Here is a 56,690-nt window from a genome sequence, read left to right as displayed (position 1 = left end):
GCGCGCGATGGGCGAGCAGGCGGTGGCGCTGGCAAAGGCCGTGCAGTACCAGAGCGCCGGCACCGTGGAGTTCGTGGTCGGCAAGGACCAGAGCTTCTACTTCCTGGAAATGAACACCCGGCTGCAGGTGGAGCACCCGGTGACGGAGTGCATCACCGGGCTGGACCTGGTCGAGCTGATGATCCGCATCGCCGCGGGGGAAAAGCTGCCGCTGACGCAGGCGGACGTCAAGCGCGAGGGCTGGGCGATCGAGTGCCGCATCAACGCGGAGGATCCGTTTCGCAACTTCCTGCCCTCCACCGGACGCCTGGTGTACTTCCGCCCGCCCAAGGAGACGATGTGGCAGGCCGACACCGCGCACCGCTACGGCGTGCGCGTGGACACCGGCGTGTTCGAGGGCGGCGAGATCCCGATGTACTACGACTCGATGATCGCCAAGCTCATCGTGCACGGCAAGGACCGCGCTGACGCCATTGCCAAGATGCGCGAGGCGCTCAACGGCTTCGTCATCCGTGGCATCAACAGCAACATCCCGTTCCAGGCCGCGCTGCTGGCACACCCGGACTTCGTCGCCGGGCGCTTCAACACCGGCTTCATTGCCCAGCATTACGCCAGTGGCTTTCGCGCCGAGGATGTGCCGCACGACGACGAGGCCTTTCTGGTGGCGCTGGCGGCCTTCGTGCGGCGCAAGTCGCGCGAGCGTGCCGCCGCCATCAGCGGCCAGCTCCCGGGGTACGGCGTCAAGGTGGGCAAGGACTACACGGTCATCCGCCTCGCGGCCGACGGGCAGCACGGCTACATCCCCGTGCACGTGGACGAGTTCGTCGGCGAGACCGGCTACGCTTCGGTGACGGTCGGCGACAAGCGCTACAAGATCACCTCGCCCTCGCGCCTGAGCGATATCGTCATCACCGGCGAGGTCAATGGCCAGCCCTTCACCGCGCAGGTCGAGCGCGGCAGCCCCAAGAACCCGCTGGCGCTGGTGGTGCAGCACAATGGCACCCGGCTCGAATGCCTGGTGGTGTCGCCGCGCATGGCAGAGCTGTACCGCCTGATGCCCTTCAAGGCGCCGCCGGACATGAGCCGCTATGTGCTCTCGCCGATGCCGGGGCTGCTGGTGGACGTGGCGGTGCAGCCCGGCCAGAAGGTGCAGGCCGGCGAGCGGGTGGCGGTCATCGAGGCGATGAAGATGGAAAACGTCCTCTTTGCGCCGGCCGATGGCGTCGTGGCCAAGGTGCTCGCGCAGAAGGGCGAGTCGCTGGTGGTCGATCAGCCAATCGTGGAGTTCGAGCGATGAGCGCACGGCCGTTTCGCATCCTGGGCGTGCAGCAGATCGCCATCGGCGCTCCGGACAAGGCGCGCCTGCGGCGGCTCTGGGTCGACCTCTTCGGCCTCGAGGTCACGGGCACCTTCGTCAGTGAGCGCGAAAACGTCGACGAAGACATCTGCGCCACCGGCGCGGGACCGTTCAAGGTCGAGGTGGACCTGATGCAGCCGCTCGACCCGGAGAAGAAGCCCGCCGTGCACACGACACCGCTCAACCACGTGGGGCTGTGGGTAGACGACCTGCCCAAGGCTGTCGAGTGGTTGTCGGCCCAGGGCGTGCGCTTCGCCCCCGGCGGTATCCGCCGGGGCGCGGCGGGCTTCGACATCTGCTTCATCCACCCGAAGGGCAACGACGAGTTCCCCGTGGGCGGGGAGGGCGTGCTGATCGAACTCGTGCAGGCCCCGCCGGAGGTGGTGCAGGCGTTTCGTGCGCTGGCCGAAGCGGGGACGGAAGGGGTAACGGCTCGCTGAAGGGGCTGAGAGCAGAGCGCTGCAGGGGAATACCCGAGGCGCAGCGGCGGCTGTGTGTGGGATGCCCCCGCGCCGCCGCGTGGCGGCAGCGGGGTATCGGGCTCGGCGCAGGGATCACCGTCAAGACGGGCCCGCCACTCGGCGCCGCGTGGCTGCGATGAGACATCACGCTCGGTTCAGGGCGCTGCGCTCGTGCCCGATGCCGCGGGAGCCGTGACGGCTGGTGCGTTCTGTCGCGTCGCGCCTACCGTGCGTGCGGCGCGCGCCTTCGCGATGGCCGCTTCGACGAGGGCGCGCTTGCGTGCCAGCGTGTCGGCGTCGGTGTGTTTGGAGTGGTGGGCCAGGTCGGCCAGCTTGGCCTCGGCTTTTTGCAGCCGCCGCTCGGCAGCCTCGTCCGTTTCGCGCTGCAGGCGCGCGCGCCGGGCGGCGTAGCGCACGCGGGCGACGGCTGCCTGCTCGGGCGACCACGCCGCCCAGCCGGTGCGCTCGCCGCTGACCGGCTGCATCGCGATGCAGTCGACCGGGCACACCGGCACGCACAGCTCGCAGCCCGTGCAATAGCGCGCCATCACCGTGTGCATGCGCTTGTGCGCGCCGACGATGGCGTCTGTTGGACAGGCTTTGAGACACAGCGTGCAGCCGATGCACCACTGCTCGTCGATCACCGCCACCGCCATCGGTCCTTCGGTGCCGTGTGCGGGGTTGAGTGGCTTCGGGGCACGGCCGACGATCGCGGCCAGCCGCCGCACCCCCTCGGCGCCCCCCGGCGGGCATTGGTCGATGTCGGCTTCACCGCGCGCGATCGCCTCGGCATAACCCCGGCAGTCGGGGTAGCCGCAGCGCGTGCACTGGGTCTGCGGTAACGCGGCGTCGATCCGGTCCGCCAGCGCCGACGGCGTGCAAACCCCGGTCGTCATGACCCCGCGCGGCGCGCGCGACGAGCGGTCCGCGCCGGTGGCGTGTCGTCACGCCGGATCGCCGCGGCCAACGACTCCGCCTCGGCCTGGACGGCGGCCGGGTCGGCGCCGCCGCGCGCCGGTTCGTGGGCGCGGATGAAGTCACGCACCACCGGGTAGACGATCTCGCGCCAGCGGCGCCCGCTGAAGATCCCGTAATGACCCGCGCCCGGCACCTCGAAGTGCCGGCGGTCGTCGGCCGCGATGCCGGTGCACAGGTCGTGCGCAGCCTGCGTCTGACCGCTGCCCGAGATGTCGTCCAGCTCGCCCTCGACCGTCAGCAGGCCCGTGTGGCGGATGTCCTGCGGCCGCACCCGCTCCAGCGTGCCGTCGGGCGCGCGCACGTCCCACGTGCCATGAACGAGCTTGAATTCCTGGAACACGGTGCGGATCGTTTCCAGGTAGTAGTGCGCGTCCATGTCGAGTACGGCGTTGTACTCGTCGTAGAAACGCCGGTGCGCCTCGGCGCTCTCGTTGTCGCCCTCGATGAGGTGCAGGAAGTAGTCGTAATGGCTGTTGACGTGGCGGTCCGGGTTCATCGCGATGAAGCCCGCGTGCTGCAGAAAGCCCGGGTACACGCGTCTCCCCTCGCCCGGAAACCCGGCGGGCACGCGGTAGATCACGTTGTTCTCGAACCACTCGTAGCTGCGGTGGACCGCGAGGTTGTTGACGGCCGTGGGCGAACGGCGCGCGTCGATCGGGCCGCCCATCATCGTCATCGACAACGGCGTGCGCTCGCCACGGCTGGCCATGAGCGAAACAGCGGCCAGCACCGGCACCGTCGGCTGGCACACGCTCATCACGTGGCAGTTGCCGTACTCGCGCTGCAGGTAGCGGATGAAGTCCTCCACATAGTGCACGTAGTCGTCGAGGTGGAAGTCGCCCTCGGACAGCGGCACCATGCGCGCGTTTTTCCAGTCCGTGATGTAGACCTTGTGGTCGCGCAGCATCGTGCGCACCGTGTCGCGCAGCAGCGTCGCGTAATGGCCGGACAGCGGCGCGACGATCAGCACCACCGGCTGCTCTTTCAGGCGCGCCAGCGTTTGCGGATCGTCCGAGTAGCGCTTGAAGCGGCGCAGCTCACAAAATGGCCGCTCCATCTCGACGCGCTCGTGGATGGCCACCTGCACGCCGTCGATGTCGATCGTGCGGATGCCGAACTCGGGCTTTTCGTAGTCCTTGCCCAGTCGGTGCAGGAGGTCGTACGCCGCGGCGATGCGCTGCGAGAAAGGGGTTTGCGCCAGCGGCGACGAGGGGTTCGCGAACAGCTTGGCCGCCACCGACGCGAAGTCGGAAAACGGCTCCATCAGCGCGCGCTGCGCCTCATACAGGTGATACAGCATGGCGTCGCCTGCCTTTGTTTATGTTGCGGTGCAGCAAATATAGCAGGAAGTCGCCGGCGGCGCCATGCGGCGCATCCCCGAGGCGGCGTCACCTCGGGGACAGCCCCGTCACCGGAGGACGGCGGCGATCGCTTGGCAGACGTGGTCGATGTTGCGGCTGTTGAGCGCGGCAACGCACATGCGGCCGGTGTCGGTGCCGTACACGCCGAACTCGGTGCGCAGGCGCACCATCTGGTCCTTGCTGAGGCCCGAGTAGCTGAACATGCCCAGCTGCTGCGTGATGAAGGACATGTCCTGCTGCACGCCGGCGGCCTTCAGGCCGTCGACCAGCCGCTGGCGCATCGCCTTGATGCGGGTGCGCATCTCGCCCAGTTCCTGTTCCCACTGGGTGCGCAGCTCGGGGGTGTTGAGGACGGTGGCCACGACCGCCGCGCCGTGCGTGGGCGGGTTGGAGTAGTTGGTGCGCACGACGATTTTGAGCTGCGACAGCACGCGATCGGCCTCGTCCTTGCTGGCGCAGACCACCGACAGCGCGCCGACGCGCTCGCCGTAGAGGCTGAAGCTCTTGGAAAACGACGTGGCGACGAATACGTCCAGCCCCGCGGCGACGAACTTGCCGACCGCGGCGCCGTCTTCGGCGATCCCGAAGCCGAAGCCCTGGTACGCCATGTCGAGGAACGGGATCAGACCCCGCTCGCGCACGACGGCCACGACGGCGTCCCACTGCGCGGGCGTCAGGTCATAGCCGGTGGGGTTGTGGCAGCAGGCGTGCAGCACGACGATCGTGCCGGCCGGCGCAGCGCGCAGGCTGGCGAGCATCCCGTCGACATCGACCCCGCGGCGCGCCGCGTCGTAGTAGGTGTAGGTCTCGACCGGAAACCCCGCGTTGGTGAACAGCGCCCGGTGGTTCTCCCAGCTCGGATCGCTGATCAGCACCTTGGCCTGGGGCAGCAGTTTTTTCAGAAAGTCCGCGCCGATCTTCAGGCCGCCGGTACCGCCCAGCGCCTGCACCGTGGCCACCCGACCGTCGCGGACCACGGCGCTGTCGGCACCGAACACCAGCGCCTTGACCGCGCTGTCGTACGCGGCCAGACCGTCGATCGGCAGGTAGCCGCGCGGCGCGGGCTTTTCCATCAGGCGCTGTTCGGCCGCCTGCACACAACGCAGCAGTGGCAGTTTGCCCTCGTCGTCGTAGTAGACGCCGACGCCCAGGTTGACCTTGTTCGGGCGCGGATCGGCCGCAAATTGTTCGTTCAGACCCAGGATCGGGTCACGCGGGGCCATTTCGACGTGGGCAAAGAGCGACATGGTGCAGCACTAAGGGGTTGGGTGAAAAAACCCACCGATTTTAGCGGCCGGGCCGGGCGCCCCGTACACTCACCCGTTGGTCCAGGCACGCAGCATCGAGGAGGTTTCTTTTGGGCAACGAAAGCACGGGACGGTTCGTCACGTTCGAGGGCTCGCCGTTCCAGCTGTTTCAACCGTATCCGCCGGCGGGCGACCAGCCGGAGGCCATCGCGCGCCTGGTCGAGGGCGTGCGCGACGGCGAGGCGTTCCAGACGCTGCTGGGCGTCACCGGCTCCGGCAAGACCTACACGATGGCCAACGTGATCGCCCGTCTGGGGCGCCCGGCCATCGTCTTTGCGCCGAACAAGACACTGGCAGCGCAGCTTTACAGCGAGTTTCGCGAGTTCTTTCCGAAGAACGCCGTCGAATACTTTGTCAGTTATTACGATTATTACCAGCCCGAGGCCTACGTCCCGCAGCGCGACCTCTACATCGAAAAGGACAGCGCGATCAACGAGCACATCGAGCAGCTGCGCCTGTCGTGCACCAAGAGCCTGCTGGAGCGGCGCGACGTCGTCATCGTCGCCACCGTCAGCGCGATCTACGGCATCGGCAACCCGGAGCATTACCACCGCATGATCCTGACGCTGCGCGCCGGTGACCGCATCGGCCAGCGTGACATCATCGCGCAGCTCGTGCGCATGCAGTACCAGCGCAACGAGCAGGAATTCGTGCGCGGCAAGTTCCGCGTACGCGGGGACACGATCGACGTGTTCCCGGCGGAGCACTCCGAACTCGCGGTGCGCATCGAGCTGTTCGACGACGAGGTGGAGTCGCTCGCGCTGTTCGACCCGCTCACCGGCCACGTGCGGCAGAAGCTGCCGCGCTTTACCATCTACCCGAGCAGCCACTACGTGACCCCGCGCGAACAGGTGCTGCGCGCGGTGGAGGGCATCAAGCAGGAGCTGGACGCGCGGCTGAAGGAGCTGGTCGCGATGGGCAAGCTGCTGGAGGCGCAGCGGCTGGAGCAGCGCACGCGCTTCGACCTGGAGATGCTGGTCGAGGTCGGGCACTGCAAGGGCATCGAAAACTACACGCGCCACCTCTCCGGCTCCGCGCCGGGCGAGCCCCCCAGCACGCTGACCGATTACCTCCCGCGCGACGCGCTGATGTTCCTGGACGAGAGCCACGTGATGATCGGGCAGCTCGCGGGGATGTACAACGGCGACCGCGCGCGCAAGACGACGCTGGTCGAGTACGGATTTCGCCTGCCCAGCGCGCTGGACAACCGGCCGCTGAAGTTCGAGGAGTTCGAACAGCGCATGCGGCAGGTCATTTTCGTTTCCGCGACGCCGGGGGAGTACGAGTTGCGCCGCTCGTCACAGGTGGTGGAGCAGGTGGTGCGCCCCACGGGCCTGGTGGACCCCGTCGTGGAAGTGCGCCCGGCCACTCACCAGGTCGACGATGTGCTGCAGGAAATCCGCCTGCGCGTGGAGCGCGACGAGCGCGTGCTGGTGACGACGCTCACCAAACGCATGGCCGAGCAGTTGACCGACTACCTGACGGAAAACGGCGTGCGCGTGCGCTACCTGCACTCGGACGTGGACACGGTCGAGCGCGTGGAGATCATCCGCGACCTGCGGCTGGGGGCGTTCGACGTGCTGGTCGGTATCAACCTGCTGCGCGAGGGGCTGGACATCCCCGAGGTGTCGCTGGTAGCGATTCTGGACGCCGACAAGGAGGGTTTCCTGCGCGCCGAGCGCAGCCTCATCCAGACCATCGGCCGCGCGGCACGCAACCTCAACGGCATGGCGATCCTCTACGCCGACACCATCACCGACTCGATGCGCCGCGCGATCGACGAGACCGAGCGCCGCCGCGCCAAGCAGCTCGCCTACAACGCGGCGCACGGTATCACGCCGCGCGGCGTGCACAAGCGCATCAAGGACCTGATCGACGGCGTCGTCAGCGACAAAGCGGCGCAGGAGGCGCAGCGCGAGGCCGAGGTGCGCGCGGCCGCGGCGCTGGTGGAGGAGATGGACGAAAAAGACCTGGCGCGCGAGATCAAGCGGTTGGAAAAACAGATGCTGGAGCACGCGCGCAATCTGGAGTTCGAGGCTGCGGCGCGCGTGCGCGACCGGCTCGCCGCCCTGAAAGACCGCGTGCTCGGCGCGCACGGCAGCGAAGCGGCGGCGTTGGCGTCGCCGTGAGGTGCAGTGCTCCCCCGTTTTGGGGAGCGAGGGCCCGTCCGGGATTGACCACAATCAGGCCATGGCGGACATCACGCGTCTGTATCTGATCGAGGACGACCCCACCATTCTGCGCTTCGTCGAGGCTGCGTTGCGGCAGCGCCCCGACTGGCGGCTGGTGGGGCATTCCGACACCTACGCGCACGCGGAGCGCATGGCGCCGCATAGCCTGGCGGATGTGTTCCTGGTCGATCTGGGGTTGCCGGACGGGCGGGGCGAGGACATGCTGCGGCTGCTGGCCCAGGCGCGGCCCGACGCCGAGCTGCTGGTCTTCACCGTCTTCGGTGACGAGTCGCGCCTGATCCGCGCGCTGCAGATGGGTGCTACGGGCTACGTCCTCAAGGGCTGCAGCGAGGACGAACTGATCGCGGCCATCCAGCAGATCCGCGAGGGGGGTGCCCCCATTTCGCCGCTGCTCGCGCGCATGCTGCTCAAGCAGTTCCGTGCCGCGGGCGCGGAGGCCGGCGCGGTGGCCGATGGCCCGGTGCCCGAGTTGTCGGAGCGGGAGACCGACGTCCTGCGCCTCGTCGCGCAGGGCTACGTGAACAAGGAGATCGCGCAGCGCCTGGGTATCGGGGTCTCGACGGTCAGCACGCACGTCAAAAACCTCTACCGCAAGCTGGCCGTGCACACCCGGGTACAGGTGGTGCGCGCCGCGCAGGCGCGGGGGTTGTTGTGATAGCATGGCTTGACCTGGCCTCTAACGTCATCAGCAAATGCAGGGTCGAATTGATCACCGGCTACGATGATGGCGGCTCGATCGAAGGGGGCGACGATGCGCAGCGTTACAGCTGGGTCGCACGCAGTGACGCCGACGGCACGAGGGCTCGCCGCACCGGGGGTGTCCAGCGCCATGCCATCCATCGAGAATCGCTTGGGGGCCGATGCCTCGGTTCCCATCACCGCGCAAACCGTGTGGCCGGCGGATGCCGCATTCGCTGCATGGGCTGTCATGGTGGGCGGTGTGTTGGTGGTGCTGCTCGCTTGGAGTGTGGCACGTGCCCTGCGACAAAATGGGCTGTTGTGGGCGGCGGCTGCAGCGGGGTTGCATGCTCTCTATGGTTGGAGCTGGGTCGCAGGCCCATGGTCGCTCCAGACTGGGGAGGAGGGCGGCGGTTTGCGCCTTGTGCTCGGTGGGGCATGTCTGGCGGCGCTGCTCGTGACGCTGTGGGTGTTGATGCGACTGGCGCATTCGAGCGGAGGTGGTACGGCAGCCGTTGGCTGGACTGCGTTATCGGCGCTGGTCGATGCCGCGCTCGTCGCGCACGACAGCGGGTTGGTGACGCTCGGTGGCCCGCAGACGCTGGCGGTTTGGGGTAGAGGGCTTGCTGTTGTCGCGCTGGGTGTGGCGGTGCTGGCGTGGGGCCTGGCGCAAATCGATGCATTGCTGCGGTCCAACGGGGTTTTGCGTGAAGAGCTGAATCGGTACGCTGCCGAATGGCGAGGGATGACCGAGCGACTGCGTCGCGCGCAGCGGCAACACGATGTCGACCGAGAGCGACGGCGCATCATGCGAGAGATGCACGACGGGCTGGGCAGCCAACTGGTGCAGGCCCTCAACCTGGTGCGTCAATCCCCTGATGTCGTGGCGCGGGCGTCGATCGAGCCGTTGCTGGTGCAGGCGCTCGATGAGTTACGGCTGACATTGGACTCGCTCGAGCCGATGGAGGGGGATTTACCCGCTGTGCTGGGGACGATACGTCAGCGCTTGGGGCCGACGCTGGAGGCGGCGGGCATCGAGTTGCGCTGGGCCGTGCAAGACGTGGCCCCGCTGCCCATGCTGGATTCGAGAGGGGTTTTGCACCTGTTTCGCTGTCTGCAGGAAATTTTTGCCAACATTGTCAAACACGCGCACGCTCGCACGGTGACGGTGGCGACTTGGCAGCATCGGGATTTTGTCTTGCTCACCGTCGAGGACGATGGGCAAGGGATGCCGCCGGGGACCCTGTCGGGCGCGCAAGGTCGTGGGGTTCGCAACGTGCTGGCGCGGGCGACCAAAATCGGCGCCACCGTTCGTTTTTATGACGCTCATCCCGGCACGGGCGTGCGGTTTTGCTTCTCGCTGCGCTTGGGAAGGCCCGATGCCTCCTGAGGTGTATCGGGGCTGCTGCGGTCGACGTGTGCTGGAGGCGGAGGCCGTGCCTCCTTTTGTCGGATAAATCCCCGTCGCCGTCAGGGATGATGGGGGGCGAATTCCTGACAAAAATATTCGGCTTTTGGTATACTCTAGCGAAACGCTCGGGAATATCCACAACGATCTTCGGTTCCTCGAGTGTGTACCAGGAGTCTGCCATGCGCCTGACCACCAAAGGCCGTTTCGCCGTCACGGCGATGATCGATCTGGCGTTGCGCCAGGCCAGCGGTCCCGTCACGCTCGCCGCGATCAGCCAGCGCCAGCACATTTCGCTGTCGTACCTGGAGCAGCTCTTCGGTAAGCTGCGCCGGCATCATCTGGTCGAGTCCACGCGAGGCCCCGGCGGGGGGTACACGCTCGGGCGCAAGGCGTCCGAGATCACCGTGGCCGACATCATTCTCTCGGTGGACGAGCCGATCGACGCCACGCAGTGCGGCGGCAAGGAAAACTGCCACGGCGAGGGGCAGCGCTGCATGACGCACGACCTGTGGGCGGAGCTCAACGAGCGCATGGTGGAGTTCCTGCGATCGGTGACGCTGCAAAAACTGGTCGACGAACAGCTCGCCCGCGGCGTGGCGGTCGAGCCCGGCCCGTCGATCAAGCGCGCCATCTCGCCCACGCCGGTGGTCAAGCCGGTGCGGGTCAATGCGCCCAACTCAGTGTTTGCGCTGGCCTCGGCCAACGGTCACTGACCATTTTTCCGACGCCCTTTGGAGCCTGCGATGAGCAAGACGCCGCATTTTCCGATTTACATGGACTACAGCGCCACCACGCCGGTGGACCCGCGCGTGGTCGACAAGATGATCCCGTGGCTGTACGAGCATTTCGGCAACCCAGCCTCGCGCAGCCACGCCTGGGGCTGGGAAGCGGAAAAGGCCGTCGAACACGCGCGGGAGCAGGTCGCGGACCTGATCGGGGCCGACCCGCGCGAGATCGTCTGGACCAGCGGCGCGACCGAATCGAACAACCTCGCGCTCAAGGGGGCGGCGCACTTCTACCAGGGCAAGGGCCGGCACATCATCACGGTCAAGACCGAGCACAAGGCGGTGCTCGACACCTGCCGGCACCTGGAGCGTGAAGGCTTCGAGGTCACGTACCTCGACGTCGATCAGGATGGCCTGGTGAACCTGGACGCGTTTCGGGATGCGATCCGGCCCGACACGATCCTGGCCAGCGTGATGTTCGTCAACAACGAGATCGGCGTCATCCAGGACATCGAGGCCATTGGCCAGATCTGCCGGGAAAAGGGCGTGATCTTCCACGTCGACGCCGCGCAGGCGACCGGCAAGGTCGAGATCGACCTCGGCAAGCTGCCGGTCGACCTGATGAGCCTGGCTTCGCACAAGACCTACGGTCCGAAAGGCATCGGCGCGCTGTACGTGCGCCGCAAGCCGCGCGTGCGGCTGGAAGCGCAAATGCACGGCGGCGGGCACGAGCGCGGGCTGCGTTCCGGCACGCTCGCGACGCACCAGTGCGTCGGGATGGGCGAGGCGTTCGCGATCGCCAAGGCCGAGATGCCCACCGAGCTGCCGCGCATCCAGCGCCTCCACGACCGGCTGCTCGCGGGCCTGAGCCAGATCGAGCAGTCGTTCGTCAACGGCCACCCGACCAAGCGCGTGCCGCACAACCTCAACATGAGCTTCAACTACGTCGAGGGCGAGTCCCTGATCATGGGGATCAAGGGGGTGGCCGTCTCCAGCGGCTCCGCCTGTACGTCGGCGAGCCTGGAGCCCAGCTACGTGCTGCGTGCGCTCGGCCGCAGCGACGAGCTCGCCCACAGCAGCCTGCGCATCACGATCGGTCGCTGGACGACCGAGGAGCAGGTGGACTACGCGATCGAGGCCATCAAGGCCAACGTCGAGAAGCTGCGTGAACTCTCGCCGCTGTGGGAGATGTACAAGGACGGCATCGACCTCAACAGCATCCAATGGGCCGCGCACTGACGCGCCATCACGCACCGAAGGAGTACGCACCATGGCATACAGCGACAAGGTCATCGACCACTACGAGAACCCGCGCAACGTCGGCAGCTTCGACAAAAATGACGAGAACGTCGGCACCGGCATGGTCGGCGCGCCCGCCTGTGGCGACGTGATGAAGCTGCAGATCAAGGTGAACCCCGAGACCGGGGTCATCGAGGACGCGCGCTTCAAGACCTACGGCTGCGGTTCGGCGATCGCGTCGAGCTCGCTGGTCACCGAGTGGGTCAAGGGCAAGACGCTGGAAGAAGCCGCGCAGATCAAGAACAGCCAGATCGCCGAAGAGCTGGCGCTGCCGCCGGTGAAGATACACTGTTCGATCCTCGCCGAAGACGCCATCAAGGCGGCGGTCGAGGACTACAAAAAGAAGCACGCCGCGACCAGCGTCGCCGCTTGATCGGGCGGGGCCCGCATCCGCTGCGGCGGGGGCGGGCGTCCACCCCAGACCGCACACCCCTGAACAGGAGCCGAATCCGACATGGCCGTCACCCTCACCGAAGCCGCTGCCCGGCACGTGCAAAAGTACCTCGCCCGCCGGGGGAAGGGCGTCGGCGTCCGCCTGGGCGTCAAGACGACCGGCTGCTCTGGGCTGGCGTACAAGCTCGAATATGCCGATGCGGTGGCGCCCGAGGACATCGTGTTCGAGGCGCACGGGGTGAAGGTGCTCGTCGATCCCAAGAGCCTGCCGTACCTGGACGGCACTGAGCTCGACTTCGTGCGCGAGGGCCTCAACGAAGGCTTCAAGTTCCACAACCCCAATGAGCGGGACCGCTGTGGCTGTGGCGAGTCGTTCCGCGTCTGAGGGCACCGCGGGGCCGTCGCTGCAGGACGACGATTTCGCGCTGTTCGGGTTGCCGCGGCGCTTCGACCTCGACCGCGCGCTGCTCGACGAGCGCTGGAAGGCCCTGCAGCGTCAGGCGCACCCCGACCGCTTCGCGCACCAAGGGGCCGCCGCGCAACGGGTGGCCATGCAGTGGTCGGTGCGCATCAACGAGGCGTATCACCGCCTGCGCGACCCGTTGCGGCGCGCAGCCTACTGGTGCGAACTGCACGGGGTGCCGGTCGACGCCGAATCCAACACCGTAATGCCAGCGGACTTCCTGCTGCAGCAAATGCAGTGGCGCGAGGCGCTGGACGACGCGCGCGATGCGGCCGACATCGAAGCCTTGCTGCAGACGGTCGAGGCGCAGCGCCGCGAGCGGCTGGCGGCGCTGGCCGACGCGATCGACCAGCGCCAGGACGCCCGCGCGGCGGTCGAGCAGGTGCGCGCGCTGATGTTCATCGAGCGGTTCATCGACAGCCTGCACGCGCGACTCGAGCACTGATCACGAATTTTTTCTCCATGGCTTTATTGCAAATCTCCGAGCCGGGCGCGGCGCCCGACCCGCACCAGCGGCGCATCGCCGTGGGCATCGACCTCGGCACCACGCACTCGCTGGTCGCCGCGGTCCGCCACGGCGTGGCCGAATGCCTGCCCGATGAGCAGGGGCGCATCCTGTTGCCGAGCGTCGTTCGCTACCTGCCGCCAGGGTCGCAGCCGTCGCGACAGATCGGGTATGAGGCGCTGGCGGCGCAGGTGGACGACCCCGCCAACACGATCAGCTCCGTCAAGCGCCTGATGGGGCGCTCGCTCGCCGACATCCAGGCGCACGGGGTCGCGGGGCGGCTGCCGTACGCCGTCGCCGAAGGGCCGGGCGGCATCGTCGTGCGCACCGTCGCCGGTGACAAGACGCCGGTCGAGGTCAGCGCCGAGATCCTGGCCACGCTGCGCCAGCGGGCGGAGGACACCTTCGACAGCGAGCTCTACGGCGCCGTCATCACCGTGCCCGCTTACTTCGACGACGCGCAGCGGCAGGCGACCAAGGACGCCGCGCGGCTCGCCGGGCTGAACGTGCTGCGCTTGCTCAACGAGCCGACCGCGGCCGCCATCGCCTACGGGCTCGACAACGCGGCCGAGGGTCTGTACCTCGTCTACGACCTGGGCGGCGGTACGTTCGACGTGTCGCTGCTGCGGCTCACCGTGGGTGTGTTCGAAGTCGTGGCCACCGGCGGGGACTCGGCGCTGGGGGGCGACGACTACGACCGGGCGCTGGCCGACTGGGCGCTGGAGCGGGCGTGTGCGGGGGCGCATGTCGCGGATCTGCCCCCGCGGCAACGCGCCGCGCTGCTGGCCGAGGCGCGCCGCGTAAAAGAGGCGCTGAGCGACCGCCCCGACGACGAGGCGGTCGCGTTGACCGTGCCCGTGGGCGACGGGGCGCAGACCGTCGACGTTCGGCAGGCGGATTTCGAGGCGGCGACGCGCCACCTGACGGAGCGGACGCTGGCCGCGGTGCGGCGCGTCTTGCGCGACGCACGGGTCGGCGCGGACGAAATCCAGGGGGTCGTGATGGTGGGCGGCTCCACGCGCATGCCGGTGGTGCGGCGGGCGGTGGCGGCGCTGTTCGGGCGCGAGCCGCTGACCAACCTCAACCCGGACGAGGTGGTGGCGATCGGCGCGGCCATCCAGGCCAACCAGCTGGCTGGCAATTCGCCGGATGGCGAGATGCTGCTGCTCGACGTTATCCCGCTGTCGCTGGGCATCGAGACGATGGGCGGGCTGGTGGAGCGCATCGTGCCGCGCAACACACCGATTCCGACGGCGCGCGCGCAGGACTTCACGACCTACCGCGACGGCCAGACGGCGCTGGCGATCCACGTCGTGCAGGGCGAGCGCGACCTGGTGCAGGACTGCCGCAGCCTCGCGCGCTTCGAGCTGCGCGGCATTCCGCCGATGGCGGCGGGGGCAGCCCGGATCCGGGTGACGTTCACCGTGGACGCGGACGGGCTGCTGACCGTCAGCGCACGGGAGCTCAGCACCGGCGTCGAGGCGCACGTCAACGTCAAACCGTCCTACGGCCTGACCGACGAGCAGATCGCCCGCATGCTGCAGGAGGGCTTTGCCACCGCCGAGCAGGACATGCAGCAGCGCGCCCTGATCGAAGCGCGGGTGGAGGCCGAGCGGATGCTAGAAGCCACGCGCAGTGCGCTGGCCACCGACGGTGACCTGCTCGAGGCGGCGGAGCGCGCCCAGATCGATGCCCTGATGGCGGCGCTGGAAGCGGCCCGCGGGGGGACCGATGCCGCGGCGATCGACGCCGCCACCGAGGCGCTGGCCAAAGGGACGGAAGCCTTTGCCGCCCGCCGCATGAACCGCAGCATCGCCCAGGCGCTGGCCGGGCGGCATGTGGAGAATCTTTGAATGCCTGCGATCACCGTCTTGCCCCATCCTGAGATTTGCCCGCAGGGCGCCACCATCCACGCGCCCACCGGCACGAGCCTGTGCGAGGCGCTGCTGGACCACGATATCGAGATCGAGCACGCGTGCGAGATGAGCTGCGCCTGCACGACGTGCCATGTCATCGTGCGGCAGGGCTACGAGTCGCTCAACGAACCCTCCGAGGAGGAGGAAGACATGCTCGACAAGGCGTGGGGCCTGGAGCCGCAGTCCCGCCTGAGCTGTCAGGCGCGGCTCGGAACGCGCGACGTGACGATCGAAATTCCGCGCTACACCATCAACCACGCCCGCGAACGCCACTGAGCGGCCGGTCCCATGCGCCAGATCGTCCTCGACACCGAAACCACGGGCCTGTCGCCGCAGGACGGCGACCGCATCATCGAAATCGGCTGCGTGGAACTGGTCAACCGCCAGCTCACGGGCAACAACCGGCATTACTACCTCAACCCCGAACGCGACATCCACGAGGACGCGCTGCGGGTGCACGGCATCACGCTCGAGTTCCTGGCGGACAAGCCGCGCTTCGCCGACATCGCGCCGGAACTGCTCGACTACCTGCAGGGGGCGGAGCTGATTATCCACAACGCGCCGTTCGACCTGGGTTTTCTGGACGCGGAGTTCGGGCGGCTGGGGCTGGGGCCGACGCGGCGGCTGGTGCGCGGGGTCATCGACACGCTGGTGATGGCCAAGGAGATGTGGCCCGGCAAGCGCAACGGGCTGGACGCCCTGTGCGATCGGCTGGGGGTCGACAACTCCGGCCGGCAGTTGCACGGCGCGCTGCTGGACGCCGAATTGCTCGCCGACGTCTACATTTACATGACGCGCGGGCAGGAGTCGCTCGTCATCGACGTGCGCGGGGATGACGCGGGGCAGGGCGGCTCGGTCGAGCGCCGCGATCTGTCGGGCTTTACGCTGCCCGTGCTGCGCGCGAGCGACGCGGAATGCGCCGAACACGAGGCGCTGCTCGCCGCCCTCGACAAGGAATCCAAGGGACGTACGGTCTGGCGCCGGCACGAGCCCGCGGCCCCTGTCACGGGCTAAAAGGAGGGGATCCCCAGACCTGGACGGGCGCTCGCAACCGCTTCAGTGCGCACTGGGTACCGGAGAGGTGGGAAAAGTCGGCTATAATTTCGTTCATCGACAGGGTGATTAGCTCAGCGGTAGAGCACTGCCTTCACACGGCAGGGGTCGTAGGTTCGAACCCTGCATCACCCACCAAACAATGGCCCGTAGCACGATGTGCTCCGGGCTTTTTGTTTTGACGTGTGCAGGAAGCTGCGTCGCAGACCCAGAGTCTGGAAAGCCTTCCTTTTGCAGGGGCTGACCGGTCGGCTTTCGACTCGCGGGTCGACCGATGCAGCGCCCTCAGGCCATCACATTGAGGCGGGTGCCGAGGCTGCCTTCCGTGGCAAGGGGCAGTTCACCGGTCGGGTTGGGCTGCGGCAGCGCGTTGAGCAGCGCCATCGCACCCTGCTGCTCGAGCTGCAGGGCCTTACGCAGCACCATCACCTGTGCGGCGTCCGGCGTTTCGGCCACCGAAGTGGCGGCTTGCGTCACGATCGACGGGGTGGGAGCAATGTTCATAGATCGAAGCGTAACGCCAACGGCGCCGGCGTGCAACCACCCAGAGCCACCATCGAAGCCACCGCCGAAAACCGGCATCGCAGGACGTGGCAAGCCAGCCGGCGATATGGTCAGCGGCATGGATCGCCCGCAGTCCAGCCGGCATTGCGGGATGCAGGGAGTGCAGGGGCGTGCCCGGCGCGGTGCCTGCCCGCCACGCGCGCCGGCTTGTCCCCACGGTCGTCAGGGTCATGCAAGACACGTCTCTCCATAATGGCAGCATTGCCCGACAGCCCGAGGAGAGACCCCATGAGCCAAACCGACTACGCCACGTTCTACCGCCGCTCGATCGACGATCGTGACGCGTTCTGGGCCGAGCAGGCCCGTCTGGTCGACTGGCACCGGCCGTTCGACCGGGTGTGCAACTATGACAACCCGCCGTTTGCGCGCTGGTTCGAAGGCGGGCTGACCAATCTGTGCCACAACGCGGTGGACCGCCATCTCGCCGAGCGGGCCGATCAAAACGCATTGATCTACGTATCGACCGAGACCGAAACGGAGCGCGTCTACACGTATCGGGAGCTGCACGCGGAGGTGCAGCGTATGGCGGCCATCCTGCGCTCGCTCGGGGTGGGCAAGGGCGACCGCGTGCTGATTTACATGCCGATGATTCCGGAGGCGGCGTTCGCGATGCTGGCGTGCGTGCGCATCGGCGCCATCCACTCGGTGGTGTTCGGGGGGTTCGCCAGCCACAGCCTGGCCACGCGCATCGACGACGCCGCGCCGAAGGTGATCGTCAGCGCCGACGCCGGTATGCGCGCCGGCAAGGTGGTCCCCTACAAACACCTGCTGGATGAAGCGATCCGCCTCTCGGCCCATAAGCCCGAGCGGGTGTTGATGGTCAACCGCGGGCTGGCGGCGCTCGATCCGGTGGCGGGCCGTGACGTGGACTACGCGGCACTGCGCGCGCAGCACCTGGACGCGCAAGTGCCGTGCGAGTGGGTGGAGAGCACCCACCCCAGCTACATCCTGTACACCAGCGGGACGACGGGCAAGCCCAAGGGCGTGCAACGCGACACCGGCGGCTACGCGGTGGCGCTCGCCGCCTCGATGCGCCACATCTACATGGCCCAGCCCGGCGAGACCTACTTCTCGACCAGCGACATCGGCTGGGTCGTGGGGCACAGCTACATCATCTATGGGCCGCTGATCAACGGCATGGCCACGATCATGTACGAGGGCACGCCGATCCGGCCCGACGCCGGCATCTGGTGGCGGCTGGTGCAGGACTACCGGGTCACGGTGATGTTCACCGCCCCCACCGCCGCGCGCGTGCTGAAAAAACAGGATCCGGCGTACCTGACGAAGTATGACCTGAGCAGCCTGCGGGCGCTCTTCCTGGCCGGGGAGCCGTTGGACGAGCCCACCGCGACGTGGATGGCGCAGGCGATCGGCAAACCCGTCATCGACAACTACTGGCAGACGGAAACGGGCTGGCCGATCCTGGCGATCTGCAACGGCGTGGAGCCGGCACCCACCAAGTTCGGCTCGCCGGGCAAGGCGGTGTATGGCTACGACGTGCGCCTGATCGACGAGAACACGGGCGAGGAGATCACGGACCCCCACCGCAAGGGCGTCATCGCGGTGCAGGGGCCGCTGCCACCGGGGTGCCTGCAGACCGTGTGGGGCGACGATGCGCGCTACGTCAAGACCTACTGGTCCAGCATCCCGGGGCGGCAGATGTACAGCACGTTCGACTGGGGCGTGCGCGACGCCGACGGCTACTACTACATCCTGGGCCGCACCGACGACGTGATCAACGTGGCCGGCCACCGCCTCGGCACGCGCGAGATCGAGGAAAGTATCTCCAGCCACCCGGCGGTGGCGGAGGTGGCCGTGGTCGGCGTGGCCGACGCGCTCAAAGGGCAGGTGGCGGTGGCGTTCGCGGTATTGAAGGATCCCTCGCGTGCCGCCACCGAAGCCGATGCCCTCCAGCTCGAAGGCGAAATCATGAAGGTCGTCGACGAGCAACTGGGGGCGGTGGCGCGGCCGGCGCGCGTGCGCTTCGTGTCGCTGTTGCCCAAGACGCGCAGCGGCAAGCTGCTGCGCCGGGCGATCCAGGCGGTGTGCGAGGGGCGAGATCCGGGCGACCTCACGACGCTCGACGATCCGACCGCGCTGCAGCAGATCCGCGAGCTGATGCAGCCGCGCTGACGCGTGCCGCTGGCCGGTGACACCGGCCATTTGGGTGTTCGGACGGTTTGTGGGTATGATCGGCTCCTCCGTTCGTACGCTTATATATGCAACAACTGACCGATACCGACGCCGTCGTCGACAAAAACCGGGTGTTCGAGCTGGCCGCGGAGTTGTTTGGCATCCTGGCCACGCCGACCCGGCTGCGCATCCTCAACGCGCTGTGCGACAAGGAGAAATCGGTATCGGAACTGCTCGCCGAAATCGACACCACCCAGCCCAATTTGTCGCAGCATCTGAACCTGCTGTATCGGGCGGGGGTGCTCGCCAAACGCAAAGAAGGCACGCAGGTGTATTACCGCGTGCAGAGCGAGCAGGCGGTCGCGCTGTGCCGCACCGTCTGCACGCAGATCGCGATCGAGCTGGACGAGCCCGGCGGGGTGCCGACCAGCCAGCGCCTGTCGCCACGGCAGAATTGATCGGCGCACGGGTTTTTCTGCGGGTGAGATAGCCCCCTGAATCCCCGGACCCGTCCTATCGCTTATCGTTGAGGATAGGAGTAGGACTGTGAGTACGACCAGGCATACGGACACTGTTGAAGTCATCTTGAAAGACCAGCGCCGCAGGCGCTGGTCCCCTGCGGAGAAAGCCGCGCTGGTGCGGCGCACCTACGAGCCGGGCATGAGTGTGTCGCTGGTGGCGCGGCAGGAAGGCGTCGCAGCCAGCTTGCTGTTCCAGTGGAGAAAGCTCGATCGCCAAGGCGCCCTGACGGCCGTCAGGGCCGGGGAAGCAGTGGTTCCGGCCTCGGAACTGGCCGCTGCTCGAGCCGAGATCGCCAAGCTCCAGCGGGTGCTGGGCAAGAAGACCCTGGAGAACGAAATCCTCAAGGAAGCCGTGGAGTACGCCGCCGAAAAAAAGTGGATTGCGCGCTCGCCCTTGTTGCCCGGGGACGACCAATGAAGACGGTCTGCCGGGCGCTGGGCGTGGCGCGCTCGCATGTGCATGAGCGGCACCACCGCCGCGAGGACTGGCGCGATGCTCGCCAGGGGCGCACGCCAGCGGGCGATGCGCAGCTGCTGGCTGAGATCCGGGAGCAGATCGCCGATCTGCCCAGCTACGGGTATCGACGCGCCTGTGCCCTGGTCAACCGTCAGCGCAGCGCACAGGGCGGCACACGGGTCAACCCCAAACGGGTCTACCGCGTGATGGCCCAGGCCGGGCTGTTGCTGCCCAAGGCAGCCCGACGGCGCCATGGCAGCCGCAAGCACGAGGGTCGCGTTGCCGTGGGGCGCAGCGATATGCGCTGGTGCTCCGATGGGCTGCAGATCAAGTGCGACTCGGGGCAGACGGTGAGCGCCACGTTCACCAAAGATTGCTGCGACCGCGAAGTGATCGCCTGGCGGGCATGGGAGGGCAAAGGGCTGCCCGGTGAGCCGGTGCGCGAGATGTTGATCGAGGCGGTGGAAAAACGCTTTGGCTCGGTGGAGGCGCTGCCCCCTGATCACAGGCTGGAATTCCTCAGCGACAACGGCAGCGCCTACATCGCAGCCCAGACCCGAGCAGTGGCGCGTTCACTGGGCCTCAAGCCGATCAACACGCCGGTGTGCAGTCCGCAGAGCAACGGCATGGCCGAGAGCTTCGTCAACACGTTCAAGCGCGACTACGTGGCCCGCATGGACCTGAGCGATGCGGCCACCGTGCTGGCTCAGTTGCCAGCGGCATTCGAGCACTTCAACGAGGTGCATCCGCACTCGTCGTTGAAAATGCGTTCACCCAGAGAGTTCCGGCGGCATCAGGCCGCCCAGGCACGCCGCTCAACCATCAAGGACGCGGCGTTACGTTGCGAATAGGACGGGTCCGGGAATACGGGGGCAAGATCACGGGAATGGGCGGGGCCGCTCGATTCCTTTTTTGCCGCCGTGCCGGTTTTGATGGCACAATCCACGCTGCACAGGCCCTTCCAGTGTCACTGTCGCGTCCGCTAACCGGTTCAGCCGTGTCGCGGAAGGTTTTTCCAACCCGCTAGTCTCCCCGGAGGGAGACGGAGGTCAGCGATCCCATGAGTCAGACCGCCAGCGTCTATCAGGCCTTTGGCGCCAACTCGTACCTCTTCGGGGGCAATGCGCCCTACGTCGAGGAGATGTACGAGAAATACCTCACCGACCCCACCAGCGTTCCCGAATCGTGGCGCGACTATTTCGACGCGCTGCAAAACGTGCCGGCCGTCGACGGCAGCGACGCGCGTGACATTCCGCACATGCCGGTCATCGCGGCGTTTGCGGAACTCGCCAAGCAGGGCACGACCCAGGTGGTGGCGGCGTACGGGGCGGACTCCGACCTGGGACGCAAGCGCGTCGCCACGCAGCAGCTGATCGCCGCTTACCGCAACATCGGTGTGCGCTGGGCCAACCTCGACCCGCTCAAGCGCGCCGAGCGCGAGAACATCCCCGAACTCGATCCGGCCTTCTACGGCCTGACCGACGCCGACCTGGAGACGGTGTTCAACACCAGCAACACCTACTTCGGCAAGGAGACGATGTCGCTGCGCGAGCTGCTCAACGCGCTGCGCGAGACCTACTGCGGCACGATCGGCGCCGAGTACATGTACATCACCGACCAGACGCAAAAGCGCTGGTGGCAGGAAAAGCTCGAAAGCATCCGCAGCAAGCCCAATTTCACCGCGGACAAAAAGAAGCACATCCTCTACAACCTGACGGCGGCCGAAGGGTTGGAGCGCTATCTGCACACCAAGTACGTGGGGCAGAAGCGCTTCTCGCTCGAGGGTGGCGAGAGCTTCATCGCCTCGATGGACGAGCTGATCCAGCAGGCCGGCGCGCGCGGCGTGCAGGAGATCGTCATCGGCATGGCGCACCGCGGGCGGCTCAACGTGCTGGTCAACGTCATGGGCAAGATGCCCAAGGATCTGTTTGCCGAGTTCGAGCACACGGCGCCCGAGGACCTGCCGGCCGGTGACGTGAAGTACCACCAGGGCTTCAGCTCGGACGTGTCCACCCCCGGTGGGCCGGTGCACCTGAGCCTGGCGTTCAACCCGTCGCACCTGGAAATCGTCAACCCGGTGGTCGAGGGGTCGGCGCGGGCGCGCATGGACCGCCGGGGCGACAAGCGCGGCGACCAGGTGCTGCCGGTGCTGGTGCACGGCGACGCCGCGTTCGCCGGCCAGGGCGTGGTGATGGAGACGCTGGCGCTGGCGCAGACGCGCGGCTACTTCACTGGCGGCACGGTGCACATCGTCATCAACAACCAGATCGGCTTCACGACCTCGGACCCGCGCGACAGCCGCTCGACGCTGTACTGCACCGACGTCGTGAAGATGATCGAGGCGCCGGTGCTGCACGTCAACGGCGACGACCCGGAGGCGGTGGTGCTGGCCACGCAGCTCGCGGTGGAGTTCCGCCAGACCTTCCGCAAGGATGTCGTCATCGACATCGTGTGCTTCCGCAAGCTGGGCCACAACGAGCAGGACACGCCGTCGCTGACCCAGCCGCTGATGTACAAGAAGATCGCGCAGCACCCGGGCACGCGCAAGCTGTACGGCGACAAGCTGGTGGCGCAGGGGGTGCTACCGGCCGACGGCCCGGACGAAATGGTCAAGGCCTACCGCGCGATGCTCGACGAAGGTCGCCGCACCGTCGACCCGGTGCTGACCAACTACAAGAGCAAGTACGCGGTGGACTGGGCGCCGTTCCTCGGCAGGAAGTGGACGGACGCCGCGGACACGGCGATTCCGCTGTCCGAGTGGAAGCGGCTGGCCGAGCGCATCACGACGGTGCCGGACAACATCACGCCGCACCAGCTCGTCAAGAAAGTGCTCGCCGACCGCGCCGCGATGGGGCGCGGCGAGATCAACGTCGACTGGGGCATGGGCGAGCACATGGCGTTCGCGTCACTGGTGGCCAGCGGCTATGGCGTGCGCCTCTCCGGTGAGGACTGCGGGCGCGGGACGTTCACGCACCGCCACGCCGTCATCCACGACCAGAACCGCGAAAAGTGGGACGAGGGCACCTACATCCCGCTGCAAAACGTCGCGGACAACCAGGCGCCGTTCACCGTCATCGACTCCATCCTGTCCGAAGAGGCGGTGCTGGGCTTCGAGTACGGTTACGCCTCCAACGACCCGAACACGCTGGTGATCTGGGAGGCGCAGTTCGGGGACTTTGCCAACGGTGCGCAGGTCGTCATCGACCAGTTCATCGCATCGGGAGAGGTGAAGTGGGGCCGCGTCAACGGCATCACGCTCTTCCTGCCGCACGGCTACGAGGGCCAAGGCCCGGAGCACAGCTCCGCGCGCATCGAGCGCTTCATGCAGCTCGCCGCCGACACCAACATGCAGGTGGTGCAGCCCACCACGGCCAGCCAGATCTTCCACCTGCTGCGCCGGCAGATGCTGCGCAACCTGCGCAAGCCGCTGATCGTCTTCACGCCGAAGTCGCTGCTGCGGCACAAGGACGCGACCTCGCCGCTGTCGGAGTTCATCAAGGGCGGGTTCCAGACCGTGATCCCGGAACAAAACGCCGACATCGTGAAGAACGCCCAACGCGTCAAGCGCGTGATCGTGTGCTCCGGCAAGGTGTACTACGACCTCGTCAAGAAGCGCGAGGAAAAGGGGGCCAACGACGTCGCCATCGTGCGTATCGAGCAGCTCTATCCGTTCCCGCACAAGGTGTTCGCCGCGGAACTGAAGCGCTACCCGAACGCCACCGACATCGTGTGGTGCCAGGATGAGCCGCAGAACCAGGGACCGTGGTTCTTCGTGCAGCACAACATCCACGAGAACATGCTCGACGGCCAGCGCCTGGGCTATGCCGGCCGCGCCGCTTCGGCGTCGCCCGCGGTGGGGTACGCCCACCTGCACCAGGAGCAGCAGAAGGCCCTGGTGGAAGCCGCTTTCGGCCGGCTCAAGGGCTTCATCCTGACCAAGTGACGTGACGCTGCCCGCGTGCGGTCGCAGCACGCGGGCGGGCCCCCTTTTTCAGCATTTTTCCGAGGAAGAACACATCATGGCCATCGTGGAAGTGAAGGTGCCGCAGCTCTCCGAGTCGGTTGCGGAGGCCACCCTGTTGCAGTGGAAGAAGAAGGTCGGCGAGCCGGTGGCCGCCGACGAGATCCTGATCGAAATCGAAACCGACAAGGTCGTGCTGGAGGTGCCGGCCCCGGCCGCGGGCGTGCTGGCCGAGGTCGTCGTCGGGGACGGCGGCACCGTCGTGTCGGAGCAGGTGATCGCGAAGATCGACACCGACGGCAAGGTGGCCGCGGCGACGCCGGCGGCCGCCCCCGCCGCGGTGGCGGCGCCGGCCCCCGCGCCCGCTGCTGCGGCAGCAGCCCCGGCCGCGGCGGTGGCGATGCCGGCCGCGGCCAAGCTGATGGCCGATCACGGGCTGGCACCGGGGTCGGTGCCGGGCACCGGCAAGGACGGCCGCGTGACCAAGGGTGACGTGCTCAACGCGCTGGCGGCACCGAAGGCGTCCGCCACCGCCGCAGCGGCCCCGGCGACGATCCCGACCGGTGTGCCGGCCAAGGCGCTGCCGCAGGTGGCGGCCCCGGTCGGCCTGCCGGCCGAACTGGCCAACCGTCCGGAGCAGCGCGTGCCGATGACGCGGCTGCGCGCGCGCATCGCCGAGCGCCTGCTGCAGTCGCAGGCCACCAACGCCATCCTGACCACGTTCAACGAGGTCAACATGGCGCCGGTGATGGAGCTGCGCAAGAAGTACCAGGAGCGCTTCGAGAAAGAGCACGGCGTCAAGCTCGGCTTCATGAGCTTCTTCGTCAAGGCGGCGGTGCATGCGCTGAAGAAATTCCCGATCCTCAACGCCAGCGTGGACGGCAACGACATCGTCTACCACGGCTACTTCGACATCGGCATCGCGGTCGGCTCGCCGCGCGGGCTGGTGGTGCCGATCCTGCGCAACGCCGACCAGATGAGCTTTGCCGACATCGAGAAGAAGATCGCCGACTTCGGCAAGCGCGCTGCGGAGGGCAAGCTCGGCATCGAGGAGATGACCGGCGGGACGTTCTCGATCTCCAACGGCGGGGTGTTCGGCTCGATGCTCTCCACGCCGATCATCAACCCGCCGCAGTCGGCGATCCTGGGCGTGCACGCGACCAAGGAGCGCCCGGTGGTGGAAAACGGCCAGATCGTCATCCGGCCGATCAACTACCTGGCGCTGTCGTACGACCACCGCATCATCGACGGGCGCGAGGCAGTGCTGGGCCTGGTGGCGATGAAGGAAGCGCTGGAAGACCCCGCGCGGCTGCTGTTCAACATCTGACGCGACGGAGCTTGCGACATGGCACAAACATTCGACGTCGTCGTCATCGGGGCCGGCCCCGGGGGTTATATCGCCGCGATCCGCGCCGCCCAGCTCGGCTTCAAGGTCGCCTGCATCGACGAGTGGAAGAACGCCGCCGGCGGCCCCGCGCCGGGCGGCACCTGCACCAACGTCGGCTGCATTCCGTCGAAGGCGCTGCTGCAATCGTCGGAATATTTCGAGCACGCGCAGCACCACTTCGCGGACCACGGCATCAGCACCGGCGCGGTCAAAATCGACGTGGCGAAGATGATCGCCCGCAAGGACGCTGTCGTGAAGCAGAACAACGACGGCATCCTCTACCTGTTCAAAAAGAACAAGGTGACGTTCTTCCACGGCCGCGGCTCGTTCGTGCGTGCGGTGGAGGGCGGCTACGAGATCGCGGTCGCGGGTGACAAGCCCGAGGCGCTGGTGGGCAAACAGGTGATCGTCGCCACCGGGTCGAACGCCCGCGCGCTGCCCGGCGTACCGTTCGACGAGGAAAAAATCCTCTCCAACGACGGCGCGCTGCGGCTCGGTGCCGTGCCCAAGCGACTGGCCATCATCGGCTCGGGCGTGATCGGGCTGGAGATGGGCTCGGTGTGGCGTCGGCTCGGCGCGGATGTCACCATCCTCGAAGGGATGCCGACCTTCCTCGCCGCGGTCGATGAGCAAATCGCCAAGGAGGCAAAGAAGGCCTTCGACAAGCAGGGGCTCAAGATCGAGCTGGGCGTCAAGGTCGGCGAGGTCAAGACCGGCAAGAAGGGCGTGACCATCGCCTACACCAACGCCAAGGGCGAGGCGGCGACGTTGGAGGCGGACAAGCTGATCGTCTCCATCGGCCGCGTGCCCAACACGAACGGCCTCAACGCCGAAGCCGTGGGCCTGAAGCTCGACGAGCGCGGGGCCATCGTCGTCGATGACGAGTGCCGCACCAACCTGCCGGGCGTGTGGGCGGTGGGGGACGTGGTGCGCGGGCCGATGCTCGCGCACAAGGCGGAGGAGGAGGGCGTTGCCGTGGCCGAACGCATCGCCGGCCAGCACCCGCATGTCAACTTCAACACCATCCCCTGGGTCATCTACACCAGCCCCGAGATCGCGTGGGTCGGCCAGACCGAGCAGCAGCTCAAGGCCGCCGGTCGCGCGTACAAGGCGGGCACCTTCCCGTTCATGGCCAATGGCCGCGCGCGGGCGCTCGGCGACACCACTGGGATGGTGAAGATCCTGGCCGATGCCGCGACCGACGAGATCCTGGGCGTGCACATCGTCGGGCCGATGGCGTCCGAGCTGATCGCCGAAGCGGTGGTGGCGATGGAGTTCCGCGCCAGCGCCGAGGACATCGCGCGCGTGTGCCATGCGCACCCGTCGCTCTCGGAGGCGACGAAGGAGGCGGCGCTCGCGGTGGATAAACGCACGCTCAACTTCTGACCCATCGATGCACGGTGAGGGCGGCGTGCCGGCACCGGACCCCGCGTGGGGGCCGGTGCGGCGTGCGTACGAGGCGGAACTCGCCGCGCGCGGGTTTCGCAGCGACCCGGCACAACTGCGCGGCGTCGCGGCGCTGGAGCGCTGCGCCGCGGAGTGGACGCACTTCAAGCAACGGCGCTCCAACGCGCTGAAAAAGCTCATCAACCGTCTGCCGATTCCGCGCGGGGTGTACCTGTACGGCGGGGTCGGGCGCGGCAAGAGCTTTTTGATGGATTGCTTCTACAACGCGGTGCCGTTGCGGCGCAAGACGCGGCTGCATTTCCACGAGTTCATGCGCGAGGTGCACCGCGAACTCGCCGGCCTGCAAGGCACGGTGGACCCACTGGACGCGCTGGCCAAACGCATGGCCGTGCGCTTTCGCCTCATCTGCTTCGACGAGTTTCACGTCGCCGACGTCACCGACGCGATGATCCTGCACCGGCTGCTCGTGGCCATGCAGAAATACGGCATCGGGATGGTGACGACGAGCAACTTCCACCCGGACGGGCTATACCCCGACGGGCTGCACCGTGACCGCATCCTGCCGGCGATCGAGCTGCTCAAGCGCACGATGGAAGTCGTCAACGTCGACCACGGCGTGGACTACCGCCGCCGCGCGCTGGAGCACGTGCGGCTGTACCTGACGCCACTGGGCGAGGCGACCGAGCGCGAGATGGAGGCCGCGTTCGAGCAGCTCGCCGAGGCGCAGGACGAAGACCCCGTGCTGCGCATCGAGGGGCGCGAGATCCGCGCCATCCGCCGCGCCGGCGGCGTGGTGTGGTTCGACTTTCGCACGCTGTGCGGCGGTCCGCGCTCGCAAAACGATTACCTGGAACTCGCCAGCCAGTTCCACACCGTGCTGCTGAGCAACGTGCCGCACATGCCGGTCAACATGGCGTCGGCGGCACGGCGCTTCACATGGCTGGTGGACGTGCTATACGACCGCCGCGTCAAGCTCATCATCTCCGCCGCCGTGCCGCCGGAACAGCTCTACACCGAGGGGCCGCTTGCGCACGAGTTTCCGCGCACCGTCTCGCGCCTGAACGAGATGCAGTCCCGGGAATACCTCGCGCTGCAGCGGCGCGACGTCGACACCGCGTTGACGTGAGCGCGCCGCCCCGATAGCCCCCAGACGCGGTGGGCGCCGCGCGCGCCGCTAACATCGCGGTATGACCCTCGAGCGGCGATGCCTGGACGACTGGCTGGCGGAGATGCCCGGCCCGGCCCTGGCTGCGCTGTTGCGGGACGCGCACTTCGGGGTGGCGGTGATGCGTGACGATGGCACGCTGCTGGCGGTGAACTCGCCGTTTGCGCAAATCGTCGGGCGCGACGCCGCTGACCTGGTCGGTCACCCGTGGGCCCAGTGCGCCATCGCGGAAGAGCGCCACGGCGTGCGGCAGTGGCTGCGTCAGTTCCGCCGCGGCGAGCGGTTACACCTGAACATGGACCAGCGCGTCACCGATGCGGCGGGTGCGACGCGCTGGGTCCGCTTGACCGTGCGCCGTGCGCACGGCGATCTGCTGCTGGTGGTGGCGCACGCCGTGGGGGATGCCGTCGTCGCGCAGGACGCCCTGCGGCGCAGCGAGGAGCGGCTGCGGCTCGCCATCGACGCGACGGGGGCGGGTTGGTGGGACTGGGACCTGCGGGCCGATATCGTCGATTACAGCGAACCGTTCGAAAGGTTGCTGCACTATACCGGCGACGACTTCCACCGCGATTTCCGGTTTCGGGATCGGTTACATGCGCAGGACCGCGAGCGCTGTCTGCGCGCCGTCGACGCCGCGCTCCAGGAGGGGGTGGAATTCGACGAAATCTATCGGTTGTGTTGCTTCGATGGCCGGTACCGGTGGTTTCGTGGACGGGGCCGGACGTACCGCGGTGCCGACGGCCGCCCGGAGCGGTTCGTCGGGTTGCTGTTCGACTGGCAGGCCCACCACGAGCAGGAGGCGCGGCTGCGGCGCAGCGAGCGGCGCATGGCGCACCTGGCGCGCCACGACCCGCTGACCCAGTTGCCCAACCGCCTGCACTGGGACGAGCGCTTGCAGGCGGCGATCGCGCTGGCACGCCGACAACACGGCCGGCTCGCGGTGCTGATGCTCGACCTGGACCGCTTCAAATGGGTCAACGACGGCCTGGGGCATGAGGTGGGGGACGCGCTGCTGCGCGACATGGCGCTGCGGTTGCGCCAGCGCCTGCGGCAGTCGGACGTGCTGGCGCGCTGGGGCGGCGACGAGTTCACGATCCTGCTCGACCCCATCGACACACCGGATGACGCCGCGCGCGTGGCACGGGCCCTGCTCGAAATTGCCGGACAACCGTGGGAGGCGCCCGACGGGCAGTCGCTGACGGTCGGTGCCAGTATCGGCATCGCGTTATATCCGGAGCACGGGCACGATGCGGAGTCGCTGCTGCGGTCCGCCGATGCGGCGCTCTACGCCGTCAAGGCACAGGGCCGCGGCGGTTTTCGCTTCAACACCGAGGAGCTCAACCAGCAGGCGCACCGCGGGCTGCTGATCGAGTCGCGCCTGCGCCGGGCCGTGCAGACGGGTGCTTTCCACCTCGTATACCAGCCGCAGTGGTGCATGGCCAGCGGCCGCCTCACGGGGGCCGAGGCGCTGCTGCGCTGGACCGACCCGGTGCTGGGGGGCATTCCGCCGGACACGTTCATCCCCATCGCCGAGGCCTGTGGCCTGATGCCGGCGCTGGGGGACTGGGTGCTGGCGCAGGCGTGCGCGACGCTGCGCCAGTGGCGCGCGGCCGGGTGGCACGACGCCGAGATGGCGGTCAATGTCTCGCCGCGGCAGTTGGCCGACGAGGCGTTTTTCCGGCGGCTCACGGGCCATCTCGAACGGCATGCGATTCCGCCCGCGGCGCTGGAGCTCGAGGTCACGGAGAGCACCCTGATGGACAGCGGCCCGCAGCCCGAGCGCATCGTCGGGGCCGTGAAGGCGCTCGGCATGCGGGTGGTGGTGGACGATTTCGGCGTCGGGCACTCGTCGCTTGCGCTGCTCAAGCGGCTGGCGATGGACGGGCTCAAAATCGACCGCAGCTTCGTGCGGGACCTGGTTGACGACGAGGACGACCGCCAGATCTGTGCCGCCATCCTGGCGATGGCCAAACACCTGCGCCTGCGGGTCGTCGCGGAAGGGGTGGAGACCGAGGCCCACTGGCGCCTGCTGCGCGACATGGGCTGTGACCGCTGGCAGGGCTATTGGCGCGATGGGCAGCCACAACCGGCCGATGCCGTGCTAGCGCGCGCCTTGGCGCATTGAGCGCGCCGTTTTGGCGGAGAGAGGGTCCCCATAACTCGATTCCGCTGGATTCCGGCGAAATCCGGTTTTCCTCTATAGATCAACGGTTTAGTTTTCCTCGTGTTCCGATGGCATCCGCCGAAAACCGATAGAATCCGTGCAAGCGTGTAAGACCGCGTGTAAGACCGGAAGGGTTGGGCGGAGAGTTTTTCATGGCGACGAAATTGCACATCCTGAGCGCGCGGCAAGTGGCCAGCCTGGGGCCTGGCACGCATGCAGACGGCGCGAATCTGTACCTTCGCGTTCGCGGCCCGGACTCGCGGGCCTGGGTGTTCCGGTACAAGGCGGGCGCGCGTGTGCGCGAAATCGGGCTAGGCCCGCTGCATACCCGGTCATTGGCCGAGGCGCGCAGCCTTGCGGAACAGATGCGGAAAGCGCTTGCCGATGGCAAAGACCCCGCGCAGCTGGTGCGCCGTGTCGAGTCCGAGGAAGAAAAGACCTTCGCGCGATGCGCTGCCGAGCTGATCGAATCCAAGCGCGCGGGATGGCGCAACCCGAAGCACGCGCAGCAATGGGCTAACACCCTTCGCGACTACGCCTTCCCGAAGATCGGTAACAAGCTGCCCTCGGATGTGACGCTGACCGACGTCATGGCGATTCTCGGGCCGCTGTGGAGCGAAAAGACCGAGACTGCAACCCGGCTTCGCGCGCGAATCGAGGCCGTGTTGGACTACGCCGCCGTGCACGGGCTGTGTGACGGCACGCGCAACCCGGCGCGGTGGAGGGGAGTACTCGACAAGCTGCTGCCGCAGCCGCGCAAGGTGCGCACACGCGAGCACCATGCCGCAGCGCCCTATTCCGACGTGCCGCGCATCATGGCGGAGCTGAAGAGCAAAGCACACACATCGGCGGCGTGCCTGCGCTTTCTGATCCTGACGGCAGCGCGAAGCGGTGAGGCGCGCGGCGCGCGCTGGGATGAAATCGACCTCGACACTGCCACATGGTCGATACCCGCGCAGCGCATGAAGGCGGCAAGGCCGCACCGGGTTCCGCTATCGGCCCCGGCGCTGGCGATCCTGCGCGAGATGGCCGCCTTGCGCGGTGAGGGCGCGGCGCTGGTGTTTCCCGGCGCACGCGGCGGGCTGCTGAGCGACGTTGCGCTGAACAAAGCCCTGCACGGCATCGCCCCCGGCGCGACCGTGCACGGTTTCCGCGCGGGATTCCGCACTTGGTGCGAGGAACAGACCCACTTTCCGCGCAGCGTGTCCGAGGCGGCGCTAGCCCACGTCAACGCGGACAAGGTGGAGGCCGCCTACCAGCGATCCGACCTGTTCGACCGCCGTCGCGAGCTGATGGACGCATGGGGGCGCTTCGCCACCGGCGGCGGTGCGCACGTGGTGCGGCTGGCAAGCGCGGCGTGAGGTTTTCGCCGCACCTAGCCCCCGGCTGATCACCGGGGGCGAAAACCGGGGACCCCCGCCCCGGCTGGTGCGGCACCAGACAAGGGGGGGGGCGCAAGGGGGCGCGCAATGAAGTTTCCGGATTTCGTACCGCTAGCGGTGCGACAGGCTTTGAACGCATACCTGCACGGCGGCAAAGGCAGCGGCGACGGCTTGGTCGGTAGCCTGCGACGCGCCGAGGCCGAATTGGCAAGGCTACGGGGCGAACTGAACGAGTGTTTGGCGAAAGCCGGGCGTTTGCCCGCTGGTGAAGCGCCGAAGTGGTTGAGCGAAAAGATTCTCAACCTGCGGCGTGAAATCGCGCGGCAGTCACAGAGCATCGAGCAGACCCGTTACGACGTGGGCGCGATACGGCGGCTTGGCTACGACGCGCGGATGAAAGAAGCCTACCGGCTGATCGTTCGCGAATGGCCCGGCGACATGCAGCAGCGCGGATTCATTTACGCGGCGTGGGCGTCACGACTCGACTACCGCCCATTTCGGGACGAACTGAAACAAGCGGCAGACCTGGCAGCCGCCATCGAAAGCAAGGCCCGCGAATTGAGCGAACTACTGCGGCGCTTTCACGACACCGGCCTATACCGGCCAGGGGTGTTTTACTCGGTTGCCGAACTGCTGCGCAGCACCGACAGCCGCGAAGATGACGGGCGCAATCTGCACATGTGGCGATCCGACCGCCGGTCCCTGGGGCTAGCCCCAGAACGCGAAGGTGAGGCGGATGCCAGCAGCGCCGGGCCAGACACCATCGTGCTAGGACCAAGCCGCGGGGGGGATGCGGTGCATCTGGCGTGGCAGACCGCCCCAAGCCTTGCGGAACTATTGGACACGCTAGCCGACGCTGCGCGCGATTACAGCCCGGAGCACGGCGGCATGGTCGGGGCCGCCGTCGCATCGCGAAAGCACAGCCCCAAGGTGGAATACCTGCGCGCTTTTTTGCACGTGCTGCGGGAGGTTCACGGAATCGAAGCGAACACCCCGCAAGCGCAGCGCGCTGTAGCTATCGTGGCCGATGTCGTGCTCGATGACCCTGACCTTGAAGTGACCTATGACGATGTGCGCAAGGCCCAGATTCGGCTAACGTGAATCTGGAAGATTCGCGCCCGAAAAATCTTTCGAATTTCTTCGACTGATCAGCGGGTCCAAAAGATCATCGCAGCCATGCCGGTATGTTCCGGCGCTTGCTTAGGAGTTACTAGCATGGCTGAAAAAAGCCCCGTCATCCTCCGACGGAAGCAGGTCGAAGAGCGCACAGGCTTGTCGCGTTCCTCGATATACGCGCGCCTGCGGCCCAATCCGAAGCGCCCCGGCGACTTCGACCCCACGTTTCCGCGCCCCGTGCAGCTAGGCGCGCGCGCCGTCGGCTGGGTTGAGGCCGAAATCGATGCATGGCTGGCCGCGCGAATCGAGCGCAGCCGCGCGCAAGGAGGTGGCGCATGACACTTGCAGCCGCTGAAAAAGAAAGCCCGGCGGGGGCCGGGCAACAGGGGGGCAAGGAAGAAATGCAGCGGAATTTTACCGCGCCAGCGGCCGACTGGTACGCGGCGGTTTCCGCGAAGCTCGATTGCGCCCTGGCGATTATCGCCAAGCTCGAGCGCGAGCTGGGAATTGAGGGGGTGCGGTCATGATCACGATGGGCACCGACCCCGCCGAGCGCATCCGCAGCGCCCTGGCATGCATCGATCCGCACGACCGGCAAACCTGGGTTCGCATGGCGATGGGGATCAAGGAAGCGCTGGGCGATGACGGGTTTGACATCTGGAACTCGTGGAGCGCTGGCGCAAGCAACTACGACCCCCGCGCGGCCCGCGATACGTGGCGGTCGATCCGCTGCTCCGGCGGCGTGACCGTGGCGAGCCTGTTCCACGAAGCGAAGCGCAACGGCTGGCGCGGAGACGCTGCCATGCCGTCCGTCCCAGCCCGGCCGCGCACGGCACCGACCGCGCAGCACGACGCCGAGCGCGAGGCGAAAGCCCAGCGCGCGCGCGAAGTGGCGGCGCGCGTGTGGGACGCTGCCCGGCCCGCTGGAGCGGATCACCCCTACCTGGTGCGCAAACGCGTTCAGCCCACCGAGACCCTGGGCGAGCTGGACGCCGACCGACTGGCCGAGCTGACCGGCTACCGGGCGCAGTCTGGCGGCGAGCTGCTCCAGGGGCCCATCCTGATTGCGCCGGTGCGCGTCGGTGGCGAGCTATCGAGCGTCGAATTCATTGATGAGCTTGGACGCAAGGCGGCGCTATCGGGAGGCCGAAAGCGCGGCGGCATCTGGGCAACCGGCCCGCTGCCGGAGGCTGGGCGGCTGGTGCTGGCCGAGGGCGTGGCGACCGCGCTGAGCATCGCCGAAGCGCTGGGCGAGGTGGTGGCCGCTGCGCTGTCGGTCAACAACTTGAAGGCGGCTGGCGAGGCAATCCGCGCGGAGCGCCCCGGCCTGGAACTCGTGATTGCCGCCGACCTGAGCGAAGGCGGCCAGCCCCACCCCGAGGCGGTGAAGGCTGCGCGGGCGCTGGGGTGCGGCATCGTGGCCCCACCCGCAGAGCTTGGCGAGCGCGCAGATTTCAACGATTTGCACGTGGCGCGCGGGCTCGATGCGGTGCGCGAGGCGTTCGAGCACGTCGAGCGGCCGGAGCCTGAGCCGTCGGACGATGGCCACGACCCAGCGAAGGCCGACCCAGACCCCGCCGAGGCAGTGGCGCACCTGCTCGAGCTGGCGCGTGCTGGCGATCCGGCGGCATTCTGGCGCGCCTGCCGGGGTTCGACCTTGGACGCGCTGCGCGACCTGCGGGATCGCGACCCCGGCGGGTATCAAGCGCTGCGCGTGGAGCTCAAAGCGGCCTGCCCCAAGATCGGCGTCACGGCCCTGGATAAGCTGCTGCGATCCGAGGAAGCGGACGGCGCGCCCCAGTCACAGGCCACCACACTGGCCGAGCTCGCCGCCGAGCGCTGCACGCTGTGGCACGACCCGGATGGCGAGGCGTTCGCATCGTTCGCGGGGTCGGCGGGCGAGGTGCAGCACTGGCGCATCGACTCGACCGGCTTTCGCGATTGGCTGGCGCATCTGGCGTTCACGGAGCTGGGAGCCGCGCCGGGATCGGAGGCGCTGAAGGCCGCCACGACCGCGCTGAGCGGCAAAGCCAAATTCGAGGGCGAAGAGCACACCCCAGCGCTGCGGGTGGCGAAGACCGACGAGGGCTATTGGCTGGACATCGGCGATCCGCGCTGGCGGGCAATCCTGCTCACACCCGGCGGCTGGCGCATCGTCGAGCATCCACCGGTTCGATTCCTGCGCAGCAAGGCCACCCGCGCCATGCCAGAGCCTGCGGCCCGCGGCGACGTCGGCCTGCTGTGGAACTTGGTCAATGTGCCGGAGGCCGACCGGCTGCTGGTGCTGGCATGGCTGCTCGAGTGCTGGCGAGCCGACACACCCTATGCGGTGTTGGAGCTTTCCGGGGAACAAGGCGCGGCGAAGTCCACGGCGCAACGCATCCTGCGCGGGTTCGTTGATCCAAGCGATGTGCCGCTGCGCGGCCGACCCAAGACAACCGAAGACCTGTATGTGGCGGCGGCCAATGCGCACCTATTGAGCTTCGAAAACCTGTCCACCCTGAGCGCCGACCAGTCCGACGCCATGTGCGCGATTTCCACGGGCGCGGGCTTTGCGGCGCGGCGGCTCTACACCGACAGCGAAGAGGCCGTACTCAAAGCCCACCGGCCCATCGCGGTGAATGGCATCAACCCCGTGATCACGCGCCCCGACCTGCTCGACCGGGCGGTATGCATCCATCTGCCGCGTCTGGCCCAGCGCCGGACCGATGAGCAAATCCGCGAGGCGACCGAGCGCGACGCGCCCACCATCTTTGCCGGGCTGCTCGACCTGTTTTGCAACGCGCTGCGCGTGCTGCCAGAGGTCAAGCGCGAGAGCTGGGCGCTGCCGCGCCTGGCCGACTTCGCCCAATTGGGCGAGGCCATCGCGCGTGTGCTGGGGCACAAGCCCGGGCACTTCCTCGAGCTCTACGCGGGGCACCGGCGGCAAAGCATCCAGCGCACCATCGATGCAAGCCCCGTGGCGATGGCCATCGTCAAGATGGTGGAGGCTGGCCGCAGTTTCCGCGGCAGCGTGGGCGAGCTGCTCGACCTGCTCAACCGCGACCGCCCCGCGCACGAGGCGTCGGACTACTGGCCACGGTCACCACGTGGGCTAGGGGATGCCTTGAGGCGGTATAGCCCGGCGCTGGGGCAATTGGGCATCAAGGTTGAGGTGGAATCGCACACGCGGTCGGTTGGTCGGGTCATGTGTGAGATTGGCCGCATGGCATACCCTTTTTTCGCCGCTCCCCAACAAGTAGGAAATAACGTCACCGACGTCACCGACGTCACCAAAAACGGGGCGTCTGGTGACGTCGGTGACATTGGTGACATTGATTCTATGTGCGGCACCCGCGAAAAAGGTATATACCCCGCGGGTGGCAACGTCACGGCCACGGGCGGCGACGTCGTGGAGGTTGACCTATGAAAACCGCCACCACTCCCCGCGACATCCTGGAGCAAGCCCGGCGCGACGGCGTGGAGGTGCTGCCCGGCAGCGCCCCTGGAACAGTCAAGCTGCGCGGCGACGCGCAAGCCGTGAAGCGCTGGGCTGCGATCCTGACCCCGCACAAGCCCGAGCTTGTGGCTCTGCTAGCCGAAGCCGCAAACGATCCGGCCCCCACGACGGCACAACCCAGCGCCAGCGGGCGCACGTGTCGGCAGTGCGCGCACCTGACCAAGGCCAGCACATGTTCGCGGCCTGTCGAGGCCGGGCTATCCGAACGCTTCGGCATCCGCTGGCCATCCCCCGATCACGCCGAGCGCTGCGCGGCTTTCGAGGCCCGCGACCGGCAAGCGCCAGCCGCACCGACCGGCTGGGATCGGTTTTGGCCGCCTGCGAGCGAGGAGGAATGCCGGGCGATGGCCGCCACCATCGAGCGCGGGCTGGCGATGGGGCTGACCAACGACGAGGCCGAGCTTGCGGCGGATGCGGCGCACCTGGCGGCGCGCGAGGGCGACAATCGGCGGCCGTGCCTGGTGTGCGCGCACCTGCGGGCCGGGGCATCAAGCCGCTGGTGGTGTGCAGCCGAGCGCCAGCCGCTGGCGGACGTGTTCGTTGTGCGGCCGCATCGTTGCCCGCAGCGTCTGCCTGTTGAGCGCGTGGGAGGCCAGCAGTGACAGCACGCGACAAAGAGCCCCAACCCATTGATGTGCAACTGGAAATCCTCGACCCGGCCCCCGGCTACCGGCGGCGGCCGACGTTGACCAACGCGCGGGGGATTCGCCGCGAACTCGCGGCGGTGTACGGTGAATTTCGGCGCGGGTCGATTGACGCAAAAACGGCTACCACGGCCGGGTTTTTGCTGCGGACCCTGCTAGAGGCGACCCGAGTTGATGAGCTTGAAGAGCGCCTAACCGCACTGGAGGAGAAACGATGAGTGGCACCACTTCGATGCTGCGGCGCATCGTGCGCCTGGAACGACGCGACGATGGCGAGTTGCTGATCTTCACGCACGTCGAGCCGATGCCCGGCGGCGGGCTGCGACTGCTTAGCAATCGGAACTTCCGCGGCGAGGTGGTCGAGGTGGGGCGCGTCGAGGCCCGCGAGGTCGAGCGCTTTTGGCGCACGGTCATACGGATCGAGCGCAGCTACGGCGACCGGCGCGGCGCGCCATGACCTAACCGGCAGTGAGGCCATCGGGGGCCGCTGGCGCGTTTTTCTGGGAGGGTGGCACCTACCCCTTGCCGCGCGGCGCGTGTGGCCCCTGGCGGCCTTCTGGCGGCCCCTGGCGGACGCGGCAACGCCATGCCGATGCTCGCGCACCGGCGCGGCGCGGAGCGTGACGGGCTGGGGGATACGCATGCAGTGCGTACCCCCCCCCAGCGCACGGCGGACACCGGCGGGAGGGGGTGGATCGCACCCCCCCCCTTGCTGGCGCTACGGCAGCACGCACGCGGCGGCGGCAAAGGGGCGGATTTCAGTTCCGACCCCCATAGCGGCGTGCCCAGAGCCTGTGGATAACCCGGCAAGCGCTGCACGCGGGTAAGACCGGCAGTAAGACCGATCAGAGCATCAAGAAAAAAACCCCAAGCAAATCAATTGCTTGGGCTTCATGCTTGGCGGAGAGAGGGGGATTCGAACCCCCGAGGGGCTGTTAACCCCTACACGCTTTCCAGGCGTGCGACTTCAACCACTCATCCATCTCTCCGGGAGCCGCGTATTGTACACGCCGCCATCCGGGGTAAATGCGGCCGTCCGGGCCGGGCGGGGCGTTCAGCCGACCAGGCGCTGATCAGGCGCCTTTGGTGCCGGCAACGAGCTTCATCGCCGAGCCGATCAGCGCCGACACTTCGCGCATATCGCTCGGGACGATCAGCGTCGTGTTGGCGTCGTGCGCGACGCGGGCGTAGGCCTCGACCGCCTTTTCCGCGACCTTCAGTTGCACGGCCTGCTCGCCGCCGGGCTGGCGGATGGCGGCCGCGACCCGCTCGATGGCCTGGGCCGTGGCCTCGGCCACCTCGCGGATGGCGGCGGCCTCGCCCTGGGCCTGGTTGATCGCGGCCTGTTTTTCCCCTTCGGACTTGGCGATGAACGCGGCGCGCTCGCCCTCGGCGAGGTTGATCTGCTCCTGGCGCTTGCCCTCGGAGGCAGCGATCAGCGCGCGCTTTTCGCGCTCCGCGGTGATCTGCGCCTGCATCGCGCGCAGGATTTCGGCCGGGGGCGTGAGGTCTTTGATCTCGTAGCGCAGCACCTTGACGCCCCAGTTGAGCGCGGCCTCGTCGATGGCATTGACCACCTGGGCGTTGATCATCTCGCGTTCCTCGAACGTCTTGTCCAGCTCCAGCCGCCCGATGACGCTGCGCAGCGTCGTCTGCGCCAGTTGCGTGATGGCGAGCACGTAGTTGGACGAACCGTAGCTCGCGCGCATCGGGTCCGTGACCTGGAAGTAGAGGATGCCGTCCACCTTGAGCTGGGTGTTGTCCTTGGTGATGCAGATCTGCTCCGGCACGTCCAGCGGGATTTCCTTCAGGCTGTGCTTGTAGGCAACCTTCTCGATGAAGGGGATGACGAAATTGAGCCCGGGCGAGAGGGTGCGGTCGTAGCGGCCGAGCCGCTCGACGACCCAGGCGGTCTGCTGTGGCACGACCTTGACCGACTTGGCGACGAAGATGACCGCGATGACGAGTAGGAGGAGAGCGACTTCCATGACGGGCTCCAGGCAGGGGCAATAGGAAAAAGAGGGCGAGACGGCAAGTCAGAGCGGTTCGACGATCAGGCGGTTGCCCTCGACGGCGGCGATGCGCCAGGGGCCCGGGCGGCGCTCGGCGTCCGCGGCGGGGACGGCTGTCCAGTCGGCGCCCCGGTAATGCACCCGGGCCGATCCGTCGGCGCCCCACTGGGCGACCTGCACGACCTGCCCGACATCGAGCAGCACGTCCGGGTTGGCCGATGGGTGCTGCCGCGGAGCGTGCGCGGCGCCCGCACCGTTGCGGCGCCGGAAGCGCCACCACGCCCAGCCGGCGACGAAGCCGCCGCCGACGACCGCGGCGACGGCGATTTGCGCCGTGAGCGTGAACCCCGCGTGTGCAGCCAGCGCCCCGCCCGCCGCGCCAAGCGCCAGCATCAGCAAAAAGAAGGTGCCCGAGAGCAGCTCCGCCGCCACGGCCACGCCGGTCAGCACCCACCAGAATGTTGTGTCACTCATGTCCATGCTCCATGCGCGCGCGGCGGGCGTCGTGCCCGGCGGGGCGCCTGTGCGCGTTATACAACGTGCCAACCTCGCCGCTGGTCTGTCGGTGGGCCGCCGTCATCACGGCGGGGGGTATTGTCCTTACACTTGCGGCCCATGAAATTTCGCTTTCCCATCGTCATCATCGACGAAGACTACCGTTCCGACAACACGTCGGGTTTGGGCATCCGCGCCCTGGCGCAGGCCATCGAGGCCGAGGGCTTCGAGGTCGTCGGCGTCACGAGCTACGGCGACCTGAGCCAGTTCGCCCAGCAGCAGAGCCGCGCCAGCGCGTTCATCCTGTCGATCGACGACGAGGAGGTCAGCGGCAACCCCGAGGACGACCTCGCGGTGCAGAACCTGCGCGCCTTCATCCAGGAGGTGCGGCGCAAGAACGCGGAGGTGCCGATCTACGTCTACGGCGAGACGCGCACGAGCCGCCACCTGCCCAACGACATCCTGCGTGAGCTGCACGGCTTCATCCACATGTTCGAGGATACGCCGGAGTTCGTCGCGCGCCACATCATCCGCGAGGCCAAGGCGTATCTGGAATATATCCAGCCGCCGTTTTTCAAGGCGCTGCTGGACTACGCGGAAGACGGGTCGTACTCGTGGCACTGTCCGGGCCACTCGGGTGGCGTGGCGTTCCTCAAGACCCCGGTGGGGCAGATGTTTCACCAGTTTTTCGGCGAGAACATGCTGCGCGCCGACGTCTGCAACGCGGTGGAGGAGCTGGGCCAGCTGCTGGATCACAACGGGGCGATCGGCGAGAGCGAGCGCAACGCCGCGCGCATCTTCAACGCGGATCACTGCTTTTTCGTCACCAATGGCACCAGCACCAGCAACAAGATGGTGTGGCACCACACGGTCGCGCCGGGGGACGTGGTGGTGGTGGACCGCAACTGCCACAAGTCCATCCTGCACTCGATCATCATGACGGGGGCCATCCCCGTTTTTCTGAAGCCGACGCGCAACCACTACGGCATCATCGGCCCGATTCCGCAAAGCGAGTTCGAGCCCGACGCCATCCGGGCCAAGATCGCCGCGCACCCGCTGCTGCAGGGGGTGGACGCGGCGCAGGTGCGCCCGCGCATCCTGACGCTGACGCAGTCTACCTACGATGGCGTGCTCTACAACACCGAGACCATCAAGCGCATGCTCGATGGCTACGTGGACAACCTGCATTTCGATGAGGCGTGGCTGCCGCACGCGGCGTTTCACCCGTTTTACGGCACCTTCCACGCCATGGGGCGCAAGCGGCCGCGCCCGCAGCACTCGGTCGTGTACTCGACGCAGTCGATCCACAAGCTGCTCGCCGGCATCAGCCAGGCGTCGCAGGTGCTGGTGCAGGACTCGCAGACGCAAAAGCTCGACCGCCACCTCTTCAACGAGGCGTACCTGATGCACACGTCCACCAGCCCGCAGTACAGCATCATCGCCAGCTGCGACGTGGCGGCGGCGATGATGGAGCCGCCGGGCGGCACCGCGCTGGTGGAGGAGAGCATCGCGGAGTCGCTCGACTTCCGCCGCGCGATGCGCAAGGTGGACGCGGAGTTCGGGCCGGATGAGTGGTGGTTCCAGGTCTGGGGCCCGGAGGAACTGGCCGAGGAAGGCATCGGCCGCGCGGACGACTGGGTGCTCAAGCGCACCGACGCCGACGGCGTGCAGACGGCCGACGGCGAAGACGCGTGGCACGGCTTTGGTGACATGGCGCCGGGCTTCAACATGCTCGACCCGATCAAGGCCACCATCATCACGCCGGGTCTCAACCTCAAGGGGGACTTTGCCCCGACCGGCATCCCGGCCAGCATCGTCACCAAGTTTTTGGCCGAGCACGGCGTGGTGGTGGAAAAGACGGGGCTGTACTCGTTTTTCATCATGTTCACCATCGGCATCACCAAGGGCCGCTGGAACACGCTGCTGACGGCGCTGCAGCAGTTCAAGGACGACTACGACCGCAACCAGCCGATGTGGCGCGTGATGCCGGAGTTCTGCCGCAAGCAGCCCCGCTACGAGCGCATGGGCCTGCGCGACCTGTGCCAGTTCGTGCACGAGATGTACGCGCAGTACGACGTGGCGCGCCTGACCACCGAGATCTACCTGAGCGACCTGACGCCGGCGATGAAGCCGAGCGACGCGTTCGCCCAGATCGCCCACCGCAACACCGAGCGTGTGCCGATCGACGAGCTCGAGGGGCGCATCACCACGGCGCTCATCACGCCGTACCCACCCGGCATTCCGTTGCTGATCCCGGGCGAGGTGTTCAACCGCAAGATCGTCGATTACCTGAAGTTCTCGCGCGAATTCAACGCCCGCTGCCCGGGGTTCGAAACCGACATCCACGGGCTCGTGGTGGAGGAGGCGTTCGACGGCACCAAGCGCTACTACGCCGACTGCGTCAAGCGCGCCTGAGGCCGGTCCGGCCCGGGATTTTTGCGCTGGGTCAAAGGCAGGCGCGGTTGGCGGCCCGTCCCCGGCAGGTCGGGGCCCGTTCTGGGTTACAGTGACGCCGTCCGTTTACCGAACCCAGACGGGAGAAGCGATGTTTCCAGAATACCGCGACCTGATTTCCAAGCTGAAGACGAGCGACCACCACTTCGCGCGCCTGTTCGACAAGCACAACGAACTCGACGAGCGCATCCAACGCATGGAGCAGGGCATCGAGCCCGGCACGCACGAGCAGATCGAAACGCTGAAGAAGGAAAAACTCCTGCTGAAGGATCAGCTCTACGACATCCTGCGCAAGGCCGCGGCGCACTGACGGCGCAACGCCGGATCGCGCCCGGGGCGACGTCAGCCGCGACCGTCGCCCCCCACCACGCGGCGCGCGCCGTCGAAGCGCTCGCGCCAGTAGCGGTCACCCAGACGCTCGAGCCGCACCTGCGCCCCCGAGCGCGGGGAGTGCACGAAGCGCCCCTGTCCCACGTAGATCCCGACGTGGCTGAACGGCTCGCCCTGGGTATTGAAAAAGACCAGATCGCCCGGCGCGAGTTGCCCCGGGTCGATCGGCAGCGTCGCCTGGGCCTGCTCCGCCGCCCGCCGGGGCAGCACCACCCCGAGGGTCTCGCGAAACGTCACCTGCACGAAGCCGCTGCAATCCACCCCTTCCTCGTAACCCGTGCCGCCACGGCGATACGGCACGCCGACATAGGCCATCGCGTACACGAGCGCGGCTGAGCGGGCGTCCGTCGCACCGTCCGGCGGCGCGGGCGCGGCCGGGGTGAGGGGCAGGGCGTCCACCGGTCCCGACAACGGGGTCTCGCCAGCGACCGGGGCGGCCACCGCGTCGGGGGTCAGCAGCCCGCGGGCCGCCAGCAGTTCCATGATAGGATCGCGCGCCCAGGCCGATGGCACCGCCAGGCATGCCCACACCATCGCGGCCAGCAGCACGGGCGCGCGCCCCCGGTCCCCGGTGAAAACCGGTGATTCAGGAGCGACCAGCGGGCGATGCGCGTTGGGCATGCCCGCGACGTTACGGCGAATGGTGCCGCGACGTCAAGGGTGTGGTCGCGCTGGCGGTGGGCCAACCAGTAAACTCGACGGATGTTGTTGGATGCAAGCGACTGCCAGCTCGTGCTGGTGGACTATCAAGCGCGGCTGATGCCGGCGATCGCACACGGCGACGAGGTGCTGCGCCGCGCGGAGCTGCTGGCTAACCTGGCAGTGATGTTCGACGTGCCGGTGTGGGGCACCGAGCAGGCGCCGGAGCGGCTCGGTTCACTGGTGCCGGCGCTGCGCGCGCGGTGCCGCCGCGTCTTCGCCAAAACGACCTTTGACGCCAGCGGCGCCGGATTGCTGGACGCGCTGCGCGCACCGGCGCGCCCCGCGGGCAACGCGCGCAGCCTGCCGAAACACCTGCAAAAGCCCGCCGCGCCGGCGCGCCAGACCATCGTGCTGGCCGGCTGTGAGGCGCACGTGTGCGTGCTGCAGACGGCGCTCGGCCTCGTGGAGCAGGAACTCGACGTGTGGGTCGTGACCGACGCCTGCGGCTCGCGCCGCGAGCGGGACCGCGACGCGGCCTTCGACCGCCTGGCCGCCGCGGGGGTCGAACTCGTCACGGCCGAGATGGTGGCCTTCGAGTGGTTGCGTGACGCCCGGCACCCCCGCTTCCGTGACGCGCTGGCGCTGCTGAAGTAAACGATCGCGGTGCGGCTCCCCGCCGTGATGGTGCACTGTGATGGTGAGGCGGGACAGGTGCTATCTCTTGAATAGGAGATAGCTATCAAGCGTTGCGAATATTTGGATTTTAGGGTTATCGAGTATGGCCGCTGCGTGCGGCTGCTTTGATAATTGTCACGAAGGTCGTGGTGGCGCAGACGATGCGTGCAGCCGCCACTGGTTCACCGAGTGATTCGACTGACGAAGGAAAAGCCATGGACAAGGTTACGAATCGACGCGCCGTGCTCAAGGCCGGCGGAGCGCTGGCGACGCTGGTGTCGCTGGGTCTGGTGACGGCCGAGCAGGCGCAGGCGATGAGCCGCGACGGTTTTGCGGCCAAGAGCCTGGCCGATGCGCTCAAGGCCGTGGGCGGGCAGCCGGCCACGAGCGATCAGGTGCAAATCATCTCGCCGGACATTGCGGAAAACGGCGCGGTGGTGCCGGTGGGGGCGGTGAGCAAGATCCCCAACACCACCGAGATCTACCTGCTGGTGGAGAAGAACCCGACGCCGCTGGCGGCGGCGTTCATGATTCCGGCGGGCACGGAAGCGGACGTGCAGACGCGGCTGAAGATGGGGCAGAGCACCAACGTGCTGGCGGTGGTCAAGGCCGACGGCAAGCTGTACTCGGCGGTGAAAGAGACGAAGGTGACGCTGGGTGGCTGCGGTGGCTGATGGCCGCTGAGCGCAAACAGCACGAACGCAAGCGAACAAGGAGTAAGAGTCATGGCAGATCCGATGCGCATTCGGGCCAACGAGGCCGGTGGGGTGACGACGGTGCGGGTGTTGATGAGCCACGTGATGGAGCCGGGGACGCGGCGCGATGCGTCGGGCAACCTGGTGCCGGCGCACTACATCACGGACGTGGTGGCCACGCACAACGGACGGGAAGTGCTCAAGGCGATGTGGAGCGGGGCGGTGTCGCAGAACCCGTTTCTGAGCTTCAAGTTCAAGGGTGCGGCCAAGGGCGACAAGGTGGTCGTCAAGTGGACCGACAACAAGGGCGAGTCCCGCACCGACGAAGCCACCATCGCCTGACGATGGATCCCCACGTCGGGGGCGGGTCGTTCGCCGCGAGGAGCCGCCGCCCGGTGTCTTTGCAACCGAGGAGCCGATGATGAAAAAAACGATCGTTGGGCTGGCCGTACTGGGCTGCATTGCAGCACCGGCCATCGCCCAAGATGCCAGCAAAGGCATCGAAGAGTACCGTGCGATGCTGCAGGACGGTAACCCGGCCGAACTCTTTGAGGTGAAGGGCGAGGAGCTGTGGAAGCAAAAACGGGGGCCGAAAAACGCGTCGCTGGAGCAGTGTGACCTGGGCAAGGGCCCGGGCGTGGTCAAGGGCGCGTTCGTCGAGCTGCCGCGATTCTTCAAGGACACCGGCCGTGTGCAGGATCTGGAGAGCCGGCTGCTGACCTGCATGGAGACGCTGCAGGGCATCGACGTCAAAAAGGAAGTTTCACAGCGCAGTTTCGGCAAAGGCGAGACGGCCAACGTCGTGGCGCTGGCGACCTGGATCGCGTCGCAGTCCAAGGGGATGCCGTTCAACCTGCCGTACAACACGCAGGCGGAACGCGACATGTATGAGATCGGCAAGCGCCTGTTCTTCATGCGCGGCGGTCCGCACGACTTCTCGTGCGCGAGCTGCCACAGCGAGGACGGCAAGCGCATCCGGCTGCAAGAGCTGCCGAACCTGACGAAGAATCCGGGCGACGGCGTCGGCTTCGCGGCGTGGCCGGCTTATCGGGTTTCCAATGGCCAGATGTGGAGCATGCAGCACCGCCTCAACGACTGCTATCGCCAGCAGCGCTTCCCCGAGCCCACGTTCGCGAGCGACGTGACGATCGCGCTCGGGGTGTACATGGGGGTGAACGCCAAGGGTGCGAAGTCGATCGCCCCTGCCATCAAGCGCTGAACCGGAGGATAGGTCCATGAAAACCGCAAAACTGGCTCTGACCCTGATCCCCGTCGCCCTGGCCGTGGCGGGTTGCACGACCGGCCACACCTCGGCCGAATACGACAAGATGACGATGGAGGTCGTCAAGGCCTCGTTCGTCGAGCGCGGCATCGCCAAGCTCGACCGGCTGGAGCAGGACGAGGCACGCCTGGCCTGCTGGCAGTCCGAAGTGTCGGGCAAGCCGCTCGACGAGAAGACCGCCAAGGCTATCGAGGAGGCTGCCTACAAGAGCGTCAAGTGGCCGAGCGACGGCAAGTTCCTGGGTGACTGGAAGGAGGGCGAAAAGATCGCCCAAAGCGGCCGCGGCTTGACGTGGAGCGACGATGAAAAGACGGTCAACGGCGGCAACTGCTACAACTGCCACCAGATCACGAAGGAGGAAATCTCCTACGGCACGCTGGGGCCGAGCCTGTACAACTACGGCAAGCTGCGCGGCGTGACCGACCCGAACAGCCCCGCAGCCAAGCCGATCATCGAGTACACGTGGGCGAAGATCTGGAACTCGCGCGCGTTCAACGCCTGCACGAAGATGCCGAGCGCCGGCCATCGCGGGATCCTGAACGAGCAGCAGATCAAGCACGTGATGGCGCTGCTGCTGGACCCGAACTCACCGGTGAACAAGTGACCCGCGACGGGAACCGGGGCAATCGATTCCTTCCAGACACAGGCCAACAACAGGGGCGCACGGCGCCCCTTTTTGCCGTTCCATCAAGCGCAATGGTGTGCCTCGTTTGCGGGAGCGGCGAACGGTCTTTCCGAGGATACGGCCCCGTACAATACCGGGCCGACTTTCGCACTCCTGCCCATTGCTGTGAACGCATCGCTGCCCCGACTTCACTTTTCGTTTTTTGCCGGGGGGGATGCCCTCGGTCATTTCCGCGCCCGGCAGCTGCTGCCCCGGTTGCAGGCCATCGACGCCCGCATCACCGGAATTGCCGCGCGGTACGTGCATCTCGTGGCCACCGACGCGCCGCTGGACGACGCCACCCGCGAGCGCTGGGCTGCGCTGCTGACCTATGGTGAGCCGTATGCAGGGCCGACGCAGGGGGTGTGCGTGGTCGTCAGCCCGCGCTTGGGCACGGTGTCGCCCTGGGCGTCCAAGGCCACGGATATCGCGCACAACTGCGGGCTCGCCGCGCGCCGCGTCGAGCGGGTGGTCGAGTACTGGCTGACCGTGGAAGCCAGCGGCATCGGCGGGCTCCTCGGCCGCACCGCCACGCTGGACGAGGCGCAGTGGCAGGCGTGTGCCGCGCTGCTGCACGACCGCATGACCGAGAGCGTGCTGCGCGACGTGGCCTCCGCCGCAGCGCTGTTCGAGCCGTTGCCCGGGCAGCCGATGCAGCGTGTCGACGTGTTGCAGCGCGGGCGCGCGGCGCTGGAAGAAGCCAATGCGGCATGGGGACTGGCGCTGGCGGACGACGAGATCGATTACCTGGTCGATGCCTTCACGCGGCTCGGGCGCAACCCCAGCGACGTCGAGCTGATGATGTTCGCGCAGGCCAACAGCGAACACTGTCGGCACAAGATTTTCAACGCCCAGTTCGTGATCGACGGGGTCGAGCAGCCGATGAGCCTGTTCGGCATGATCCGCCACACGCACCAGACGGCGCCGCAGCATACGATCGTCGCGTACGCGGACAACGCCGCGATCATGGAGGGACACGCGCTGGAGCGCTTCGTCGCGGTGCCGGACGGCGACGGCAGCCCGGTCTATCGCCGCGAGGAGGCGCGCCATCACATCCTGATGAAGGTGGAGACGCACAACCACCCGACGGCGATTTCGCCGTTTCCGGGGGCGGCCACCGGCGCGGGCGGCGAAATCCGCGACGAGGGCGCGACGGGACGGGGTGCGCGCCCGAAGGCGGGGCTGACGGGCTTTTCCGTCTCGCGCCTGTGGGGTGGGTGGTCGGACCAGCCCGACGGCAAGCCCGCGCACATCGCGAGCCCCCTGCAGATCATGATCGACGGGCCGCTGGGCGGCGCGGCGTTCAACAACGAATTCGGCCGCCCCAACCTGCTCGGCTACTTCCGCGCCTACGAGCAGCGCGTCGTCTCCGACGTCGACGCCGTCGATCGCGGGTACCACAAGCCGATCATGATCGCCGGGGGGCTCGGGCAGATCGACGCGCAGCAGACGCACAAGGTGGTGTTCCCGGCCGGCACGCTGCTGGTGCAGCTGGGCGGCCCGGGGATGCGCATCGGCATGGGCGGGGGCGCGGCGAGTTCGATGGCCAGCGGAGCCAACGCGGCCGAGCTGGACTTCGATTCGGTGCAGCGCGGCAACCCCGAGATCCAGCGCCGCGCACAGGAGGTGATCAACCACTGCTGGGCGCTGGGCGCGGACAACCCGATTCTGGCGATCCACGACGTGGGCGCGGGGGGGCTGTCCAACGCGTTCCCGGAGCTGGTCAACGACGCTGGGCGCGGGGCGCGCTTCGACCTGCGCGCGATTCCGCTCGAGGAAAGCGGCCTGTCACCGAAGGAAATCTGGTGCAACGAGAGCCAGGAGCGCTACGTGCTGGCGGTCGCGCCGGAGTCGCTGCCGCGGCTGGCCGCGCTGTGCGAGCGCGAGCGTTGTCCGTACGCGGTGGTCGGCGTGGCGTCGGCGGAGCGGCAGCTCGTCGTCGCCGATCCCGCCGCGACCCAGCCGGCCGACGCGCACCCGGTGGACATGCCGATGGAGGTGCTGCTCGGCAAGCCGCCGCGCATGCGGCGCGAGGTGGCGCGCATCGGGCGCCGCTTTGCCGATTTCGACGGCACCGACGTGCCCCTGCAGCGCGCCGTGATCGAGGTGCTGTCGCATCCGACGGTGGCGTCCAAGCGCTTCCTCATCACCATCGGCGACCGCACCGTGGGGGGGCTGACGCACCGCGATCAGATGGTGGGGCCGTGGCAGGTGCCGGTGGCCGACTGCGCGGTGACGCTGGCGGATTTCCGTGGCCTGGCCGGCGAGGCGATGGCAATGGGCGAGCGCACGCCGATCGCGGCGCTGGACGCGCCCGCCGCCGGCCGCATGGCGGTGGCCGAGGCGATCACGAACCTGCTGGCCGCGCCGATCGAACTGTCGCGCGTCAAGCTCTCGGCCAACTGGATGGCGGCGTGCGGCGAGCCGGGGGAGGACGCAGCGCTGTACGACACGGTCAAGGCCGTGGGGATGGAGTTGTGCCCGCAGCTGGGCATCAGCATCCCGGTCGGCAAGGACAGCCTGTCGATGCGCACCCAGTGGCGCACGGCGGACGGCGAGGCCCGCAAGGTCGTCGCGCCGGTGAGCCTGATCGTCAGCGCCTTCGCGACGCTCGCCGACGTGCGCGGCACGCTCACGCCGCAGCTCGACGCGCACGAGGACACGACGCTGATCCTCGTCGACCTGGGCCGTGGCAAGCACCGCATGGGCGGCTCGATCCTCGCACAGGCGCTGGACCAGCCCGGCGGCGCGGTGCCCGACCTCGACGACCCGCAGGATCTGATTCGGCTCGTCGCCGCGGTCAACGCGTTGCGTGCGCAGGGGCGCATCCTCGCCTACCACGACCGCAGCGACGGCGGGCTGCTCGCCTGTGTGGCGGAAATGGCGTTTGCCGGACATGTGGGCGTCACGCTCAACGTGGACCTGCTGGTCACCGAGGGCGACGGCATCCGGGACAGCCGCGCGGATTACGGCGACGCGAAAAACTGGGCCGCGCAGGTTAGCGCCCGCCGCGACGAGCTGACGCTCAAGGCCCTCTTCAGCGAAGAGCTGGGCGTGGTGCTGCAGGTGCGAAGCGCCGAGCGTGACGCGGTGATGCAGACGCTGCGTGCCCACGGGCTGTCCGCGTGCAGCCACGTGATCGGCAAGACCCGGCCGGCCAACAGCCCGATCGACGCCGGCAAGGGCGAGCTGCAGATCTGGCGCGACGCGAAGTGCCTCTTCAGCGCGAAGCTGGAGGACCTGCACCAGGTGTGGGACAGCGTGAGCTGGAAGATCTGCCAGCAGCGCGACAACCCGGCCTGCGCCGACGCCGAGCACGCCGCCGCCGGCCGCGCGGACGATCCGGGCCTGCACGTGGCGCTGACCTTCGACCCGGCGGAGGATGTGGCGGCACCGTACCTGAACCTGGCACGCCCGCGTGTGGCCATCCTGCGCGAGCAGGGGGTCAATTCGCACGTCGAGATGGCCTACGCGTTCGACGCCGCGGGCTTTGAAGCGGTGGACGTGCACATGACCGACCTGCTCACCGGTCGCACGCGGCTCGACGGTTTTCGCGGGCTCGTTGCGTGCGGCGGCTTCAGTTACGGGGACACGCTCGGTGCCGGCATCGGCTGGGCGCGCTCGATCACGTTCCACCCGGAGCTGGCGGAGCAGTTCCGCGCGTTCTTCGGCCGCGCGGACACCTTCGGGCTGGGCGTGTGTAATGGCTGCCAGATGTTTGCCGAGCTGGCATCCATCATCCCCGGTGCCGAGCACTGGCCGCGCTTCACCACCAATGTCAGCGAGCGCTTCGAGGCCCGGCTGTCGCTGGTGGAGGTGACGGACTCGCCCAGCCTCTTCTTCCAGGGCATGGCGGGCAGCCGGTTGCCGATCGCCGTCGCGCACGGCGAGGGCTACGCCAACTTCGGTCAGCGCGGCGACGCGCAGCGTGTGGCGGTGGCGATGCGCTTCGTCGACCACCACGGACAGCCCACCGAGGCGTATCCGTTCAACCCCAACGGCAGCCCGGGCGGGATCACCGCGGTCACCACGCCGGACGGGCGCTTCACGGCGATGATGCCGCACCCGGAGCGCGTCTTCCGCAACGTCCAGTTGAGCTGGACGGACCTGGCCGCAACGGGCGGGATCGCGGCCTACAGCCCGTGGATGCGGATGTTCCGCAACGCGCGGCGCTGGGTCGGCTGAAGCGGAGCCGGCGCTGCGTCGCACCCCGTTGACCTGCGTCAAGAATGGCCCCGGGATCGGCGCCGTAGACTGGCGGCATCGTGATGCAGCAAAACGGTGTGGCCATGTCTGCGACCCCCAACGCCCCGACGAACGATCAGCCGATCGCCGATTTCTCGCAGTGCCACGCGGGCATACTGCGCAAGCTGGACGCGCTGGCGGAATTGCCAGCGTTGCTGGCCCCCGCCGCCCGCGCGCGGGAGATTGCCGAGCAGTCGCTGGCGTTCTTTCGCGAAGCGATCGTCGAACACCATGAGGACGAGGAGCGAGAGCTGTTTCCGGCCGTGCTCGCCAGTGCCGCGGCGGGGGCAGAGCGCGAGCGGGTGCAGGGGCTGGTGCAACGCCTGACGGAGGAGCACCGTGCACTCGAACGCCTGTGGAAGCAGCTCGAGGGGGACCTCAAAAAAGTCGCCAAAGGGCAGTCGTTCGCCCTCGACACGGCGGGGCTGGAGGCGCTGGTGGCGCAGTACCGCTCGCATGCCTGCTTCGAGGAGGCCGAATTCCTGCCGCTGGCGCAGGCCATCCTGGGGCGCAACGACAACCACCTGGCCGCGCTGGGCTTGGCGCTGCACATGCGGCACACGCCGGTGCCGGTTGCCGGCTACGTCTGACCGCGCCGCGCGCCCAGACGCCGGGGCGCACCCACGCGCGGATCAACGCACCGGCGCGGGCCGCGTCCGGTAAAAGCGCAGCGGCGCCTCGCGCGCCGCGCGCTCGGTGTCGCGCACGACGTGGCGCTTGATGCGCCCGACGACGTGCATCTCGCACGGCTTGCAGTCGAAGCGCAGCGTCAGCCGCTCGTCGCCGTGGATCAGCACCAGCGGCTCGGCGCGGATCGTGCCCTGCACGCCGGTGACGCCCTTGGCCTGTTTGGGGCAGAGGCTGAGGCTATAGCGGACGCAGTGCTTGGTGATCATGAGGCTGACGTCCCCCAGCGCCTCGTGGCTTTCGTACGCCGCCTCGATGACACGCACGCCGTGGCGCGCGTAAAAATCGCGCGCCTTGTGGTTGTAGACGTTGCCGAGATACGTCAGCACGTCGTCGGGGTAGGGTACGGGCGGCTCCACCGCGCTCGCGCGCACTGGTCGAGGGCGGGCCGCCTCGCGCGCGGCCATCAGCGCCGCCACCGCCTCGCGCCGCAGCGCGTTGACGCGTGACGCGGGGACGAACCACGGCGCGGGCAGCGCCACGTCCACCGACACGGCCTCGAACACCGTGTCCCCTAGGCGCGTCAGGCCCTCGCGCAACGTCGCCTCGTTGGCCAGCGGGTCGCGTGCGGGTTCGAACGGACCCGGCAGCGTCGCGCTGCCGCTGTGCCCGTCGGCGTCGGTCAGCGTCAGCCGCAGCGCGTCGCCTTCGGCGCGGAGTTGCACCCACAGCGCGATGCGCCGCTCGGCCGACGGGCGTTCCAGCAACCGCACCCACGCCATGCTGCGGTTGCGATTGACGGTCGTGCCGCGGCGCAGGTCCTTGAAGGAGCCCATCGGGTCTTTGGGGTGGATGCGCCAGCGCGTGCCGCCGTCCACGCCGGGCCCCAGCCGCTCGACCCGGTTGGTCTGCAGCCCGACCAGATTGTTTTGCAGATCCAAATAACACAGGCCATCGCCGTTGGCGAGTTCGATCGTGGGGTCGTTCGTCTCCAGTTCCAGGTGGTCGGCGGCGGTGCGCACGACCCAGCCGATCGGCTGCCCCGGGTTTTTGGGGCTGTCGAAGGCCCCGATGTCGATCTGGCGGCCGTTGACGAAGTAGTCGGTGAAGTCGCGGTTGAAGTTCTGCTGCGGGTCCGGCGTGAAGGTGTAGGTGCAGCGGCCGCTGGAGGAGGGCGCGAGATCCGGCCGCTCCTCCAAAATCGCGTCGAGCAGCCGGCGGTAGTGGGCGGTGATGTTCTTCACGTAGCCCATGTCCTTGTAGCGCCCCTCGATCTTGAAGCTGCGCACCCCGGCATCGATGAGCGCGCGCAGGTTGGCGCTCTGGTTGTTGTCCTTCATCGACAGCACGTGCTTGTCGTGGGCGAGGATGCGGCCCTGCATGTCGCGCACTTCGTAGGGCAGGCGGCAGGCCTGCGAGCAGTCGCCCCGGTTGGCGCTGCGGCCGGTGTGCGCGTGGCTGATGTAGCACTGGCCGCTGTAGGCCACGCACAGCGCGCCGTGGATGAAAAACTCCAGCACCGCGCGGCCCGGCGCGTCGCGCGGACCCAGCGCGGCGTCGACCGCCGCGATCTGCGGCAGCGTCAGTTCGCGCGCCAGCACGATCTGCGAAAACCCCACGTCCTGCAGAAAGCGCGCCTTTTCCGGCGTGCGGATGTCGCACTGCGTGCTGGCGTGCAACTGGATTGGGGGCAGGTCCAGCTCCAGCAACCCCATGTCCTGCACGATGAGCGCGTCGACGCCGATGTCATACAGCTGGTGGACCAGCCGGCGCGCCGGCTCCAGCTCGTCGTCGCGCAGGATGGTGTTGAGCGTGACGAACACCCGCGCGTGGTAGCGGTGCGCGTGGCGCACGAGGCGCTCGATCTCGCTGACGGGGTTGGCGGCGTTGGCGCGCGCGCCGAAGCCGGGCCCGCCGATGTACACCGCGTCCGCCCCGTGGTTGACCGCCTCGATGCCGATATCGGCGTCGCGCGCAGGGGACAGGAGTTCGAGCTGGTGGGGCAACATAATCGCGGGGTCTTCCGAAAACCCGCGATTGTCCCAAAACCCGCCATGAAACGCCACGAGTTCCGCTGTTTTCACCGCCTGCGCGTGCGCTGGGCCGAGGTGGACATGCAGGGTATCGTCTTCAATGCCCACTACCTGATGTACTTCGACGTCGGCATCACCGAATACTGGCGCTCGCTGGGGCTGCCGTATGCGGACGCGATGCGTCAGTTGGGCGGCGAGTTGTACGTCAAGAAGGCGAGCCTCGAGTTCGCCGCCAGCGCGCGGATGGACGACCTGGTGGACGTCGCCCTGCGCTGCGAGCGCATCGGCAACTCGTCGATGACGATGACGGGGGTGTTGTTTCTAGGCGAGCGCGCGCTCGTCGGCGCGGAGATCGTCTATGTCTTCGCGGACCCGGCGACGCAGACCTCCCGCCCGGTGCCAACGGCGCTGCGCGAGCTCATCGAGCGCTACGAGGCCGGACAGGACGTGCTGCGCGTGGTGACGGGCCCCTGGCACGCACTGGAGCGCGATGCGGCGCCGTTGCGGCGCGCGGTGTTCGTCGAGGAGCAGGGCATCCCGGAATCGGAAGAATGGGATGCGGCCGATGCCAGCGCGGTGCACGCGGTGGCGTACAACCACCTCGGTCAGGCGGTGGGCACGGGGCGGCTGCTGACGGCCGAGCCCGGGGTGGGCAAGATCGGCCGCATGGCGGTGCATCGCGCCCTGCGCGGCAGCGGCGTCGGCGCGCGCGTGCTGCAGGCGCTGGTCGACGCCGCCCGCGCGCGCGGCGATCAAACGCTGCGGCTTAGCGCCCAGCGCACGGCGATCGGCTTTTACGCGCGGCAGGGCTGGCAGTGCGTCGGCGACCCCTACGACGAGGTCGGCATCCCCCACCAGTCGATGGAAATGCGCCTCTGAACGGCGCTTTCGATGGCCGCGGGACCGCTGGGGCTGTCGTAGGTCCACTCGGCCACGGTCAGTGTGCCGTGGCGATCCCAGCGGGCGATCAGGCTGCTGCGCGTACCGTAGCGGCGCGAGGGCAGGTGCACGAAGGGGCTGGCCTCGACGTGCTGCCGCGCGTCGGGGTGGGGTAGGTGGGTCTGCAACGCGCGCAGCAGAGCGTCGTCGGCCGACGGGTGATCGGCCGCGGCCAGCGCGGTGGACAGCGCCGTTTTCAGGCGCCGCACCTTGGGCCACGGCGTGTCCAGCGCGGCGTTGGACAGCGCGTACCGGCCCGGTGGTAGGGCGCGTCCCCACCAACCGCCCACGTGCTCTAGGGGGGTGTCGCTGGCGGCGTCTGCGCCCTGGTGGTGAGCCGGATCACGATTCGTGATCCACGCCCACTGCCCGTGAAGGACGTCGCCCAACACGAGGTTGCAGCCGTTGTACTCTGCCGCGGCGTGCTGCCGGGCAAATGCCGTCCAGGTGGCCGGCGCGTCCTCGGCGAGCCAGGCCGTCACCAGGGCGCCACGGCTGCGCGCCCGCGGCGGCTCGGGCGGCCACGCGCGCACGTTGGTCAGCATCGCGACCCGGCCCCGCGCCCCGAAAGCGAGCCAGGTGCCGCCCGCCAACACGTCGCGTCCGCTCCATACGGTCGTGCCGTCGGGCAGGGGCCATGCCTGAAACGGCAGGGTGGGGCGGTCCCACTGCTCGTCCCGGTTGGCCGCCACCCACAGCGGTGTGGCGGTGGCGGGGGCCACCGCCCACGCGATCAGGCACACGGTGTCAGACGTCCTGCAACAGTTCGTAGGGCAGCGGCAGCAGGCGCAGTGCCGCACCCTGCGGGCCGCCGGCGGTGAGCGCTTGCCCGTCCGCCGCGCTGATTTGCAGCGACACGATGGCATTCCAGCCACCCGCGGGGTTGGGCGCCGCTTGCGCCACGACGCCGGCGGGTTGCTCGGGGTCGGCGGGGTGGAAGATTTCCTGTCCCGCCGCCAGCGGGCCGTCCGCGTGCGCGAGGTAGGCGCGGCGCTTGAGCGTGCCGCGGAACTGGCTGCGCGCCACCACCTCCTGCCCCGGGTAGCAGCCTTTTTTGAAGTTGACGCCGCCGACCGATTCGTAGTTGAGCATCTGGGGCACGAAGGCCTCGACCACGGGGTCGGTGACGTGCGCGACACCACTCATCACGTCGAGCCAGCGCCAGTGGGCGGGATCGAGCGCGCCGCCCGCCGGTGCGGCCAGGTCGGCCGGTTGCACCAGCAACGCGCGCGAGACCCCAGCCCCCGCGGGCAGCCGGACCCACAAGCGCTCGCCGTCGCGCCAAACTGCCCACCATGGGGACGGCAGGGCCGCTGGCACCGCGTCACCGGCGGCACCCCACAGTGCCCACTGCTCACTCGCGTCCGCGAGCCGCACTTTCGCGCGCAGCACGAACATCGCCAGGCGCTTGACGGTGGGCGCGATGCGCTCGCGCGGCGCGCACAACAGGATCTGTCCGTCGCGCTGGACGGCAATGGCGGTAAAGAGCATGCGCCCCTTGGGGTTGCAATATGCCACCAGCCGCGCCTCGTCGGCGCGCTGCAGCAGCAGATCCTGCGTCAGCTGTCCGTGCAAAAAACTGGCGGCGTCTTCGCCCTGAGCGGCGATGACGCCCCAGTCATCCAGGCGCACCACGCCCTGCAGGGACGTGGCCGGGGCGGGGGTGTCGGTCGTTGGCGTCACGGTCGTCATGGGGTTGGAAAAGCTTGCGGCTATGATCGTCGCCCGTATTGTCCTGCAGCCCGCCGGTGCATCGGCAGGCTGCGCCGCTTACCCGTTTTAGCTCCGATGCAATTTCCCCGTTGGCGATGGTCCACGCTGGCCGCGGTGGCGCTGCTGGCGTGTGCCGCCGCGGTCGCGGCGTGGCTGCACCGTCCGCTGCCGCTGCGCCCACCGGGGACCGCGGTGATCGACGTGGTCATCGAGCCCGGGATGTCGGCGCAGCAGGTGGCGCACGCGCTGGTCGAAGCCGGTGTCGACACCTCGGCTATGTGGCTGTTTGCGTGGTTTCGCCTCTCGGGGCAGGCGCGCGCGCTCAAGGCTGGCAGCTACGAAATCCCGGCCGGCACGACGCCGCGCGCGTTGCTCGACAAGCTCGTGAGGGGGGAGCAGGCGCTGCGGCGGCTGACCTTGATCGAGGGCTGGACCGTGCGGCAGGTGCTGCAGGCGGTGCGGGCGGCGGAAGCCCTGATCGATGACCTGCCGCCGGGCGACGACCCGATCGCCCTGGCGCGCCATCTGGGGTTGTCCGCGGAACACGCGGAGGGGCGTTTTTTCCCCGACACGTACCTGTATCCCAAGCGCACGCCGGCTTCGCGCGTGCTGCGGCAGGCCGCGCAGGCGATGGACCAACGGCTGGCCGACGCGTGGGCGCAGCGGCGCGCTGGTTTGCCGCTTCGTAACCCTGACGAACTGCTGATCCTGGCCAGCCTCATCGAAAAAGAGACGGGCCTCGATGCCGACCGGCCGCTGGTGGCCGCGGTGTTCGTCAACCGCCTGCGTCTGGGGATGCGGCTGCAGACCGACCCGTCGGTGATTTACGGTCTGGGGGAGCGTTTCGACGGTGACCTACGGCGCCGCGACCTCACGACCGATACCCCGTACAACACCTACACCCGCGCGGGCCTGCCGCCGACGCCGATTGCGCTGCCCGGCTGGGCCTCGCTGCAGGCCGCGGCGCAGCCCGCCGACAGCCGCGCGCTCTATTTCGTCGCCCGCGGCGACGGCTCCAGCGTTTTCAGCCACACGCTCGAAGAGCACAACCGGGCGGTGCGGCGGTATCAGTTGGGGCGATGAGGCGGGTCGTGAAAAACGCCAGGACCTGGTGGTGGGTGGGGCTCGCCGCGGTCTACGTCGGCTGGGCGGTGGCGCGCTGGCTGTGGGTGCCGGGGCTCGAGTTCGACGAGGCCGAGCAGATGCTGCACCTGCAGCGGCTGCGGCCGAGCTACGGACCGCAGCCGCCGCTGTTCGAATGGTCGTTGTGGGCGCTGCACACCCTGACGGGCGGCCCGGCGCTCCTTGTCCTTGCGCTACTCAAA

General features: G+C 68.0%; 51 protein-coding genes and 2 tRNA genes (2 of these 53 only partly in view). 42 read left to right on the top strand and 11 right to left on the bottom strand.

The genetic code is table 11. The annotated features are described in order from the left end of the window. Positions 1-1,297: the 3' portion of an acetyl-CoA carboxylase biotin carboxylase subunit gene (gene accC, locus LCC91_RS05515; protein ID WP_043703464.1), read on the top strand. The gene continues 755 nt to the left of window position 1, outside the view; 1,297 of the gene's 2,052 nt are visible here — the last part of the coding sequence; its start codon lies off the left edge, out of view; it ends in the stop codon at positions 1,295-1,297. After that, positions 1,294-1,797: a VOC family protein gene (locus tag LCC91_RS05510; RefSeq protein ID WP_043703462.1), complete on the top strand. Its 504-nt coding sequence runs from the start codon at positions 1,294-1,296 to the stop codon at positions 1,795-1,797. Before accC ends, LCC91_RS05510 begins: the two co-directional genes overlap by 4 nt. A gap of 176 nt (positions 1,798-1,973) precedes the next feature. Here the strand turns inward: LCC91_RS05510 and rsxB are convergent, their stop codons facing one another. From rsxB to LCC91_RS05495, 3 genes are all read right to left on the bottom strand, one after another. Continuing rightward, complete coding sequence (rsxB, locus tag LCC91_RS05505; RefSeq protein WP_082668388.1) at positions 1,974-2,714, bottom strand: electron transport complex subunit RsxB; 741 nt, start codon at positions 2,712-2,714, stop codon at positions 1,974-1,976. Next, on the bottom strand, positions 2,711-4,096 hold the full coding sequence (locus LCC91_RS05500; RefSeq protein WP_082007728.1) for a polyhydroxyalkanoate depolymerase: 1,386 nt from the start codon (positions 4,094-4,096) through the stop codon (positions 2,711-2,713). The genes rsxB and LCC91_RS05500 overlap by 4 nt, the downstream gene beginning before the upstream one ends. Before the next feature lie 108 nt (positions 4,097-4,204). Next, the gene (locus tag LCC91_RS05495; RefSeq protein WP_058616245.1) at positions 4,205-5,404 is read right to left on the bottom strand and encodes an amino acid aminotransferase; all 1,200 of its coding nucleotides are present in this window, start codon (positions 5,402-5,404) and stop codon (positions 4,205-4,207) included. Positions 5,405-5,514: 110 nt separating this feature from the next. Between LCC91_RS05495 and uvrB the strand changes: the two genes are divergently transcribed. The 12 genes from uvrB to LCC91_RS05435 all read left to right on the top strand — a co-directional run bounded on the left by uvrB (position 5,515) and on the right by LCC91_RS05435 (position 16,237). After that, positions 5,515-7,593, top strand: coding sequence for an excinuclease ABC subunit UvrB (uvrB, locus tag LCC91_RS05490; protein ID WP_043703459.1), 2,079 nt, complete (start codon positions 5,515-5,517; stop codon positions 7,591-7,593). A 61-nt stretch (positions 7,594-7,654) separates the two neighbouring features. After that, positions 7,655-8,311: a LuxR C-terminal-related transcriptional regulator gene (locus tag LCC91_RS05485; protein ID WP_043703457.1), complete on the top strand. Its 657-nt coding sequence runs from the start codon at positions 7,655-7,657 to the stop codon at positions 8,309-8,311. 174 nt (positions 8,312-8,485) lie between these two features. Further along, positions 8,486-9,724, top strand: a complete 1,239-nt coding sequence (locus tag LCC91_RS05480; RefSeq protein WP_224441036.1) for a sensor histidine kinase — start codon at positions 8,486-8,488, stop codon at positions 9,722-9,724. A 200-nt stretch (positions 9,725-9,924) separates the two neighbouring features. Continuing rightward, positions 9,925-10,458, top strand: a complete 534-nt coding sequence (gene iscR / locus LCC91_RS05475; RefSeq protein ID WP_043703455.1) for a Fe-S cluster assembly transcriptional regulator IscR — start codon at positions 9,925-9,927, stop codon at positions 10,456-10,458. A gap of 30 nt (positions 10,459-10,488) precedes the next feature. After that, positions 10,489-11,709 (top strand): IscS subfamily cysteine desulfurase, encoded by a 1,221-nt coding sequence (locus tag LCC91_RS05470; protein WP_043703454.1) that lies wholly within the window; start codon positions 10,489-10,491, stop codon positions 11,707-11,709. Between the two features lie 31 nt (positions 11,710-11,740). Continuing rightward, positions 11,741-12,142: a Fe-S cluster assembly scaffold IscU gene (iscU, locus tag LCC91_RS05465; RefSeq protein ID WP_043703452.1), complete on the top strand. Its 402-nt coding sequence runs from the start codon at positions 11,741-11,743 to the stop codon at positions 12,140-12,142. Between the two features lie 81 nt (positions 12,143-12,223). Next, positions 12,224-12,547 carry an iron-sulfur cluster assembly protein IscA gene (gene iscA / locus LCC91_RS05460; protein WP_043703450.1) on the top strand — a complete coding sequence of 108 codons (324 nt, stop codon included), beginning with the start codon at positions 12,224-12,226 and terminating at the stop codon, positions 12,545-12,547. Further along, positions 12,525-13,070 (top strand): Fe-S protein assembly co-chaperone HscB, encoded by a 546-nt coding sequence (gene hscB / locus LCC91_RS05455; RefSeq protein ID WP_224441035.1) that lies wholly within the window; start codon positions 12,525-12,527, stop codon positions 13,068-13,070. The genes iscA and hscB overlap by 23 nt, the downstream gene beginning before the upstream one ends. Positions 13,071-13,087: 17 nt before the next feature. Then, positions 13,088-14,983 carry a Fe-S protein assembly chaperone HscA gene (gene hscA, locus LCC91_RS05450; RefSeq protein ID WP_058616252.1) on the top strand — a complete coding sequence of 632 codons (1,896 nt, stop codon included), beginning with the start codon at positions 13,088-13,090 and terminating at the stop codon, positions 14,981-14,983. Next, entirely contained in the window at positions 14,984-15,322 is a 339-nt protein-coding gene (gene fdx / locus LCC91_RS05445) for an ISC system 2Fe-2S type ferredoxin (RefSeq protein WP_043703446.1), read from the top strand. A gap of 12 nt (positions 15,323-15,334) precedes the next feature. After that, positions 15,335-16,060 carry a DNA polymerase III subunit epsilon gene (gene dnaQ, locus LCC91_RS05440; protein ID WP_143898179.1) on the top strand — a complete coding sequence of 242 codons (726 nt, stop codon included), beginning with the start codon at positions 15,335-15,337 and terminating at the stop codon, positions 16,058-16,060. A gap of 102 nt (positions 16,061-16,162) precedes the next feature. After that, a tRNA-Val gene (locus LCC91_RS05435) sits at positions 16,163-16,237 on the top strand. A gap of 147 nt (positions 16,238-16,384) precedes the next feature. Here the strand turns inward: LCC91_RS05435 and LCC91_RS05430 are convergent. Further along, positions 16,385-16,603 carry a hypothetical protein gene (locus LCC91_RS05430; protein WP_043703443.1) on the bottom strand — a complete coding sequence of 73 codons (219 nt, stop codon included), beginning with the start codon at positions 16,601-16,603 and terminating at the stop codon, positions 16,385-16,387. Positions 16,604-16,891: 288 nt separating this feature from the next. On the opposite strand from LCC91_RS05430, the gene LCC91_RS05425 reads away from it, so the two are divergent. From LCC91_RS05425 to LCC91_RS05350, 16 genes are all read left to right on the top strand, one after another. Then, on the top strand, positions 16,892-18,796 hold the full coding sequence (locus tag LCC91_RS05425; RefSeq protein ID WP_143898177.1) for a propionate--CoA ligase: 1,905 nt from the start codon (positions 16,892-16,894) through the stop codon (positions 18,794-18,796). Between the two features lie 86 nt (positions 18,797-18,882). Beyond that, positions 18,883-19,254, top strand: a complete 372-nt coding sequence (locus LCC91_RS05420) for an ArsR/SmtB family transcription factor (RefSeq protein ID WP_043703440.1) — start codon at positions 18,883-18,885, stop codon at positions 19,252-19,254. A gap of 88 nt (positions 19,255-19,342) precedes the next feature. After that, a protein-coding gene (locus tag LCC91_RS05415) for an IS3 family transposase (protein WP_224440896.1) occupies positions 19,343-20,625 on the top strand; the annotation gives its coding sequence in 2 pieces (ribosomal slippage) (positions 19,343-19,679 and positions 19,679-20,625; 1,284 coding nt in all). A gap of 209 nt (positions 20,626-20,834) precedes the next feature. Beyond that, positions 20,835-23,717: a 2-oxoglutarate dehydrogenase E1 component gene (locus LCC91_RS05410; RefSeq protein WP_043702533.1), complete on the top strand. Its 2,883-nt coding sequence runs from the start codon at positions 20,835-20,837 to the stop codon at positions 23,715-23,717. 76 nt (positions 23,718-23,793) lie between these two features. Beyond that, the gene (odhB, locus tag LCC91_RS05405) at positions 23,794-25,062 is read left to right on the top strand and encodes a 2-oxoglutarate dehydrogenase complex dihydrolipoyllysine-residue succinyltransferase (protein WP_043702548.1); all 1,269 of its coding nucleotides are present in this window, start codon (positions 23,794-23,796) and stop codon (positions 25,060-25,062) included. Between the two features lie 18 nt (positions 25,063-25,080). After that, positions 25,081-26,508, top strand: coding sequence for a dihydrolipoyl dehydrogenase (lpdA, locus tag LCC91_RS05400; RefSeq protein WP_043702530.1), 1,428 nt, complete (start codon positions 25,081-25,083; stop codon positions 26,506-26,508). Positions 26,509-26,515: 7 nt separating this feature from the next. Then, positions 26,516-27,655 (top strand): cell division protein ZapE, encoded by a 1,140-nt coding sequence (zapE, locus tag LCC91_RS05395; RefSeq protein ID WP_052231686.1) that lies wholly within the window; start codon positions 26,516-26,518, stop codon positions 27,653-27,655. Between the two features lie 61 nt (positions 27,656-27,716). Beyond that, the gene (locus LCC91_RS05390) at positions 27,717-29,819 is read left to right on the top strand and encodes a putative bifunctional diguanylate cyclase/phosphodiesterase (protein WP_058616259.1); all 2,103 of its coding nucleotides are present in this window, start codon (positions 27,717-27,719) and stop codon (positions 29,817-29,819) included. Between the two features lie 191 nt (positions 29,820-30,010). Beyond that, complete coding sequence (locus LCC91_RS05385) at positions 30,011-31,219, top strand: tyrosine-type recombinase/integrase (RefSeq protein WP_143898435.1); 1,209 nt, start codon at positions 30,011-30,013, stop codon at positions 31,217-31,219. Positions 31,220-31,327: 108 nt separating this feature from the next. Beyond that, on the top strand, positions 31,328-32,341 hold the full coding sequence (locus LCC91_RS05380; RefSeq protein ID WP_143898437.1) for a hypothetical protein: 1,014 nt from the start codon (positions 31,328-31,330) through the stop codon (positions 32,339-32,341). Positions 32,342-32,455: 114 nt separating this feature from the next. Then, positions 32,456-32,695 carry a helix-turn-helix transcriptional regulator gene (locus LCC91_RS05375; protein WP_143898439.1) on the top strand — a complete coding sequence of 80 codons (240 nt, stop codon included), beginning with the start codon at positions 32,456-32,458 and terminating at the stop codon, positions 32,693-32,695. After that, positions 32,692-32,883, top strand: coding sequence for a hypothetical protein (locus LCC91_RS05370; protein WP_143898441.1), 192 nt, complete (start codon positions 32,692-32,694; stop codon positions 32,881-32,883). The genes LCC91_RS05375 and LCC91_RS05370 overlap by 4 nt, the downstream gene beginning before the upstream one ends. Continuing rightward, on the top strand, positions 32,880-35,765 hold the full coding sequence (locus LCC91_RS05365) for a PriCT-2 domain-containing protein (protein ID WP_143898443.1): 2,886 nt from the start codon (positions 32,880-32,882) through the stop codon (positions 35,763-35,765). The genes LCC91_RS05370 and LCC91_RS05365 overlap by 4 nt, the downstream gene beginning before the upstream one ends. Further along, entirely contained in the window at positions 35,762-36,457 is a 696-nt protein-coding gene (locus LCC91_RS05360; protein WP_143898445.1) for a hypothetical protein, read from the top strand. Before LCC91_RS05365 ends, LCC91_RS05360 begins: the two co-directional genes overlap by 4 nt. Further along, positions 36,454-36,717 (top strand): hypothetical protein, encoded by a 264-nt coding sequence (locus LCC91_RS05355; protein WP_143898447.1) that lies wholly within the window; start codon positions 36,454-36,456, stop codon positions 36,715-36,717. The genes LCC91_RS05360 and LCC91_RS05355 overlap by 4 nt, the downstream gene beginning before the upstream one ends. Next, positions 36,714-36,956: a hypothetical protein gene (locus LCC91_RS05350; protein WP_143898449.1), complete on the top strand. Its 243-nt coding sequence runs from the start codon at positions 36,714-36,716 to the stop codon at positions 36,954-36,956. The genes LCC91_RS05355 and LCC91_RS05350 overlap by 4 nt, the downstream gene beginning before the upstream one ends. Positions 36,957-37,397: 441 nt before the next feature. Here LCC91_RS05350 and LCC91_RS05345 read toward each other — a convergent pair. The 3 genes from LCC91_RS05345 to LCC91_RS05335 all read right to left on the bottom strand — a co-directional run bounded on the left by LCC91_RS05345 (position 37,398) and on the right by LCC91_RS05335 (position 38,985). Next, positions 37,398-37,488, bottom strand: a tRNA-Ser gene (locus LCC91_RS05345). Between the two features lie 84 nt (positions 37,489-37,572). Further along, complete coding sequence (locus LCC91_RS05340) at positions 37,573-38,487, bottom strand: SPFH domain-containing protein (protein WP_043702528.1); 915 nt, start codon at positions 38,485-38,487, stop codon at positions 37,573-37,575. 48 nt (positions 38,488-38,535) lie between these two features. Next, on the bottom strand, positions 38,536-38,985 hold the full coding sequence (locus LCC91_RS05335) for an NfeD family protein (protein ID WP_043702540.1): 450 nt from the start codon (positions 38,983-38,985) through the stop codon (positions 38,536-38,538). A 141-nt stretch (positions 38,986-39,126) separates the two neighbouring features. Here LCC91_RS05335 and LCC91_RS05330 point away from each other — a divergent pair, with 141 nt between their 5' ends. Both LCC91_RS05330 and LCC91_RS05325 read left to right on the top strand, forming a co-directional pair. After that, a complete protein-coding gene (locus LCC91_RS05330; RefSeq protein WP_043702525.1) occupies positions 39,127-41,421 on the top strand; it encodes an arginine/lysine/ornithine decarboxylase in 2,295 nt (764 codons plus the stop codon). Between the two features lie 130 nt (positions 41,422-41,551). Then, on the top strand, positions 41,552-41,770 hold the full coding sequence (locus LCC91_RS05325) for a YdcH family protein (RefSeq protein ID WP_043702522.1): 219 nt from the start codon (positions 41,552-41,554) through the stop codon (positions 41,768-41,770). Positions 41,771-41,802: 32 nt separating this feature from the next. Here the strand turns inward: LCC91_RS05325 and LCC91_RS05320 are convergent, their stop codons facing one another. Further along, positions 41,803-42,471 carry a C40 family peptidase gene (locus LCC91_RS05320; protein WP_313904200.1) on the bottom strand — a complete coding sequence of 223 codons (669 nt, stop codon included), beginning with the start codon at positions 42,469-42,471 and terminating at the stop codon, positions 41,803-41,805. An 81-nt stretch (positions 42,472-42,552) separates the two neighbouring features. On the opposite strand from LCC91_RS05320, the gene LCC91_RS05315 reads away from it, so the two are divergent. From LCC91_RS05315 to LCC91_RS05285, 7 genes are all read left to right on the top strand, one after another. Beyond that, a complete protein-coding gene (locus tag LCC91_RS05315; RefSeq protein ID WP_043702518.1) occupies positions 42,553-43,146 on the top strand; it encodes an isochorismatase family protein in 594 nt (197 codons plus the stop codon). A 236-nt stretch (positions 43,147-43,382) separates the two neighbouring features. Continuing rightward, the gene (gene soxY / locus LCC91_RS05310; protein WP_043702515.1) at positions 43,383-43,841 is read left to right on the top strand and encodes a thiosulfate oxidation carrier protein SoxY; all 459 of its coding nucleotides are present in this window, start codon (positions 43,383-43,385) and stop codon (positions 43,839-43,841) included. Positions 43,842-43,892: 51 nt separating this feature from the next. Next, complete coding sequence (gene soxZ / locus LCC91_RS05305) at positions 43,893-44,204, top strand: thiosulfate oxidation carrier complex protein SoxZ (RefSeq protein ID WP_043698894.1); 312 nt, start codon at positions 43,893-43,895, stop codon at positions 44,202-44,204. A 79-nt stretch (positions 44,205-44,283) separates the two neighbouring features. Continuing rightward, positions 44,284-45,081, top strand: coding sequence for a sulfur oxidation c-type cytochrome SoxA (gene soxA, locus LCC91_RS05300; protein WP_043703364.1), 798 nt, complete (start codon positions 44,284-44,286; stop codon positions 45,079-45,081). 16 nt (positions 45,082-45,097) lie between these two features. Next, positions 45,098-45,748, top strand: a complete 651-nt coding sequence (soxX, locus tag LCC91_RS05295; protein ID WP_052231771.1) for a sulfur oxidation c-type cytochrome SoxX — start codon at positions 45,098-45,100, stop codon at positions 45,746-45,748. A 186-nt stretch (positions 45,749-45,934) separates the two neighbouring features. Beyond that, on the top strand, positions 45,935-49,993 hold the full coding sequence (gene purL / locus LCC91_RS05290) for a phosphoribosylformylglycinamidine synthase (protein WP_224441034.1): 4,059 nt from the start codon (positions 45,935-45,937) through the stop codon (positions 49,991-49,993). Positions 49,994-50,097: 104 nt separating this feature from the next. Next, positions 50,098-50,643, top strand: coding sequence for a hemerythrin domain-containing protein (locus LCC91_RS05285; RefSeq protein ID WP_143897728.1), 546 nt, complete (start codon positions 50,098-50,100; stop codon positions 50,641-50,643). 42 nt (positions 50,644-50,685) lie between these two features. Here LCC91_RS05285 and LCC91_RS05280 read toward each other — a convergent pair whose 3' ends face one another. Beyond that, complete coding sequence (locus tag LCC91_RS05280) at positions 50,686-52,689, bottom strand: peptidase U32 family protein (RefSeq protein WP_143897730.1); 2,004 nt, start codon at positions 52,687-52,689, stop codon at positions 50,686-50,688. A 45-nt stretch (positions 52,690-52,734) separates the two neighbouring features. Here LCC91_RS05280 and LCC91_RS05275 point away from each other — a divergent pair, with 45 nt between their 5' ends. After that, a complete protein-coding gene (locus LCC91_RS05275; RefSeq protein WP_058616361.1) occupies positions 52,735-53,592 on the top strand; it encodes a YbgC/FadM family acyl-CoA thioesterase in 858 nt (285 codons plus the stop codon). On the opposite strand, the gene LCC91_RS05270 is transcribed toward LCC91_RS05275, so the two are convergent. Together LCC91_RS05270 and ygfZ are read right to left on the bottom strand one after the other, a co-directional pair. Next, a complete protein-coding gene (locus LCC91_RS05270; RefSeq protein WP_058616360.1) occupies positions 53,544-54,395 on the bottom strand; it encodes an NRDE family protein in 852 nt (283 codons plus the stop codon). The two genes, LCC91_RS05275 and LCC91_RS05270, sit on opposite strands and share 49 nt — an antisense overlap. A 4-nt stretch (positions 54,396-54,399) precedes the next feature. Further along, a complete protein-coding gene (ygfZ, locus tag LCC91_RS05265) occupies positions 54,400-55,344 on the bottom strand; it encodes a CAF17-like 4Fe-4S cluster assembly/insertion protein YgfZ (RefSeq protein WP_043703358.1) in 945 nt (314 codons plus the stop codon). A 96-nt stretch (positions 55,345-55,440) separates the two neighbouring features. Between ygfZ and mltG the strand changes: the two genes are divergently transcribed. Both mltG and LCC91_RS05255 read left to right on the top strand, forming a co-directional pair. After that, on the top strand, positions 55,441-56,448 hold the full coding sequence (gene mltG, locus LCC91_RS05260) for an endolytic transglycosylase MltG (protein WP_043703357.1): 1,008 nt from the start codon (positions 55,441-55,443) through the stop codon (positions 56,446-56,448). 8 nt (positions 56,449-56,456) lie between these two features. Continuing rightward, positions 56,457-56,690 carry the beginning of a hypothetical protein gene (locus LCC91_RS05255; RefSeq protein WP_143897734.1) on the top strand. Its footprint extends 1,329 nt past the window's final position, so only the first 234 of its 1,563 coding nucleotides appear in the window; its start codon is at positions 56,457-56,459; its stop codon lies off the right edge, out of view.

This window comes from Tepidimonas taiwanensis (genome assembly GCF_020162115.1).
Classification (GTDB): Bacteria; Pseudomonadota; Gammaproteobacteria; order Burkholderiales; family Burkholderiaceae_C; genus Tepidimonas; species Tepidimonas taiwanensis.
This window is presented reverse-complemented; position numbering and strand designations above follow the sequence as displayed.

Coding starts and splice junctions, on each gene's coding strand:
- LCC91_RS05285 (WP_143897728.1), top strand. CDS start 50,098: ATGTCTGCGACCCCCAACGCCCCGACGAACGATCAGCCGATCGCCGAT.
- soxX (WP_052231771.1), top strand. CDS start 45,098: ATGAAAACCGCAAAACTGGCTCTGACCCTGATCCCCGTCGCCCTGGCC.
- LCC91_RS05510 (WP_043703462.1), top strand. CDS start 1,294: ATGAGCGCACGGCCGTTTCGCATCCTGGGCGTGCAGCAGATCGCCATC.
- soxY (WP_043702515.1), top strand. CDS start 43,383: ATGGACAAGGTTACGAATCGACGCGCCGTGCTCAAGGCCGGCGGAGCG.
- LCC91_RS05330 (WP_043702525.1), top strand. CDS start 39,127: ATGAAATTTCGCTTTCCCATCGTCATCATCGACGAAGACTACCGTTCC.
- ygfZ (WP_043703358.1), bottom strand. CDS start 55,344: ATGACGACCGTGACGCCAACGACCGACACCCCCGCCCCGGCCACGTCC.
- LCC91_RS05370 (WP_143898441.1), top strand. CDS start 32,692: ATGACACTTGCAGCCGCTGAAAAAGAAAGCCCGGCGGGGGCCGGGCAA.
- LCC91_RS05380 (WP_143898437.1), top strand. CDS start 31,328: ATGAAGTTTCCGGATTTCGTACCGCTAGCGGTGCGACAGGCTTTGAAC.
- LCC91_RS05350 (WP_143898449.1), top strand. CDS start 36,714: ATGAGTGGCACCACTTCGATGCTGCGGCGCATCGTGCGCCTGGAACGA.
- LCC91_RS05340 (WP_043702528.1), bottom strand. CDS start 38,487: ATGGAAGTCGCTCTCCTCCTACTCGTCATCGCGGTCATCTTCGTCGCC.
- LCC91_RS05485 (WP_043703457.1), top strand. CDS start 7,655: ATGGCGGACATCACGCGTCTGTATCTGATCGAGGACGACCCCACCATT.
- LCC91_RS05480 (WP_224441036.1), top strand. CDS start 8,486: ATGCCATCCATCGAGAATCGCTTGGGGGCCGATGCCTCGGTTCCCATC.
- iscR (WP_043703455.1), top strand. CDS start 9,925: ATGCGCCTGACCACCAAAGGCCGTTTCGCCGTCACGGCGATGATCGAT.
- LCC91_RS05470 (WP_043703454.1), top strand. CDS start 10,489: ATGAGCAAGACGCCGCATTTTCCGATTTACATGGACTACAGCGCCACC.
- LCC91_RS05280 (WP_143897730.1), bottom strand. CDS start 52,689: ATGTTGCCCCACCAGCTCGAACTCCTGTCCCCTGCGCGCGACGCCGAT.
- lpdA (WP_043702530.1), top strand. CDS start 25,081: ATGGCACAAACATTCGACGTCGTCGTCATCGGGGCCGGCCCCGGGGGT.
- hscA (WP_058616252.1), top strand. CDS start 13,088: ATGGCTTTATTGCAAATCTCCGAGCCGGGCGCGGCGCCCGACCCGCAC.
- mltG (WP_043703357.1), top strand. CDS start 55,441: ATGCAATTTCCCCGTTGGCGATGGTCCACGCTGGCCGCGGTGGCGCTG.
- LCC91_RS05495 (WP_058616245.1), bottom strand. CDS start 5,404: ATGTCGCTCTTTGCCCACGTCGAAATGGCCCCGCGTGACCCGATCCTG.
- LCC91_RS05410 (WP_043702533.1), top strand. CDS start 20,835: ATGAGTCAGACCGCCAGCGTCTATCAGGCCTTTGGCGCCAACTCGTAC.
- LCC91_RS05275 (WP_058616361.1), top strand. CDS start 52,735: ATGAAACGCCACGAGTTCCGCTGTTTTCACCGCCTGCGCGTGCGCTGG.
- rsxB (WP_082668388.1), bottom strand. CDS start 2,714: ATGACGACCGGGGTTTGCACGCCGTCGGCGCTGGCGGACCGGATCGAC.
- soxA (WP_043703364.1), top strand. CDS start 44,284: ATGAAAAAAACGATCGTTGGGCTGGCCGTACTGGGCTGCATTGCAGCA.
- LCC91_RS05360 (WP_143898445.1), top strand. CDS start 35,762: ATGAAAACCGCCACCACTCCCCGCGACATCCTGGAGCAAGCCCGGCGC.
- LCC91_RS05430 (WP_043703443.1), bottom strand. CDS start 16,603: ATGAACATTGCTCCCACCCCGTCGATCGTGACGCAAGCCGCCACTTCG.
- dnaQ (WP_143898179.1), top strand. CDS start 15,335: ATGCGCCAGATCGTCCTCGACACCGAAACCACGGGCCTGTCGCCGCAG.
- LCC91_RS05325 (WP_043702522.1), top strand. CDS start 41,552: ATGTTTCCAGAATACCGCGACCTGATTTCCAAGCTGAAGACGAGCGAC.
- odhB (WP_043702548.1), top strand. CDS start 23,794: ATGGCCATCGTGGAAGTGAAGGTGCCGCAGCTCTCCGAGTCGGTTGCG.
- zapE (WP_052231686.1), top strand. CDS start 26,516: ATGCACGGTGAGGGCGGCGTGCCGGCACCGGACCCCGCGTGGGGGCCG.
- LCC91_RS05315 (WP_043702518.1), top strand. CDS start 42,553: ATGTTGTTGGATGCAAGCGACTGCCAGCTCGTGCTGGTGGACTATCAA.
- LCC91_RS05425 (WP_143898177.1), top strand. CDS start 16,892: ATGAGCCAAACCGACTACGCCACGTTCTACCGCCGCTCGATCGACGAT.
- LCC91_RS05335 (WP_043702540.1), bottom strand. CDS start 38,985: ATGAGTGACACAACATTCTGGTGGGTGCTGACCGGCGTGGCCGTGGCG.
- LCC91_RS05385 (WP_143898435.1), top strand. CDS start 30,011: ATGGCGACGAAATTGCACATCCTGAGCGCGCGGCAAGTGGCCAGCCTG.
- LCC91_RS05320 (WP_313904200.1), bottom strand. CDS start 42,471: ATGCCCAACGCGCATCGCCCGCTGGTCGCTCCTGAATCACCGGTTTTC.
- LCC91_RS05500 (WP_082007728.1), bottom strand. CDS start 4,096: ATGCTGTATCACCTGTATGAGGCGCAGCGCGCGCTGATGGAGCCGTTT.
- iscA (WP_043703450.1), top strand. CDS start 12,224: ATGGCCGTCACCCTCACCGAAGCCGCTGCCCGGCACGTGCAAAAGTAC.
- fdx (WP_043703446.1), top strand. CDS start 14,984: ATGCCTGCGATCACCGTCTTGCCCCATCCTGAGATTTGCCCGCAGGGC.
- LCC91_RS05420 (WP_043703440.1), top strand. CDS start 18,883: ATGCAACAACTGACCGATACCGACGCCGTCGTCGACAAAAACCGGGTG.
- LCC91_RS05390 (WP_058616259.1), top strand. CDS start 27,717: ATGACCCTCGAGCGGCGATGCCTGGACGACTGGCTGGCGGAGATGCCC.
- LCC91_RS05365 (WP_143898443.1), top strand. CDS start 32,880: ATGATCACGATGGGCACCGACCCCGCCGAGCGCATCCGCAGCGCCCTG.
- soxZ (WP_043698894.1), top strand. CDS start 43,893: ATGGCAGATCCGATGCGCATTCGGGCCAACGAGGCCGGTGGGGTGACG.
- LCC91_RS05375 (WP_143898439.1), top strand. CDS start 32,456: ATGGCTGAAAAAAGCCCCGTCATCCTCCGACGGAAGCAGGTCGAAGAG.
- iscU (WP_043703452.1), top strand. CDS start 11,741: ATGGCATACAGCGACAAGGTCATCGACCACTACGAGAACCCGCGCAAC.